We start from the raw sequence: 57,671 nt of genomic DNA, 5'->3' as shown, positions 1-57,671 counted from the left end.
ATGCCATAACCTAACTTTCTTAGTTCCCGAAGCGATCGGCTTAGGGATTTGTGGAGCTTGTAATGATGGTTGTTCCAAAACATAACTCTCCTTTCTTAATCTACTCAATCAATTATCGAGTCTACCTGAACCCTTTTGATTCAGGGGATATTTTAAATAGTGCCTTGATTTTGTGACAAAATAATGTCGTTCTCCTATAAAGTTTAAAGAAAACTCGGCTGGCGCCCGAAGACACTGTCTTCGCACGTGTTAACTTAGCGAAGAAGCCGCAGGCCCTGGCGACCGCCATAGTTGCACTTATGCTTGGAAAGTAATAACGACAAGTTTATACTTCTGACTTTGTAAAACAAAACAGAATGGGCTGTAAATCCATTCTGTTGTTTCATTATCTTCATAACTCGTCGGGATTGGGTCAATTCACCAATAAACTATTATGCTATAAAGAATTAGTTAGCTTTACTGGTCGAGTAAAAAACTGCACTTAGAATAATAAGGCCTCCTAGGACTTCTTGGATTGTTGGTATTTCTCTCACTATCAACATTGCGAAAATAATGCCATAGACCGGTTCAAGGCAAGAAATAATACCTGCTGTTTGTGTCTTGACGGTCTTTAATCCATTAATAAAGAGTGAATGAGAAATCCCAGTAAACACTACCCCCAAAAGAAGGAGTAATAAAATCTCTTTCGGGCTTAAAACCGGGTGCTGTATGACAAAAAAAGGAATTAAAATAATTGTAGCCGTAACTTGTTCATAGAAAGCAATGACAAGGCTCGAATAGTCTTTGACAAATTTTCTGTTGAGCATTGATAAGACTGCATAGGTAAGTCCGGAGAGCATTCCCCACATAACCCCTTGGGTCAAGTTATTCCCCAAGTCGAACGTTGGAATCACAAGCATAACTCCTAAGAATGTCACTATCGCAACTAGGCGCTAAGGATATTTCAGCTGAACAAGCTGCCGCTTACGCCGCAGACATACTTAAGAAGGCCTATAATGTTGACTTTACAAGTTACACTGCTCATGCAAGCTTTTCGAAAAACCCAATGCCAAACTCAGACAACTGGACAGTAATATTCCACGCTCCCAACGAAGACAATACTACCAACAGGTATATCGCCAGTGTGGACTCTGTGAACGGATCCATGCTTGATGCAAGTTCCTTCAACCTTTCTTATTTAGTAGATAACAGTAAAAATCTAGAAGGTCCCGAGTGGAGAAATAAGGCTGAAGAAGATATCGCCAGATTAATGCCGGAAGAGGTCTCCATAACCAGCAGTAAAGTGATTTATGCAACCCCCGAAACTGGCGTCATGGTTGTTAGTGAGTTATCCGACGGCTCTGCATGTGCAGTTCGCTTAACAGGTGAAAACAAGGAAGCAGCTGTCTATATTTTCTTTCCTAACGGATATGATGGAAGTTTAGATCTTGAACCAATAGCAGAAAATGCAGTAGGATAATGTAAGGTGGGACGTGTTGTTTAAAATAGAACTTTTAAACAACACGTCCCACCTTTATCTATAGCACCGCCAGATGACTCTTGACATCTGTTCCACAAAAAAGGGACGTTGCTAAAGGGAAAATACAATCAACAGATAGTTTTTATCATATGTATATTTGCGCTAGTAATAATAGTCAAATTTGTTTATTTAATTTTTAAGAAGTTGTGCTTGAAATAAGACATGGGAACTCATAATGGGTAAATATTGAAACATTAATTTCGGGAATATTTTTGATAACTATTTTAAGTTTTGTAAGTTATAAACCAATTACTAAATTATTTTTCCGTACAAAGCAAAGGGGAGCATCGCTTACTACTTCAAAAATTTGCGACACTCCCTGTTTTAATTTGCTCTCTTGTCTTCTAGTATTCGAAAACATCTACCGGAACATCAAGAGCTGAAGTATCACCATCTATTACTATCTCTGCAACTGACCACACATTGGGAACTACATTGTGTAAATAGTACTTAGCAGCGGCTACTTTTCCAATGTAGAAATTATAATCAAAATGTCCTTCTCCCACTTCTTTAGCCCTCTTATCAGCCAATACCGCTTGGTCAAGGATCTGCCTACCACAGAATAGCTGGGCAGAAGCGGTCAAGATACGACGGGAATAGAGAGGAATCATGCTCATATTGGTTTTGGTGTATCCGTTCAAGGCCTTAAGCATAGCTTGATAAGCGTCAAGTGCCTTGCCCAGGTTAGAAAATTCCTTGTTTAAGGCTTCATTGCCTTTATTCGCTACGTAGAAATCGACCATTTCTTGTACCCAAGCCCCAAAGACAGTGCCGCCCTTCATGTTCATCTTACGGCCAATCAGATCCATGGACTGGATATAATTAGTTCCTTCCCAGATGGAGTAAATCTTCATGTCGCGAGCGATTTGGGACAGGTGATACTCTTCACAGTAGCCATACCCGCCATAGGATTGGATTGCTTCGCCAATGAGCCACCATCCTTCATCAGAAGGATAGGCCTTGCAAAGCGGGGTGGCTATATCGATCAGGTCGTTGGCAGCTTGCCTTACTGCAGGATCAGGATCGCGATGCCTCTGGTCAAAAGCCAGATAAACCCTGTACATCATGGCCCGCATGGCTTCAATATGTGCTTTGCCCATCATCAGAGTGCGCTTAATATCCTCATGGTTAATAATGGATACCCGACCAGCTTTGGGATTTGTCAGCAAGCGGCCCTGAACTCTTTCTTTAGCATTATCTCGGGCATTCGCAAAGGCGTTGATAATACAGGACAGCGCCATATGACCTGTTTCTATCCGGGCCATGTTCATCATTTGAAACATCTGGGCCATACCTTCCCCCTTGCCCTCGTTTTCACGTGGGTCTTTACCCAGCAGCCAGCCTCGACAATTATCGTTTTCCCCAGCAGATAAAGCAGCTGTGACCGAACCATGCTGGCCCATTTTATGCTCTATCCCGGTGTTTAGAAAATCATTGTCTTCCAAGCTTCCATCTTCGTTAACCCATAACTTAGGAACTACAAATAGAGAAATTCCGCTGGTACCGGGTTTAGCACCTTCTATACGAGCTAAGTAGAGGTGAATGATATTTTCCGTAAAATCATTGTTGCCACCAGTTATGAATATCTTATTGCCTTTGATCTTAAAGATCCGCGGATCGTCAGTCGGATAGGCTTTAGAAAGAATATCGCCTACATCGGACCCTGCTCCGGGCTCAGTCAAACACATAGTTCCAGCCCAGGTTCCATTCATCATATTAGGAAGGAACTTAGCTTTTAATTTGTCATCGCCAAAGCTTTGAATTAGACCGGCTGCCCCACTGGTCAGCAGCACATAGGGCATAAAGGTGGGATTTGCCGCACAAATCAGCTCCCAAACAGCGGCATTCAACATTTCCGGTAATACCATAGCATCGGGTGAATCATCAATATTGCTGGTACCCCAGCCCTCTTCCTGCAACTTGTGGAAAAGAGGTCCTAAGCTAGGCGGGGTAGTTACCTTACCGTCAGCAAAGGTAGCTGGATGAGTCTCGTTTTCGCCATTGGTCGGCTCAATTACTGCCTTGCACATTTTTAAAACTGGATCTAAGACTGATTTAATATCATCCTTGGAATAATAATCTGCAAACTGCGGGTAGTTAAAAACCCCCTCAGTTGGAAGCCATTCTTGAATAATAAATTCAAAATCTCTAATATTATTAACTGCAAAATTAGACGCCATGTTTACATTCCCTCCAGCCTAAATTTTTTCACGAATTTCTTACACCATCTATATCTCTCGAGTCCACAGAGAAGCCATAGCTGCTCCGCCACCTACGCAAAGGGAAGCGCCGCCAACTGTTTTCCCAAGTCTCTCCAGTTCATAATAAAGACTGACAATGATGCGCAGTCCGGTAGCCCCAACCGGATGTCCTAATCCAATTCCAGAACCATTCGTGTTAATGTTGCCATCCTGCTCGAACGTACCTATGTTGAAAGTGATGCCTGCTTCATCTTTTATCTTCTTGCCAACACCATCACTTGGGCGGCAAAGGCTTCGTTGATTTCCCAGTAATCAACGTCTTCATACTTTATTCCAGCTTCTTTCAAACATTTGGGTATAGCAACAGCGGGACCTAAGCCCATAACACTAGCTTCTACCCCTTCATCACAGATATTTATAAGTTTCATTAGAGGTTTAATTCCCAGTTCCTCAGCCTTTTTCTTGGTCATCAAAACGACAGCCGCCGCTGCGTCATTTAGACCAGAAGCGTTGCCAGCAGTTACAACACCGTCCTTTTTAAATGCAGGTTTCAGCTTGGCCATACTTTCGAAGCTTGCACCTCGAATAGAATGTTCGTCCTGCTTGAACACGTATTCTTTCTTCCCCTTTTTGACTGAAACAGGAACAATCTCTCTGACAAAACGACCTTCGTCAATAGCCCTTATTGCCCTCTGATGGCTAAGTAGAGCTAGCTCATCACATTCTTCTCTGGTAATTCCATACTGTTCAGCGATATTTTCAGCAGTTCCTCCCATATGGGAACCGGCTAGTTGGCATACTAGTCCATCTGCAAGCATGGCGTCCTGAAGTTTGACATCGCCCATTCTTGCACCCCATCTGGATGTCGTAGAGATGTAAGGGATATTACTCATACTTTCAGTACCAGTTACTAGCGCTATTTCGTATTTGCCTAGTTGCAGTTTCATAGCAGCGATTTCCACGGCTCTCATTGCAGATGCACAGTTCTGGTTGACCATACAGGCACTTGATTTAGGATCCATACCAATCTCCATAGCCACAATACGGGGGGGACACGAGCCATTACCATGACCTAAGCACATTCCAGCCACGATTTCATCGACCTGTTTCGGATCAATTCCCGCACGTTTTATAGCCTCAGCAGCAACAAGCTTGGTCAATTCATTGGCGGGCACTGGTTGGAGCGACCCTCCATAAGAACCAATAGGTGTTCTGCAAGCGCTAACCATTACAACTTCATTAAGTTGCATTACCATAATTTAAAACCCCTTTAATATTAATTAGCCCTCCCCAAATTCAGCAGATCTACAGCCTTAGGTTCTCTTGTTGGATCGCACCCAAATCTTATTGACATCCGCTTCTTTGATCAATTCATCACGCAGATCAGGATGAGCAATATTTATTAAGGCCTCGGCTCTTTGCCACGTACTCTTTCCCTTCAGCATTGCTATTCCGTATTCAGTGACTACATAATAATTAATACTCCTAGGCACGGTAACAATCGACCCTGGACTTATAGTAGGCGTAATGCGGGATTGCAACTTGCCCTCACTGGCAACGAAGGTCGAGGTAAGACAGATCAACCCCTTACCTCCTTTAGATTTATAAGACCCATAAATATAGTCTAACTGGCCGCCAGTTCCAGAAATCTGCCGTGTACCTGATGATTCCGATGCCACCTGACCATAGAGATCTACTTCTATCGCATTGTTAATGCAGATCATATTATCGTTTCGGCATATTATGTCAGGTTCATTCGTATAATCCACCGGGTAACTTGCACAAATAGGATTGTTATTCAAAAAATCATAGAGCTTGTTGGTTCCCATGGCAAAGGTATAGACCATCTTACCTTTATCAAGCTGTTTGCCCAGACCCGTAATTCTTCCAGCTTCGTACATATCCACAAATGAATCGACCAGCATTTCTGTGTGAACACCTAAGTCTTTTAAGTCCGATTGGGCGATCATTGCGCCAACTGCATTGGGCATAGCCCCAATTCCTAACTGTAAACAGGCACCATCTTCGATTTGTTCCAGAATAATTTTGGCGATTATCTTATCCACATCTGAGATTGGGGTTTCGGGGAGCTGAATAAGAGGTCTATTGTCACCCTGAACAAAATAGTCGATTTCGGATACATGTAAGGTCTCCCTGGAGCCACCTAAACATCGGGGTACGGACTCGTTTACTTCAGCAATCACGATTTTAGCAGCATCACAGAAGGCATGTGTTATAGAATTCGATGTGCCCAAGTTTACATAGCCATGTTGATCAGGAGGAGTAACCTTGATCAAAGCTACATCAACCGGTACCCAACTTCGGTCAAAAAAACTGGGACCTTCATGATAGGTCAGGGGAATATAGTTGCACAAATTTTTATCATGCAGTTTTCTGCTGGCTCCACTAAAATGCCAGTCATTATAAATAAAATGTTTCCTTTCCGGATCATTGACAATAGTTTGGGGTATAAACGGACAGGTAACTGTTCTAATATTAACCCCTTCTAATTCATCACACCTCTTGGCCAAAGCGGCATCCAAAACATGTGAAGCCATCATGAATTCACCATAATGAACAACATCACCTGATTTCACGACCTTAACTGCTTCGTCAGCAGTGACAAATTTACGCTCGTACTCCTTTTTATAATCCAAATCGACCCCTCCCTAATTATTTATTCTCAGAAGATTTTGCCCCAACTGCCCCCTCTATTAATTCACTCAATATGCAAGAATAGATCCAAATTTCTGACTTTTTTTAATAATTATTTAATGAAAACAAAAAAGGCCAGGAAAAACCCTGCCCCTAGTCAAATCATCTAATGAGATTATTTAGAACCATCTTAAAATAATGCCGCATTGATACATTTTCGATGTCTCCTATTGGAGACAATATGCTCTCATAAAAGACGCCTTGTCTCGATCAAGCAACCCGACGATCGTTCAGATTACAACTCCCCAGACAAAACCTCACCACCAAGCCCATGCTTCGTAAGTTTCTTATACAGAACAGATCTGTGAATCCCCAAGATTTTTGCAGCTTGCGCCTTATTGCCCTTGGCACGCCTCAAAGCGTCAACCAACAACTCTTTTTCAGCAAAATTTCTGCCTTCCTCGAATCTGCTATGTTCTCCGCTCTGAGGATCATTCACGCTCATTTTGGCCTGCAGTATTCGAGCCGGTAAATGTTCAGGTAAAATAATCGGCTCATCAACCATGTTCATCGTTCGTTCCAAAACGCTCTCTAGTTCTCGGACGTTACCTGGCCATGCATAGTTTTGTAATATTTGCATGGCTTCTTGAGAAATACCTTCCACATCTGTCTCTAATTTTTGGTTTAATTTAGTCACCATGTAATTTGCCAGTAATCTAATGTCCCCAGACCTTTCCCGTAAGCAAGGTAACTCAAGAACCATAACATTTAACCGATAGAAAAGGTCCTCCCGAAACGTCCCTTCCTGCAACATTTTTTCTAATTTGCGGTTAGTAGCTGTAATAATACGCACATCGATTTTGAAAGGTTGCGTTCCGCCTATCCTTTCAATTTCACGTTCCTGAATGACACGTAAAAGCTTGGCTTGCATTGTTAGGCTCATATCCCCGATCTCGTCCAAGAAGATAGTACCATGGTTCGCCAGTTCAAATTTACCGGGTTTGCCATCTTTGCTTGCTCCGGTGAAGGCCCCTTCAACATAACCAAACAGCTCAGATTCTAAGAGCTGTTCAGGAATAGCGGCACAGTTAACCTTAATAAATGGTCCATGGCGCCGCACGCTATAATTATGAATAGCATGAGCGAACAACTCTTTTCCCGTTCCACTCTCCCCCGTTAACAGAACGGTTGAGGTTGTACGAGCAGCCCGTTGAGCTAAGCGTATGGTTGCTGTAATTTTAAATCCTTCTCCGATAATATCATCAAAAGTATAAGTAGCGCTGTGAATTTTGCGCAACTCTTCTTTATAAAACTTCAGGTCATTTTCCAATTGGGCCAGTTTTCGGGCGAAGACATGGGCTAGACCCATATCCTTAAAGAGGGTCTTGCCAAGTGCGCCAATTGTCTTGCCATCTTTTTTGATGGGTGCCCGGATAATCATAAAATCCCGGTCTCCAACTTTCCAGTAGTCTACGAATTGGGCCTTACCCGTACGCACAATGTTTGGAAGTTCTGAATGTGGGGTTAGTTCGCAAATATGCCGTCCCAGAGCTTGTTCCCTTGTTACCCCAAGGACCTCTAAATAGAAGTTATTAATCATAGTCACGTGGCTATTTTCGTCGACAACAACCATACCTTCATACGGATTTTCTATAACCGCTTCCAATGTAGCTGTTAGCTTTTTGGATTTGTTAAGCTCTTGTTCTAACCTCTCCAACTTGCTTGCCTGGTAATCAAACAACGGCCAAAGCTTGAGTACTCCGATCATCCGTCTCGTCTCATCAGTAACTGGGACTTCGTTCACTTTTAGTTTTAAGAAAAGGGTGATCGCCTCTTGAACCGAACTACTCGAGGGCAAGCACATCGGAACCTTACACACGAGCTCCCCTGCTAATTTTTGCATATTCTTACGAGCTCCGGCCTGCAGCATAGCAGCCTGATCTAGAAGACCCACCAATAATCCGTCTCTGTTTAAGACATAAACACAGTCTAACGATTGGCCAAATTCTTCATAGACTTCATAAATATTTCGATCTTGAGAAACCTTTGGGAAATCAAGTGTAATCATGCAATCCATTGTATCTATCCCAGACCCAATGATCATATCCGAGAAAACACCCACCTCGCATCCCCCTTTTCCATCCTTGGATTGAAATAAATCTGGCAACTATCATAGAAGAGTCATTAATACTTCGACGCTCTCGTTTTCTAGTTCCTTTTCATCCAGGTAACGGCTAAACATTATAGTTTGCCAGCGTGGAATTAATACGTTAAACATTAGACCCTAGATTGATTATATCATTTCATTGAGGCCAATTGTGATAAAACAAGCTGTTCGCCCAGACTTCCTTCAGCCTGGGTGGGATGTGGGAAAGCCAGTTCTTATCAGTATATAGTTAGAGCCCATCCCTTCTTAACTTAAAAACAAGAAGCTAGAACATCCAAACATCTGTCTGAATGCCCTAACTCTTACCTATTATCTGAGCCATTATTTAATTGATCGGTATCTCTAGCATTTCATCATAGCTTTTTGAATATGTCATTCTTTGGACATCTAGTTCCAACTCATCCCCCGCACCCAAGAAACGCAGCGTTCTTGTATGAATAATGGTACCATCCTGAAGTTTATCATAATTGTCCATAATGGTTTCTTCTAGGGGGACTTTCTGTCCATCAATCATTAAATATACCCGACTTAAGATAAGGCTCTCTTCACTGCTAATGGTTATATGCGTCTCTCCCTGGGAAGTTTTAATTTGATCTATCTCTACTATTTGCCCTAGAATATTTAACTTCTGCTTCTCGCTATCGTTAGTTCTCCCCAACTTAAACTGTCGATTCACATCGTGATCTGCTCCAAACTTGACCAATTCTAGTTGGAGTTGCTCTAAATCTGAGGGTAAAGGATCATAATCACTGTGAAAAGTAATCCCTTTCATGTCAGTGCTCATCCCACCCCCTTGTACGGGAACTTCTTTTCCATTGGCAATAAGCTTTAGCGTTAGATCTGTCGGTCGAAGTCTCTCTCCACTGAGCTGCCCTTTAGCTAATTCGAAAATATTTTGTATAGAACCCTCGATCACTGTTTTTGTAGGGGATGCAAGAATAGATTCAATTTTAATATGGGCTTGATCAACTTTAATCGTCTCATTGAGAGTCTCTTTTAGTGTATGTCCCATAGCAGTATTCCTGTTTAAAGTAAAGCTGATCTCAGCAGGCGTTTGTGTTCCCTTGCGTATTTGCGAAAATCTTAAGGTTAAGCCTTTTTCAAAAGGCTTTGGAGGCTCAAAGCTGGCGAGATATTTTATTTCAGTTTTCTCTTCATTAATAATACCCTGGGAATTCTGATGGTAATATTCTCCCCAAAAGCCTTTTAAGGACATTATAGATAAGATGTCATTTTCTTCGACGTGCCCTGATGGATCTTTTACGGTATAGAACACTAAAAGTTGATTTTCATCTAACATTACGTAATCAACTGTTAATGAGACTCCATTGTCGAATACAAAGCCTTTTCCCACCGGTTGTCCTTTACCAAGTTCACTTAATTCTTTCAAAGAATCGTTCATGACCTGATCATACCCTAGGAGCTGTTTACTATAAAAAGCAATTACATCATAATTAAACGATAGTAATAGAGTAACCACCATAACCATGGCCGCGACATAAACTTTAGCTCTGTTTCTTAGTCTAAATTGTTTGTCTCTATTTAAGGCAGTTCGCAGTCGACCCTCCAACTCTTCGGGAACTTCAATTTGATCAATTTTACACTTTTGTGTTTTAAGAATATCTTCTATATTGTTCATCAGTTACTCACTCCCATGCTCTGTTTTAATTTTAGAAGCCCAGTGTGAATTCGTGATTTGACTGTTCCTAACGGAATTTTTAAGATAGCAGCAATAGATTCATAATCCATATCAAGGTAATACCTTAATTTTAGAACTTCCAGGTGTTTTTGATTGAGCTTTTTCATGTGTTTTTCAATATCTAGTTGTTCATCCTTTACTTGAAAGACATCTTCGTGGGGGCCTTCCTGAATATTGCTGATCAATATGATCCTATTCTTTCTCCTTAAGTTATTTTTACAACAATTAACTAGGATTGCTTTACTCCAACTATAAAAAGCATTATTATCGTTAAGCTTCTTAATATTTTCATAAACTTTTAGTATCATATCTTCCATGACGTCTAATGCGTCATCTTGGTTCTTCATAAAGGTATAGGCGAGGCGATAATAATCCTGTTTTTGCCTCATGATGAGTTCTATAATCACCTCTTTATCCCCCATTTTTGCTCGTTTTATCATCTGGGCAAACTCATTTTCCAAAGCTTTCACCTCACTTCTATACCTATGAGTTCTATCTTACCTAATAAGTTCATTTTACGGGCGAAATATTTTTAAATATTCACTGGTATGTACTGCAATTCAAATAGTTAAGTCGAAAAGAGCACCCATTAATTGAGTGCTCTTCATAATTCTATCCCTCATACCCTTGCTAATATCCATTTTCTTCATTGGAGCATTACTTTCATAACTCTTCCCGATTTTCCAGGATCGAGTTCGCTTACCATCTTGATCATTAGTGCTTACCCTCTGACCGAAATCCTATGTCATTGTTATCTTAGCCATTTATAAGATTACTCATTTTCTCCAGATCGCATATCTTCCTAAACATCGGCCATTTTGAATTGTGTTTCTTAAGAATCGATAACCGCTTCCACCTGACAGCGCACATAACGATGTAAAGGCGTACCTGCAATGCGATCGCGATTAGTATTTTTGGTCAATCGATTAACCCCCACTCCGTATATCTCTCCGTTAAATTCCAACCCAAAGCCATGCGGAATGATCACCATTCCGAGGCGAGTGTCCGTGGTGGTTTCCAGTTCAATGTTCACAGACCCTGCTTCAGTGGTAACCTTCACGATTTGTTGGTCATTTAGGCCCAGCCCCTCGGCATCCTCCGGATTCATAGCCACGGTACAAGCTCTTCGCCCACGGTTCCACTCAGGATTCCGAATTAAGGTATTGGCATTCTCATCCATGTGCCGTCCTGCCAAAAGAACAAAGGGGTACTTACCTTCAGACTGAAGTTGTTCTTCTTCATACTCTGGGGTTATGCCAGTAACCCATTCTTCGACTTCTGGTATATATAAGTTGATGCGATTATCCTCCGTTTTTAGGTTGGCAAAGTTGTTGTCTGGGTCCACCTTACCGATCCATAAACCTTCCGGATGATCAAGGATTGCTTGAAAGATGTCATCACCCATAGTGAGACCGAGTTTGAAGCCAGCCCGAACTGCATTTTCCTTGAAACTCTGGGGGACAGTTTGAAGCAGAGCCCACATCCAGGCTAAGTTAACTGATCCCATTTCTTGGCCTAGAGTTTTAGCCACCACAAATGGCATTATTGCCGCTGCCTTCGGTTCCGATTTCATATAGGCATATAATGCCTGACCATATTCTATTCGGGATTTTTTAGCAGCAGAATAAAGTGATTCTGGGATTGCCGGAATAAAGCCTAGTTTATCGGCCAGACGAGTAAAGATTTCACTTCCTTCGAGGAGTTCCCCCTCTGGTTTCACGATGGGCTGACGCATTTGGCAATATATTTCGGGATAATTGAGCTGGAAGTAAGTAGTATCCCATCTCTCATAAAGCGAGCGATCTGGCAGTACGTAATCTGACATCTTAGCTGTTTCCGTCATGGCAATATCAATAGTAACCAATAGATCCAGCTTGGAGAAGGCTTGTTCATAGGCCGTCGTGTCAGCAAAAGAGCGCACAGGGTTACTGGAAGAAATAAGTACCGCCCGTAGCCGTTCGGGGTGGTTATTGTCAATTTCTTCTGGCATTGCGTTAGGTGGATGCATGCCTAGAATTGTAGGGAAACCGGTTGACATGGTTTTCCAGTGCTTAGGATTCCGATCATCCGTGTGTGGTCCCATGGTCATTAAATAACCTGGAACAACATTCCCCCCTGGAACAAAAAGGCGTCCACAGATGGCGAGCAGTATGATTTGTAAATAAGTCGTCACTGAACTATGCCTGCCCATAAGTACCCCAAGGTCCGCATGAAGTGATGATTTTCGCGTGGCAAAAAGTCGTGCTACTTCTTTGACTTGATCATAGTTCAGTTCACATACTCTGCAGGCCTCCCTGGCATCAAAATTCTTAAACCAGGGATCGATTTGCTCAAATTGACTCACATGCAGATCAATATATGGTTGATTTTGCCATCCTTCCTGTAAGATGATGGCGATCAAAGCACGAGTTAGCAGGGCATCGGTACCCGGACGCAAAGCCAGATGAATATCTGCTTTTTTTGCAGTCTCTGAAGGACGGGGATCTATGACTACTAGCATTTTTCCTGGGTCTTTGGACATCTTATCAAGGTATCTTCTGGCCTGAGGCATCTGATGGCTCATCCAACCGTTCCAACCGATGGCTAACAGGAGATCCGTCTGATCGTGATCGAAGATCGTAAAATTATATTGCCTGCCTATAGTTCGACCATAGCCCCAGTATAAACCGGTAAGTTCTCCAGCCAAGGCATTATAGTAGTATTTCGAGCCCAAAGAACGTAAAAGACGAAGTCCGAAAACTGCTTCAGAATGACCTCCCAAGCCTCCCAGACCCATAAAGGCCAAGGAACGTGGCCCATGCTCATCTACGATGGTTCGTAGTTTTTCCGCGATCTCTGTGAGTGCCTGTTCCCAGGAGATGGGCACGAAATCCTTCCCCACTTTTTTCAAGGGGTGAGTAAGACGATCACTGTGATGCTGGTAATAAGCGATATTGAGCCCCTTTCGGCAAGCATATCCCTGGCTGCGGGGATTATCTTTGTCAGGTTTGACCTTAACAATTTGGTTATTCTCCACCAACGCCTCGAGACCGCAATTTTGGGCACAAAGCACGCAACTGGTCTTTTTCCATTCGCTCAAGTTTAGCCCTCCTCGTACTTCATATTAGTTCATCTTTCTTATTCGCTCGTTCCTAATCTCTCCTTTCCTCTGTGAACCTTTTAAATCAAAATAGAAGGGCTAAAAAATCGCTTCACTAAACAATACTCCGAATAGACTCCTCCCGTATGTACACTTGTTAGCCTTTTCTACTCTGTTTTCCAAACCGTTTACCTTGATGTTAGTAAAGTGTATCTCTAACGACAAAGGCCCGTAAAAACTCCTCGACACGTTCGGGTGAGCCATCGAGTTGCAACGATTGAACATACTGATCTCTCTCACTCCGTTTAACAGCCAAAAATGTCGCCCACGCTTCGGGAGATACCGTCACTCGGACGTCCGGATCTGCTTGCTCTCCTTTACTTGTTGACCATCGATCACCATCAAACGATAAGACATGGGCTCCCCCATGCGTGAAACACATCAACCATGTTGTAGGTTGAGGCAACTTACGGCCTCGTTTATTGAGGGAATCTGTAATGACATCCATCGCTAGATCAGGGCGAACCACTTCGCCTGGCAATGGTGGCCGCATTGCATGTTTCAGGCCCCACTCCTTCATTGCCTCCACCACAGGACGCAGGTCTTGACCTGCACGCGTTAGCCTGTACCAAACCTCGCGATGGCCCGGCTGTTCCTCTCGTTCAACAATACCAGTCTCCTCAAGTTGCCGGAGTGCAAGCGTAAGTCCCTTAGGCGTGACGTTGCTTGAGTACTGCAACAGGTCACTAAACCTTTGGGGCCTAGTGAGCAAATCTCGAATGATAGTAAAAGACCATTTACCACCAATTACCTCTAATGAAAAAGCCACAGGACAATAATGGTTGTACTTTCGTGTCATTGTGAATTACCTTTCTGAAAGTAAGTATACTAATTATAGTATCTTTATTATACTAATAATAAATTTCTTAACGCCAGCTGTCAAGTCTTCTCGATTAATTTACTGTCAATTTAACCTTACAACTCCATTGGTATTTCCAGCACCTATTATGGTGATGGATTCAATGACCTCCTCAGCTAACACATATATAAATTTATCAGTAACATACCCGGCGTCCGGCACTTATCCGGACGGCTTACGAAATGATTACTCAGGAATTTTATGTTTAGGTTTCTGTGTATCTTAATTTTTGGTATAATATCCTAAAAAGGATGAGGGTAGATTAATGTTTCGAACAATTCTATGGTTTACATATTTTTGGATACACCTCATAGCCATTCAACCAACACTGTTAAAAGTTAACCTATTAGAGAAAATGGGAAAAACCGTTGAACATGACCAGCTCACAAACCAAACGGCAAAGAAATGGGCTCATACTCTCGTTAAGCTTGCAGGAGTTACTGTTACCATCAGCGGGGAGGAGAACATCCCTTCTGAAGGCCCAGTTCTTTTCGTCAGCAATCACCAGGGGAATTTTGACATCCCTATTCTCTTGGGTTATATTGATAAGCCTAAGGCCTTTATTGCAAAAGTTGAGCTTCTAAAATTACCCCTAATTCGAACCTGGATGACTCATTTGAAGTGTGTTTTTATGGACCGTTCAGATATACGACAATCTCTTAAAGTTATAAACCAGGCTGCAGAACATCTTAAAGAAGGATATTCTATGGTCATTTTCCCTGAAGGCACTCGCAGCAAAGGTGAAACTCTAGGCGAATTTAAACCTGGGAGCTTGAAGTTGGCGTTGAAGTCTGGTGTTCCCATTGTTCCGATTACGATTCGCGGTTCGTATAAGATAATGGAACAAAACGGCTTTAAAATTAAGCCAGCCCATGTAGAAATAACTATTTTTGACCCCATCCCAACTGCCAAACTAACCAAGGAGCAAGCCTCGGAATTGCCGGAAAGGGTCAGGAAAATTATCAATCGAGGCCTCTCTCATTAAAATCTTGTACTAAGTTGATCTAAAATTAGGTTCCTAATAAGTCTCGGAATGCCAATTTCCATTTATTTCTACGATTAATTTTAGAGGAAATTTCCGTATCATGTCGAATACATTATGTCGACGCAAAAAAACAAAGGCTGAATCTAGGATACCTAGAGCGGGGGATCTTTTTTTATGGGGTGAAACGCATACTAAATGCGTAGGGCTTACACCTTGTGCCCGAATCCGTCAACTAACCTCGTAAGCTGAGAAAGGTGAAAGAAATATGCATTTGTCTCCAGTCATATTACGGTTAAAAGGTTCGGTACATACTAGAATCAAACATTTTAATTGGACTCAGAAAAAAACGTTGCTCAAACGATTTATCAACAGTACCTTAAAAAAAGTCTCATGGAAATCACCACGCGTCGTTGGTGGCTTATCTATTGTGGTTATCCTAACTGGCGGTCTCACCTATTATCTTTCGACAACAACTGCCGCTGCTGCGGTTATGATTAACGGTCAACAAATTGGGTTAGCCAAAAATGTTGATGCCGGTAAAAACCTCGTCGAAACAATTCTAAAACAACAAGGCGAGCCATTTGGAGTAGTTGCCAAAACCCATGACCAAATCACCTATGAAACCCTCAGAGTTAATCCTGCAGTCTATTTCGAATCTTCTTTAAACGAGGAGATGTTAGAAGAAAAATTAGGGTTTTATCTTGAAGGTTATAAGTTAGAAGCAGACGGTTCAGTTGTCGCATATCTGCCTAGTAAAGAGGATTCCGATAAACTTCTTGAAGAGTATGAAGACTATTATGTTAAACCCAGTGAGGAAAACAAGGTAACTTCCGTTAGTTTTGCCGAACAGGTTAGTGTTGAAGCAACAGAAGTCCAACCAGATCAAATGAAACCACTTGAACAAGCTTTCAAAGAGTTGATTGACGGTAAAGTAACTACAAAGGATTATACTGTACAACCCAACGATTCTTGGTGGCTAATTGCCCGCAAAAACGATATGTTAACGGATGAAGTATTAGCTGGTAATCCGGGAACGAGCAAGGATACGAAATTGCAGCCCGGCCAAATTATTAAACTAGTTTCTACAACTCCTTATCTTACCGTTGTAAGTGAAGGGACATTTACAGGTGCAGAAACTATTCCCTATGATGTCGTAACAAATAATGACAATAGTTTAAAGGTTGGACAAACGAAAGTAATTGAGCAAGGCAATAATGGTTCAAAAACAGTAACATATTCTTATGTTCAAAAGAATGGTATCGACGTTACCAAGCAGGTGGTAGATGAAAAAGTAACACAAAATCCAGTCAATCGCGTCATTGCTCAGGGCCCCAGTAAGCAACCAGTCATGGTAGCTTCTACCCTATCTCGCGGAAGCGGCGGTTCTTCAAATATCGTAGACCGTGCACTTAGCTTGCAAGGTACGCCTTATGTTTTTGGCGGAACAACAAAAAGTGGTTTTGACTGTTCAGGTTTTACAAAGTACGTCTTATCAAGTTCTGGTATATCTCTTCCTCGAACCTCTTATGCACAATTCGCTTCCGGAACTCCAGTTAGTAAAAATGACCTTCGTGCAGGTGATTTAGTATTCTTTTCAACCTACGCTAAAGGTGCCTCTCATGTAGGTATTTATATTGGTGGAGGGCGTTTTGTTCACGCCAGCAACCCCCAAAGCGATGTTAAAACATCCAGTCTTGGTGACAGCTTCTACTCCTCTCGTTATCTTGGTGCTCGCAGGTATTAATAGAGATAAAAATAACTTTTCAAGAGTAACAACGATGTTGTTACTCTTTTTCTTTGGTCTAACTATCGAATTAGAATTTGCCTCTAACGTTGATAAACTAAAGCAGTATTAGTCATTTCTTGGTGCTATCCAAATAAATATGAAACATAACTACCCTTTAAGCAAAGGAGGTTATGTTTTATATTTATAAAAGTTAAAGAAATATGGCAATCAATCTTTAGGAAAGAAAATATATCTGCTCAACTTAATAACAAGGACTTTTCCGACACCTTACAGGATGTTTTTAACTTACTTAAATACCTCAAAGTTAATGATTCATTCCGTATATTTGAACTTAGAGACGAGATTAGACAATGGAGTAAACTGAACTACAGTTCATGGGAACAACACCTAACTCAGGAAGAAATTAAAACCATCAAACTATATACTTCATGTTCTTTCAAATTCAACGAGCATTTGCGTCATTGTAGATATCCGAGGTATAAAAATCGAATTATGCATATAGATTCTGCTATAGAAAAGGCGTCAACTCCTGAGGATATAATTACTTTTAGATGGATAGATTTAGAAGGTTTCCAAGAGCTCACTAATTTTTTAAGTATCTATAATGGAGCAAAGTTTCTTGAAAAGGGTTATTCGAGTACTACTTTATTTTTTAACGGTAATATCGAATACTCTGGTGATGTACTATTTATCTTAAAAGTCCCAAAATATTTTAATGCTGCTTGTTTAAAAAGTATCAGCAACATTAAAACAGAAGATGAACTGCTCTTAAAAAGAAATTCAACCTATACGGTGGAGAAAATTATTTTTTATACCGATACACATGCAATTTTACTGTGCAATGTCCAATGAATTCTCTGAAAAATAACATTCGAGTAGGAGGGGTCGGCTAGGCTAGCCCCCATCCTCTCACACCACCTAGCATGTGGTCCGCACTAGGCGGTTCCTAAAGGTTACGAAGTTCCTTATACCGATGAAGTCCTGACGTTCCCAGTAGGAATTGTTGGGGTTACAGTCGTCTGCGTATCTCACAAAACGGTGTTCTCTCTTTTTTAGGTCACGGTCTAAATCGGTTTCTTCGAAGAAAGACTATTACGGACAATCGCCTGTCATTACGAGGACAATGCTTGTCGTTATAAAAGTTATTTATTACTTAATTTTTAAAAAATGGTAAATTTCATAGCATTTTACTTAATCTATTTGTATAATTTAACAAGTGCTCTCTGACCATCTAGTTGGAAGATGCAGAAAAGAATAATTTTAGAAAAGGAGTATAGAAAAGTGAATAGGAAGTTTCTTAGCTTGGTAGTCACGGTAAGCTTAATCACGGCTGCGTTCATTGCTCCAGCCGGGGCATCTCAGACAAAAAACACCTACACGATTGCTTTCCAGCAACAAATTCCCACTGACTATGATCTAGTTATTTCCAAAGCTGGAGGTAAGATACTTAGGGTATTGCCTGAGGTATCAGGGCTCGAGGTACAATCAGATAACCCTTACTTTTTAAATAATCTGAAAGCAATTAAGGGGATCCAAGCCGCAAACGTTTCGTTGGTTTTAAAATTAGATGATAAGAAGATCAACCCTGTGGATGCTAACGGTCAACCAGTTACAGATATTCCTCAAGCTGATCAAACCGATAGTTACTGGGACTATCAATGGGATATTCAACGGATTACCCATAATGGAGATTCTTATGCACTGGAGACTGGCGGTGTGGAAATTAACGGAACAGTAATCCACAAGGCGATTGTCGGTATCATTGACAGTGGGATTGATTTTAACCATCCAGATCTAAAAAATAACATTGTTGGCGGACAAAACTTTGTACCGGCCAATGCAGACGGAGACGCAACCGAAACTGATGATCCTAATGACTATGGTGATCGCTACGGACACGGTACGCACGTTGCGGGTTCTATTGCATCTAATGGCAAAATGCACGGGATTGGACCCGATCTAGGAATCCGTGCTTATCGTATCTTCTCTGCTAGCGGCAACACGCAGACAACCTGGATTATTTCGGCTATTGTACAAGCGGCTAAAGACCAAGTAGACGTCATAAATATGTCCATCGGTGGATTTGATAGTATCTCTCGTTATACATACTTAGATGACAAAAATGCTTATAGTGACGTTGCTGATGCACTTTTATACAGACGTGCCATTAAATACGCTGTAGATCATAATGTCACAGTCGTCACTGCTGCAGGGAATGAGTCTCTTAACTTAAACAATCCGAATGTAATCACAAGCTACATGAATCAAACATTCGGTTACTTAGGATTTAAGTTTAAAGGCGCATCTCGTGAAGTACCGGGACAAACCCCGGGAGTTATTACCGTATCCTCTTCTAACGAATGGTCTAAAGATAAAATTGCTTTCTACTCTAATTATGGATCCCGCTCCATCGATGTAGCCGCCCCCGGTGGTGACTTTGGACCAATCTATGACCAAACCGGTGATCTCAAGTTACTAGACCTCCACTACCATACGTTTAGCACCTTTCCGACTAACATGGAGCCCTATATTACATCAAATCTTCGGGGCTATGCTCTGATGCAAGGTACCTCAATGGCTTCACCGAAAGTTGCAGGGATTGCCGGAGTCATTAAAGCCCATAATCCGGGATTGACCCCAGCCCAAGTGACTGCATTGATTCAACAGACAGCGGTCGATTTAGGTAAACCTGGAAACGATGAGCTCTTTGGCGCGGGCGAGGCTAATAGTTACACCGCATTAACTGGAATGAAGAAATAACTTTCCGGAAGGCACTTCCTTTGAACACATTTTTATTATCTTAGGACTTTGTAACAGACAATTTTAAGCTTAACCCTTAAAATTGTCTGGTCGCTCTCCTAAGCCAAGGTAGTACAAAACGGCTTCTCTTATCCACTCTGAAGCATGACCATCTTCGTGGATTGTTCACTCTAGTCATTGTACGGTAAACGAACGAGTCGTTCAGTAAACCATAACTCAAGTTATAGATATCTTCTTCGCCCTTTTTAAGAAAGGGCAAAATGCTTTCTGTAGCAACAACAACATAACTCATATCAACAGTTTTATTCGACAATATTGGAGTAGGAACGGCTAATAAACGAATCAGCCTGCTCAGGAATAGTTTCTGCAAACAAATTTCCATATCTCTCTGCAGCCTGAAATTTCAATAAGTTGAGTGAAACCACTGTCTTGAAAAGATTGACGTAAAAAAGTAGAGAGCTGGAAACCCCAACTCTCTGTATAATCCGATATGTCTTCCCGCAACTAGCGAGTGTAGTACTCGCCTTGAGCAAAAGCCAATTAATTTACAGCCACTGTGATCCTGATTAACTCGTTGGTTTCTACTTGTGAATCATTCATCCTATAAGCAGTAATGACTGTTGTACCTTTTGTAGTACCTGCTTTAATTGAAGAGCCATCCTCAGCAACAGTTGCAATCGCCGAATTATCGGTCTTCCAAGCAAGTAGGCCTGCAAGATTAAATGCACCAGTATCTATCCCTTTGACAGAAAGATCAAGTTTAAGTTTATTATCACCTTTTTTCAATGTCAGAGGGGTTAACGGATCGCAGATAATTCCATTCATTTTGCATTGGATTTGAGAGCGGATAACAGACATTGCTACGGCTTTTTCAGCGGCATTCGATGGATCAATAACCGCCCCTAACTGACGTTGCGTTTCAACAAGTAAATCTATATTCCAGCCAATATCTGCGAGCTTTTGATCAAAGACGTGGTACTTACTATTCGCAGGATCTGCAACATTGTGCAAGGCTGTTTTCAGCCATTCAACTAATTTATCCTTGATTTCTGTACTAGAACCGCCTACGAGGCCTAATAAAGCGGATGGATTTTTTTTATCTTTTTTGATCTCTTTTTGGAGCTCATCTTGCGTAGCCATCATGAAACCATAGAATAATTCTACTTTAAAGTTATCTCCGAAAAGCGTTCTGAATGTTTTCCCATTCTCGGTTTTAAACTTTACGAGTGCTCTTTCAATAGTAGCGTTGTCATCAGAATAGTGGATCGCTTGAAAACCTTGGAGGGCTTTGATGATTGCCACTTTTGCATCAGCTCTCGTAACACCTTTTGCTTGAAATTTTGCCACCACTTGATCCGTCAAAAGTCCATCGGCGGCACTGCTTAAAGTCCCATCTTGCACTGCAGTCAAGAGGTTTGATCTGGCTTCATTAAGGGAATCTTTTTCACTCGGATTAAGATAGCCACGGTAGGACATAATTTCAGTTACGATTTGATCAAGAGTTGCCGTATGTGACGAACCTCCGCTTGGAGTCAAAGGGAGAGTGGTAGCAGTTTTGATGTCAGAAAATCCACTTTCTCCACCAGTTGTTACTGCTGTTACCTTGTACCAGTAGCTAGTAGACGGTTCAAGTTTGGTATCCTTAAAGCTGGCTTTCTTTACACTTCCAACCTCAGCATAGGTGTCATTTTCACTTGTTGCACGATAAATAGTATATGACTTTGCTCCGTTTACCTTATCCCAGTTTAAGTCGATCTCACTGTTGCTAATAGTCTTTAATATTAAGCCTGTTACTGTTGCATCTGAGTTAATTACTGTTACTGTACAAGTGGCTGTCTTTCTTCCATCCACCGTTGTTACGGTAATAACTGATGCCCCTGCACTGACACCTACTACTTTGCCGTTTGAGTCTACCGTTGCTATAGCTGGATCGCTCGAATTCCAAGAGACATTTTTATTAGTAGCGTTGGTCGGTGTGATAGTGGCACTTAAAGTTTCATTAGCACCTACGTTTATGGTTGTAACATTTTTACTTAAGCTTACTCCTGTTACAGTTATCGGTGCGGCTACGATTTGCACTTTGTAAGTCGTTGTCTTAGCACCAACTGTGATAGTTAGAACCTGATCTGTTGTCGCTCCTGTACTGTTGAAGCCCGTTATATTCGCAGTAGTTATAGGCTCTACCTTAGTGCTGCCATCGCTATAAGTCCCAGTCACTACTAATCCACTTATATCTAATGTATCGCCTACTGTATAGTTTAATTTGGTAGCTGGAGTAGTTATGGCTATACTTTGCAGGGTTATCGGTGCGTCTACGATTTGCACTTTGTAAGTCATTATCTTAGCACCAACTGTGATAGTTAGAACCTGATCTGTTGTCGCTACTGTACTGTTAAAGCCCTTTATATTCGCAGTAGTTATAGGCTCTACCTTAGTGCTATCATCGCTATAAGTCCCAGTCACTACTAATCCACTTATATCTAATGTATCGCCTACTGTATAGTTTAATTTGGTAGCTGGAGTAGTTATGGCTATACTTTGCAGGGTTATTGGTGCGGCTACGATTTGAACTTTGTAAGTCGTTGTCTTAGCACCAACTGTGATAGTCAGAACTTGATCTGTTGTCGCTACTGTACTGTTGAAGCCAGTTATATTCGCAGTAGTTATAGGCTCTACCTTGGTGCTACCATCGCTATAAGTCCCAGTCACTACTAATCCACTTATATCTAAGGTATTGCCTACTGTATAGTTTAATTTGGTAGCTGGAGTAGTTATGGCTATACTTTGCAGGGTTATCGGTGCGTCTACGATTTGCACTTTGTAAGTTGTTGTCTTAGCACCAACTGTGATAGTCAGAACTTGATCTGTTGTCGCTACTGTGCTGTTGAAGCCCGTTATATTCGCAGTAGTTATAGTCTCTACCTTAGTGCTACCATCGCTATAAGTCCCAGTCACTATTAATCCACTTATATCTAATGTATCGCCTATTGTATAGTTTAATTTGGTAGCTGGAGTAGTTATGGCTATACTTTGCAGGGTTATAACTTCAAACTCCCGGTTATATTTTGTGGCGTATGTTTTTGCGGTAGATGGGTCATAGCCTATAATCTTTGTTGTGGCTGGGATTGTATACGCTTCATCAGATATTGATGTTGTTGCCGAGTTAAAGCGAATACTAGTTAAGCCTGTGCAACCGGAAAAAGCATTGTCACCGATACCTGTTACTTCTTGCGGAATGGTAATACTAGTTAAACCTGTATTATTGGAAAAAGCATTGTAAGCGATGCCTGTGACAGGAAATCCACCTATTGTGCTTGGTATTGTAACAACTCCTCCAGCCCCTGTGTACTTCGTAATATTTACGCCGCCACCCAGTTATAGTAAGCATAATCTCCGTCCTGTGCTGCTTGTACTTGACTGCTACAACACAATAAAATAGCCATCATCATCATACAGACAAGAAATGTATTCACTTTGCTAGTTCTAAGTATTCTCATGATACTCCCTCCCACTTTCTAATTCTATCCAAGTATGAACATACCACCTAACACGGCAATATTTTGTTGTATCATGAGGTTCAATATGCTGCACCGAATTATTACGTTCCTTTAAGCTATTGACTTTAATCAATGGCTCTTTCTCTATCTACGAACCTCATAAATCTCTAAACGTTATAGATGTCTTCTCGGGTAACGGCCACAGAAGTTTGCCTGAACCAACTGAAAGCAAATACTCATCATAAACAATGGACAGGTTCAACTCCAAATTTTATTGTGGATGGTGTGAGCCTAGAACCCATATATCCAGACTTATTATAAGATGCTTCCAATATTTGCACATCCGTATAAGCTACAGAAAAATAAATTAACCCCCAGATATTTCCTACAGGTTGATTCAAAATTGAAAGCAGAATGCAAAACAGCCACACATCACGTGTGACTCTTTTTGCATTCTATCTTTATACAACAGTACTAATTTACAGCAAGTCTCAAAGGTAACGAGGGAACATTCGAGGGGTCTGCAGTTAATCCAGCACCATAAACATCTCGAATTTGCTAATCTTAGGGTCAGAAAACTAGCCTAAAGTTTTTCTACCCTTTTTGGTTTTTAAATTATTATTTCAAGCTCTATTTTCGAAACGCCAAAAGAGCTCTGTGGGAGTCAGACCCCGGGGGAGCGACCGGAAGAAGCTCCCTCCCACCCACGAGCTGAACGCGAGGCGAGCAACCCATCTTGAATTTTAATGACGCGGCCAGCTAATTGTTTGTCATGGGTAACAATAACAAAAGCAACACCATACTCTTTGTTCACTTGTTTAAAGATGTTATAAACATCTTCTGAACTATGTAGATCGAGGTTTCCCGTTGGCTCATCAGCCAAAATAATCTTAGGGTTATTGATCAGCGACCTGGCAATTGCTACACGTTGCTGTTGCCCTCCGGATAGGTCAAGAACATTGTATTGGCGATACTTATATAGCCCTAACATATCTAATAAGCGATTCGCCCTTTCCTTCACCTCTGTCCGGTTGTTTCTTTGTATTTTACTAGGCATGAGAACATTGTCAAAGACATTGAATTCCTGTAATAAAAAATGAAATTGAAAAATAAATCCTATTGCCTGATTCCGCAATTTAGCTAACTTGTGCTGTGCCATATTTTTAGTATTAGATCCATCGATGATGACTTCCCCACTAGTAGGCCTATCGAGCGTACCCATGATATTTAAAAGCGTTGTTTTACCACTTCCAGAGGCTCCAACAACTGAGTTAATGCTGTTTTCCTCAATTTCTAAATTAATATCATAAAGAATTTGCGACTTTACCCTAGTCCCATAGATCTTATTAACATTTTTCAATTCAATGACATTAGGCATTTTTAATTACCTCAATTGGATTTAATTTGATACACCTAAGCGCAGGGAAAATGGCAGTTGCCATTGAAACCACAAAGAAAATAAGGATAGATAACGCGATAAACCTATAATCCACGGTAACATTCACGACAGGTGATCCTTGAGCAGTCACAATGTATCGATTGAATCCTCTAAGAAAGCCGACAAGGAAACCAAGACTAAGCGCGATTCCTACAAGACTAAGTAATAAGGCTTGATAGAAAAAGACAAGGCTTGCCGAAAAATCCGTAAGACCCATGGCCTTTAAGATACCAACTTGTTTTGATTTTTGGAAGACGTTAATTGTCAATATATTGACAATACTTATAATGGTCGCCAGCATAATGAAGAATTGGATGACAAGGGTCACTATTTTTTGGCCTGCGATAGCACTGACCATTAACTGATTCTGGTCTTTCCAATTAGAAAGAGCTAACTCTTCCCCAGACAGGGCGCTGCTAATTTGGTCACTGACAACATCTGCCTGAAACGGGTCGTTAATCGCTAATTCGATCTCAGTCACTTTATCACCAAAACCGATGAAGTTTTGCGCGGTCGTCAAATTCGTAATCACCCACGCTTTATTAATCTTAGTAACTCCGAAATCATACAAGCCAACAATTTTCATAGTCACCGTTTGTCTACCAAGGGTTAAGATACTGACCTCATCCCCGACCTTGACATCTAATCGCTCAGCTAATTCTTTGCCGAGTAAAATCTCATTATCATTAACCGGTGAACTTCCTTCGTATATTGCCGCTGTAATGTTATATAGACGCTCGGTGTCCGTGATATTAAACCCCCGTACAAGTATAGGGATCGTCATTTTCCCAAGTTTTATCCACGCTTGGCTATTGACATTTGGGGATACCGCTTCAACTTCTGGGAAATCGCTTCTGATCCTGTCCGCTTCCTTCTCCCAGTCACTAAATCCTCCACTTTTGGAGTACATGGTAATATGGGGGTTATAAGCTAATATTTTATTCACTAATGTCTTTTCAAGTCCTTGACTGACCAGACCGATAAAAATCTGAACAGAGACTCCTATGGCTATGCCTAAAATGACTAAGATTGTTTGTAATTTTTTATCAAGTAGAAACCGCCACGCGATCTTTAAAGGTAACAACACAACAATTTTAGTCCTCTCTTAGTTGTATATTTAATGGAAGGACACTTTGCCAAACATAAATTTAACAGGGTTGTTGCCTACTATTAACCCTGTTATCCATTAATTGCTGCAACCTTATCATTGATGTAGCCATACATCTTTTTATAATAATTTGCATAATCACCAGAGGCAATATTTTCCATCCACTCAGTATTCTCTAAATACCAATTAATAGTCTCTTTTATCCCTTGTTCAAAGGTATAAGCTGGTTCCCAACCTAGCTCAGTTGTAATTTTAGTATTATCAATAGCATATCTTCTATCGTGTCCAGGACGATCTTTGACGTATTTAATCAAGTCTTCAGACTTCTCAAGAGTATTAATAATCAATTTCACAATTTCTAGATTAGCTTTTTCATTATTTCCACCAATATTATAGACCTCTCCGTCCCTTCCTTTATGAAGAACTGCATCGATAGCTGTGCAGTGATCTGATACATGAAGCCAGTCTCTTACTTGCATGCCATCGCCATAAACAGGAAGTTCTTTTTCTTTAAGGCAGTTATTGATCATAAGCGGAATCAGTTTTTCAGGGAACTGATTTGGCCCATAATTATTACTACACCTTGTTATATTGACTGGTGTACCAAAGGTTTCATTATAAGCTCTTACAATCATATCAGCACTTGCTTTGGATGCAGAATATGGGCTATTTGGCATTAGCGGCATCGTCTCAACAAACATTCCCGTCTCACCTAAAGCTCCGTACACTTCATCTGTTGATACTTGAATGAACTTTACTCCAGGTTTGTATTTCTTGCAATGCTTATCATTGGGATTTATTTTCCAATACTTCTTTGCCACATCAAGCAATACTTGTGTCCCAATAACATTAGTCGTTAGGAAAACTTCTGGTTCTTCGATACTTCTATCAACATGTGATTCTGCAGCAAAGTTTACAACTGCATCGATATTGTAGGTTAAAAATATCTCTTCCATCGTTTGTCTGTCCCTAATATCGGCTTTGATAAATGAATAGTTATAGTTATCAGATATTGCTTGTAGGTTTTCCAGATTTCCTGCATAGGTCAATGCATCAACATTAATAATTTTATAGTTAGGGTGCTTGTACAACATTGTTTTTACAAAGTTGCTGCCAATGAAGCCAGCGCCTCCTGTGACCAAGATAAATTTCATTGTCAAAATCTTCTCCTCTAACTCTAACTCTAGCTCTGATTTTAACTTAAGAATTTTAATTTTTATTCATTTAATAAGGATAAAATGTACTGTCCGTAATCTGTCATCTTCAAGCTTTCGCCAATAGCTTTTAATTCCTGATCCCCAATGAATCCTCTACGCCATGCAATTTCCTCTAAACATGCTATATAGAATCCTTGCCTAGACTGGACTGCCTCAACATACTCAGCAGCTTTTTGCAGGCCATCAGGAGTACCTGTATCTAGCCAAGCCATACCACGGCCAAGCAAAATAACATTAAGCTCCCCTTGTTCAAGATAGATATTATTAACAGCAGTAATTTCAATTTCACCGCGTTCTGAAGGCTTAACACTTTGAGCTATCCCTACAACCTTGTTGTCATAAAAATATAATCCCGGAACAGCGTAATTTGATTTTGGTTTGCTTGGTTTTTCTTCAATAGAAACCACTTTTCTATCTTTATCAAATTCAACAACCCCAAAGGATCGGGCATCTTTCACAGGATATCCAAAGATGTATGCACCCTCCTTTAAATCACTGGCATTATGAAGAAGTCGCACAAAATCTTGTCCATAGAAAATATTGTCGCCCAAAATTAAGCAAACTCTATCGTCGGCAATAAACTCTTTACCTAGTATAAATGCATCCGCAAGCCCTCTGGGAGTTTCTTGTACCTTATAGCAAAGTTTAAGTCCTAACTTAGAACCATCTTCAAATAGCTTTTCATATATAGGTGTATCCTCTGGGGTTGATATGATAAGTATCTCTCGTATACCTGCCATCATTAAGACTGAAAGAGGATAATAAATCATGGGTTTATCATAAATAGGCAATAATTGTTTGGACACGGCCCGGGTCATAGGATACAATCGGGTCCCTTTGCCTCCCGCAAGAATAATACCTTTCATCCTTTTCCCTCCAATTCTATAGTTAAGACAACCTGCTTAGCCATTATTCAAGATAATCTTACAAATCATATCCACGTCTTTTACTGTCAAGTCAGCATATAAGGGAAGGGTTAGTACATTATCAGCTATCCTCATTGCCACAGGTGTTTTCTGAAGTTCAAACATCCCCTCGTAGGCTTCAAAATTATTGGTAAGGGGATAAAAATATTTCCGCGCTAATACATTATTTTTCTCAAGCAGAGCAGCAACCTCATCCCTGTTCATGCCAAATTCCTTTTTATTGAATAGTACAGGAAAATAACTATAGTTAGGGCTGATATCCTTCTGGGGATCGCATAACGTCAATCCTTTGACTCCCGACAGCAATTCACGGTATCTGTGCATTGCCAGACCTCTCTTGGCAATCTCCTCGTTGATATGCCGCAGGTTACACAGACCCATTGCGGCATGCATTTCAGTCATTTTGGCATTGGTTCCGATGGTTGGTACTGATTCTTGCCCAACCATGCCAAACTGGCGAAGCCTTGCAATTACCGGCGAGTAATTCGAATTACTATATGTCAAACCACCACCTTCAACAGTATGGAAGACCTTCGTAGCATGGAAACTAAACATTGACATGTCCCCGAAATTTCCAATAGCCTTATCCTTTATCTTCACACCAAAGGCATGGGCTGCATCGTAGATAACCTTTAGATTATACCTTTTGGCTATCTCATCAATCCTATCAACATCACAAACATTGCCATACACATGAACCGGCATGATTGCTGATGTTTTTTCAGTTATAAGCGCCTCAATCTTACTTACATCAATGGTATAGTCATCTTCATTTATGTCGCAGAACACCGGAGTTAATCGATTTCGTACAATAGCCTGGGTGGTAGAGGCGAAAGTAAATGGAGTCGTTATTATTTCACCGGACAAACATAGGGCATCAATGGCCAGTTCAAGGGCCAGATGCCCATTAGCAAATAAGGAAATATTATCTACGTCCAGATATTCACATAGTTTCTTCTCTAAAGCTTGATGTTTTGGCCCGGAATGAGTGAGCCATCGACTGTTCCAGAGATCTTCGATCTCACGGATATACTCCTCATAAGGCGGCATTGATGGTCTAACAACCGGTATTGATTTCAGATTCATAGTTACCCCCTGCTTTTTTAGTCAAGTTTAAAATGTCATCAATCTGTCTGCTTTGGGATTCTATTTCGGCGTAGGATTCCAGACGTAGAGTGTTATCCGCAATACAATGATAGAAATGATTAATCGATCCCAGGAACTGATCGTTCCCGGCAATCTCATAGACTCTCACTTCCTGCTTCTTCAGCAGTACTGTAGCTGTTAAGTTTGCTGGGGCCGTAAAAATTCTTGGAGCATAAATACAGCCTTCGCTTCCCCATATTTCCAGCTCACATTTATAGGAATTATCCATCCCAAAGGAAACCTGGGCGGTAATACCATCATCATTTTCTAAAGTGGCACTTCCAAATACATCGACATTGTGTTCTTTGGCTGATTGCAGTGCAGCTGTCATGATTTGTGCCGTTTTACCAAGAAACAAGGTTGACAATTTAATAGGATAACCCCCACTATCCAACAAAGCTCCTCCGCCTAGTTCTCTGTTATATCTAAAATCAGCAGCTCCCCGGTAAGGAAAACCAAAAGCGGTCCTTATCTGCCTTACTTCTCCAATCTCTCTATCCTTAATCAGCTGACGAATTTTATTAATCTGCTCATGATAACAAAAAGCATAATTTTCGTGGACTGCCAATCCTTTTTGCTCTGCTAACTTAAGCAACTTCTTTGTATCAGCCAAATTCGTTGTGAAAGGTTTTTCCAACAACACATGCTTCCCATATTCCAAAGCCTTTTTGGCCCAGACATAGTGTAAAGCCGGAGGCAATGGAATATATATCGCTTCAATGCTTGAAGACAACAGCTCTTCATAGCCGCTAAAAATAGCACCTTGATATTTGTTTATAAAATCCTCAGCCTTTTCCATGGATTTATTGAGCATGGCTTTTAGTTCATGGTCATTATAGGATTGATTTCGCTCATCAGGTCTGGCAATAGCCACTCCTGCATATTCAAAGTGTTCGCTTTCTATAAGTGCCGGTAAAAACCGACGGAAAGCAATATCCGAGGGGCCTAATATCCCAACTCTTAATTTCTTCATTTCACACCTCCAACAATGAGAGTAGATTTCGCAGTTGTATATTTAAGCAGTTATTTACCTGGGTAAGAGTGTTTAGTGTTTTGTAATCACTCCAAAAATAACCTCGTGGCAAATCCCAGGGGATTTCATCTTTCTGAATTTCAATAATTACATTTCGATTTTGTTCATGGTAAAAGCGTCCGCCTTCTTCAGAAAGCAATACATCAACCCTAACACCCATACTCGAAGAAAGTTTTTCATAAAATAAACTAGTAATCTCATCCTCATCCCTGTCATGAGTCACTTCATGTTGAACAGTTGGGCCTAATTCTATTCCATCCAGGCACCCAATTTCAGGCTTAGCCTTGACAAGAAACTTCTTTATGCCATTATCTTCACAACTTACGAGTCCAAAAGTGGCAATCCCTTGGGCCTCAAAAAGTGGTTGTGTCCAGTTAACCACTTCACGTCCTTCAATAGATATGTCGCAAAAAATCAAACGAAAGGGAAAAGGATCCTCGCAAACAAATCTGTCGTTCTCCATATGCCAGTTCTTTAAAGAGTCTAGGCCTACCAATCTTGTATACATCTCACTAAACATTTTATAATTATTAAAAGAATGGTATATATCTGTTAATATAGGCTGGCTTGCTGGGCAACTAATCGATCGTAACAGGGCTTTATCCTTACATCTATTTTCAATTTCTGCTAATCCTCTTTTTTCCGTATCTAACAGCGAAAAAGGAATGCAAGAAAGAACTGTACGCGTATCCATATTAACCAAGTTATCATAACGCATTAATTCTTTAATTTGACCTAATGTCATCCATTTATGAGTAGGTGGTACAGTAATAAGCTTGTCCAAATATAGAATAACGTTTCTATTTCTCTTTTTTAAAAACCGAGAAGACTGCTCAGATTGAATCTGATCCACAAGGGTTTGATTGGGTTTTGCTTCTATAAAATACTCAAGAAAAGCAGGTCTCTTTCCCCCATGTTTTTGGGTAAAATTACTCTTGGTTGCTTGTATGGTAGGTGAAATCTGTACTTTATTAATGTTCCCCGGCTCTATTTTAGCTTGCATTAAGAAGTGTAGTACTCCATTTATCTTCTGGAAGATAACCCCTAAAAAGCCTATTTCATTCTGTATAATAATGGGTTGCTCTACAAGTAACTCACCCTTCTGATATTGTTGAATTCCCGCTATCGAAAAAAAGCTATTATTTTTATTCATTATTGAACCAGACTGCTCATCATAGAACCAAAAATCACTATCCTCTAGAGATATTCTCTCTATTTTAACGTCTAAATTCCTGTTTTGTTCATTTATCCATTGGAGTAAGCCTTGAGTTGAATTAACACCTTCCTTAGTAAGCCAAGAGGTCATTAAATCATAAAAAATATTATCCATTAAATAAGTTCTCCCCTTTTAAGTTAAATGCCTCAATAACAATTATCGTTTAATTAATAATTTTTAATTTATCGGCTATTGTACCTAAAATGCGAAGACTTACAAACCGATATAACATATCCACCAACATATTTAGTATTAATAAACACATTATTATCTAATCTAAGAACATCAAAGGACTTAAAGGGTATCATCATCCCTTTGCCTTTCCATTTAACATAAGCTTCTTTCCTTGTCCATATTTTGGCAAATCTCTTATCTTGATTTCTCTTATCAGAAAAAATGTAAGTTTGCTCATTTTGAGTAAAGAAACGCTCGGCAATACGTTTATTAAATTTTTTTACTCTTTCAATATCTACCCCCACTGGTCCGTCTGACACGACACAAACTATAGCCCCTTTTTTGTGAGATATATTATAGTGTAGATTTGGATAGTCTCTTAGATAGGGTTTGCCAAATTCATCAATACAGATAGATAAACTACTTCCATCAACATCTAAACATTTGCCTAAAACCTTTCTGGTAAATATCTCTGAGTAACTAATAGCATTTTCTTTCTCTAAGAAATACAGTTTGGTTATCTTCCAATTTCCTTTAACGTTCACCTTGTTTCCCTTGCAGGATTACCGAATACTTTCCTATTATCTTCAACATTCTTGATTACCACGCTGCCCGCACCAATATACGCATTGTCACCAACAGAAATATGCGGAATAACTGTGGAACCTGCGCTGACAAAAACACCGGTACCAATTGTCACATTACCTAGAATTGCCGCTAAAATGCTTACCGTAGTATAATCCCCTATCTGACAATCATGACCGATTTTCGTGTTTACATGAACATGATTGCCTATAACAGCATTCGGCCCTATAACTGCGTCTCTGTAAAGAATGATTCCTTCTCCCAGTGAGCAGTAGTCACTTATCTCAACATTCGGATGAATGATATTAGCAAATTTCGCGCCCTTCTCCATTAATCGTTGTGTCACAATTCTCTTAGAATTAGGATCAGCTATGGCACATACATAGTCTTCTTCTGGTTTTGGAGTCACTTCATCGATCGTACTAAGAATATTGAATTCTCCATTTGTGAGTTTGTGAATATCTAATCCACTATCGGCAATAAATCCTTTGATATCCCATGTCGCCTTAACTTTATTTATTTCTTTCACGACCTGTAATACATCCCTAGCTGCATTGGAAGCTCCTACAATAATCAGGTCTTTCATATCATATCCTCCTTTTGTTTTTTGGAAGGATTCCGGTAAGTAAATCCTGCCATTTTTAGAACATAGCTTAGACATTCAAACTTTAATAATCTTGCCGCTCCAAAATAAAAGATAGCACCCACCAGCACTTGGATGATCAGCGTCATTCCGATCGGCAACTCGAAAAGCATAATTGAGTAAACAACCATTCCCATAGCAATGGAAAGAAGAAAAGATGGTAGGATGTCAACTATCTGTTCATGTATTGGGTAACCAAGTAACTTTATGTTTGGATAGGAATTGATCACTAAGCTGATCAAACTGGTGACAACTCCGCCTATAGCTATAGAAAATATTCCGTGTGGTATGGTTATTATGAGTATGATGATACCTATGGATTTTTTTATGATTTCTAATTTTAAATTAATATCACTTCGACCAGTTGCACTAATTGCCTGAAGGTTTGCTGTGTGTATCGGATAAAGTGCAAAATAGGCACAATATATCTGAATAAAGGGCACACTGTAAAGCCATTTGTCGGTTAAAATTAACTTCACCATAGGATTCGCCGCTGCGGCGAGTCCAGCCATTATGGGAAACACAATAAACGAACTTGTGACTATTGAGCGGCGCATCATACTCTTAAGCTTCAATTTGTTATCTTGGACCCGAGAAAATGCAGGAAACATAACCGCTTGGATAGATCCGTTAAGACTTGTTACTATTACTGCCGGAAATTGTTTTCCTCTGTTGAAATATCCAAGCATCTGGGTACTAAATAGTTTTCCAATGACAATAGTGTAAATATCTATATATATTGCGTCTATCAAAGCGGTAAGCAGCATTTTCCATCCAAAGGAAAAAAGACCTGCAGCTTTTTTTGTGGAAAATAGCATTTTAGGCCGCCATTTCACAACCTTTGCCATAAAGAAACAATTCAATATTACATAGGATATCTGTTGAGAAACCAGTGCCCATACTTCAAAATTCCCAAGAGCCATCACAATGCCTATTGTCCCGGAACAAACAATTGCCCCGATACTGCTAAAAAATAGTTTTCTAAACTGCATATTTCGGGATACAAAGGCTATTTGCACAGAATTTACAGCGCTAAACGGAAGGGAAATCGCCAAAACACGCAAGACAATCGAAAGCTCCATGGCTTTGTAAAAGTCAGCTATATAAGGGGCTGAGAAAAAAAGGATTAAATACAATAGGCACGAACCAGCAACACTTATGAAGAACACAATGGAAAAATCGACCTCGTCTACATCCTTGTTCTGTATTAGCGCCGAGGTAAATCCTCGTTGCAGAAGTATATTCGACAAATTAATAAAAATAGTAATCAAAGCAATAATCCCGAAATCCTTAGGCATGAGCAAGCGGGCTAGAACAAGCTGAATTATTAATTGGATTCCTTGAACCCCCAAGCTCTCAAGCAACTTCCAAAATAAGGATGAAATAACTGTATTTTTTGTGTCATTATTCTCGTAATCCTTAATTTCAACACTTCCTAACTATGCCTTATCTCTATAGGTAAGTGGGGCGAGTATTCAAAGCTGTTGCTATATAGACAGTTAATCTAGTTGTATGTATTTGCAGCATAGATTCAGGCTTTACCATATAACAGCCTGTGACGCAAACCGCTGACTCTTGTCGTTAAGACAAGGAAAGGATACTTAATCAATGTAAGAATAATTTTGACTAAAATATATGTTTTATTGGGAAACACACTACACATATATAAGAAGTTATCCCACTTGTCTTTATTAGGCTTTAATATCGTCTTGCCCAGAGCAATAGTCGTATATAAAATTAGAAGCTTGGAGTAATTCAGCTTAACCCCCATCACTTCTCTTACAAAATCCTGCATAGCAAGGCATTCGTCGAAAACAAATCTATTGACATTGATTTTAGATAGCTGTGCACTCCAACTATCACCGCCCGAATAAATACGCCTATGATGACTCATTACTTCCTCGAAACAATAAGTGTCCCCTCGTATAGAAATGAGCATAGCTTTCTTTACATCCCCTGTTGCTTTTATCTTTCCATATTTATCTACCACCTCAGGTTCATTAAGCTCAATTGCTTCTTTCCTATGCATCAGAGTAGCAGTTTGTCCGAATAATAATCTCTTTTTTTGGTGGGTTTCTAAGGTGTAAACACCACGTTTTCTGTAGCCATAAAAGTAGCGACTCGACAACATTTTTCCATTTTCATCAACTTCCCAGCATTCATGTGTGGTTGCAATATATTCAGGATGCTCTTCTAGAAAATCCACTTGCTTTTGTAATTTATAGGGATCGGTCCAATAATCATCCCCTTCACAATAGGCTATATATTTACCCTTGGCTGCGGGGAGAATAAACTTATGGGTTATAGATACATTCTTAGAATATTGGTTCTCTGTTTGTAGTATTGGTTTGATGATATTAGGGTACTTCTCAGCGTATTCATTGATAAGAGTGGCTGTATTGTCCGTAGAGGCATCGTCATGCACAATTATTTCATATGCAAACCTTGTCTTTTGCATCAACATGGAATCAAGGGCTTGTCTTAAGTACTTTTCATGTTTATATGTCAAGCAACTAATACTAACAATAATCTCATTAGTATCTTTAATCTCATCAGACATTAATCGGTTTCATCCTTTCACTTTTATTATTTTTTTGCTGTCTGTTCCAACTGTATACGACTGCAATTGCAGCCCAAAACTCAGGTATATACCAATAGGAATCAGAGAGCAGCAGCTTTAAGGAACAAACCAAAAAGATTAAAAACAAATCCAGCCAATCATCGTCTTTGCATTTTATCAGTGTCCTGACAGTATGGTATAACAGGAAAACTATTAAAAATCCCCCACAAACGACACCAAAGGTTATCAAAATCTCCAAGAAAATATTATGTGGATACCCCCAAAAATAATAATTCCCGATAACATAACGATCGCCGTACAGTCCATAACCAAAAAAGCCCATGTTCTGGATCATCTCGATTGACATGTCATAGATTAATGCTCTTCCGTTATCATCACTTATGGAGCCAGATAACAACATGTCTATACTCCTTGCTGATATACCTCGATCTTGCAAAATAAACACAAGAAACCCAATTAAGTCTTCAAGTTTCAGATATATCAACAAAAAAACAGGTACAGTCAATCCCCAGATTGCCTTGACCTTACTAGTTATAAAACCTTTTATCAGCATTACAGTAAAAAATACTATAATCCACAACAGAGGGGCTCGAGAACCGGCCACTAAAATCATAAATATACACATAATGCTAAGTGCCCAGTGTAATGATTTCTTATCTCTCATTGCATAATACAGAAACACCATTGAAGGTAACATCATGTCATAGCCAAAACTCATACTATACGAAAGTTCTTCATATCCATTTGCCGTCAATGTTAACCAGCTACCAACTTGCATTGCATTCGTAAATTTATATAATCCATAAATCGCAAAAATATATGAAACAAATTTCAAATTTAAGAGGATTTGCTTCGGATCATTAATAATCCGAACCATAAAATAAGCATACAAAGCACGATCTGGTCTAAAGATGTAATCAAAGACACCATAAAGCGGATGTTCAAACCAAGTTTCATATTCAGGATGAACCATGATTGTAATTATGAATGCTAATAATACAGTCACCCAAAGGATAAAGAAATCACGTGTACGTCTTCTTTCTCCAATTGCAAATGGCATCAATAGAAGAGGAAAGTAAATAACGATAGACGTTAAAATCCAGGCAGAGTCTTCCAATCCATAAAACCTGAAAAGCCGGGTCGTACAAAATGAAATCGTATCTGAGGCAAAAAACATAATAAAACACATATTAGCAAGAATTTGTTTTGATATAGTAAATTTAACGGCAGTCACATTTTGTTTCGGCTCCAGCTGTAGTTCCATATATATCCTCCATTTTATCGAGCTCGTATCAGACCTTTATAACTATCGTTCAGCTCGATAAACCTGATTTAAATCAACCGCAATGATAGCTTTCTATCTAACGCCTTGTACTGAACCTTACCTGACTCATTGCGTGGTATACTCTCAACAATAAACACAGCATAGGCAGACATAATTATCCCAGTTTTTATACTAATAAATCTACGAACTTCATCTTTGTATTTATCCTCTGTGATGTAAATATCCATTCTTTTATCAGTACCAGTACAGACACAATCTATCTTGAACTCATCCTTTATTAACCTTTCACATCTGTCCAAGCTAACGCGTAGTCCATAAAGCTTTAAAAACCTACTTTTCCTACCGAGAATGTAATAGCATCCGTCGCTATCTCTTCTAGCAATATCTCCCGTACGATATTCACCCTGCCATTCATCCCCAAGCATCAAATCATTACGACAAAAAGCATACCCCATAGTCACGTTTGGCCCTCTATATCCCAACTCGCCCTCAATTTCGTTTTGCTTTATTTCGTTGCCCTTTTCATCCAGCAAAAACAATTCACCCCCAGGTATCGCTCGACCAATGCTTCCAATCTTAGCTTGAGCAAGCTCCGCAGGTAAAAAGGCCAGACGAGCTGATGTCTCGGTTGTGCCAAAGGTAGCGAAGAATCTCTTTCCGGTACGGCTTGCATAGTCTGCTATATCAGCAAACATTGTAGCGGTTAGCTTTCCTCCGCCTTCGGCGAGTGTGGTTAAATACGGAAGATCCATTCGAGTAAAACGAAGTTTAAATAAAACCTCATAACTAAAAGGAACTCCCGTGAAATTAGTTGCCCGCTGATCCTTAATATTACGCCAGAAATCAGGACTCATAAGATTGTGCTCCGTAAGTAACACGGATGCGCCTGCGTACAGATGACTGTTAATGACATTAAGTCCCATGGTATACTGCATCGGCAAATCGACAACAGCACGGTCGTTCTTTGTCCAGTCAAATAAAGCGGCAACATTTTTGGCGTTTGCTACAAGATTAATGTATTTATGACGTACCAATTTTGGACTGCCCGTTGAGCCGGAGGTGGTGAGAAGCATCGCCAAGTCGTCATTTATGGGATATCGTTCATGTTCCGTACGAACAAGGACAAATCCATACCCTTTATATAGTACGGGTAAATCAAATTCAGAAACGAGTCCCTCGGGCATCCACATGTAAGCCGGTGTATATACCTCGATCAAATGAGCCAGTAACTTGCGGTCTATAGCAGCACCAATCAAAAGAGGAACAATATGATTGGATAAACAGCCTATGTATCCGGATAGGGCACCAATTGTATTCTCACACAGACAAAAAACGATAGACCGTCGTGGCATCATGGATCCGAACTCTATGGCAAAATCACACAATCCACCATAGCTTAATTTCGTGCCCGTATCATCAATGGCGGCAATTCTTTCTGGCCTGTGTCTATCAATTCCTAAATGCATATATATCCCTCCTCACATTATCGTACAGCCATCCACCGCGAGAACTTGTCCTGAAACATACCCTGACAAATCCGAAGCAAAAAAAACGCAAGCTCGTGCTATATCTGAAGGTTCCGCAATACGCCCCATGCTAATGTTGGCAATCCTGCCTTTTAACTTCTCAATATCTGCGGCTTCCATCATCTCTGTTTTTGTGAGGCCTGGAGCAATCGAATTCACCCTTATATTTTTCGAGGCAAGTTCTTTAGCTGCAGATTTTGTCAAAGCTATAACCGCACCCTTCGTTGCTGAATATACAAGTTGACCTCGGTTGCCTCTAATTCCGACCATTGACGATATATTGATAATGCTGCCACCAGTTTCTTGTCTTGACATCAGCCGACTTGCCATTTGCAACATTTCAATGGTTCCAAAGACATTAATAGAAAACATTTTTTCCATGTTTTTCTGGGATATCATACCAATAAGCTCGTTATATTCAACGCCTGCATTGTTCACCAGAACATCAAGCTGTTGTTTTTCCTTTTTTATGCGAGTTAAAGCATTCTTAACTGCTACGGAATCGGTTATGTTAAAATAAAGTGGCGTAATTTGATGACGCATTTTACTTTCGGTAAGCCAAGAATCTACAGAACCTTCTCTTGCGTCATTGGCATACACAAAAGCACCTTCAGCAGCAAAGCTTTCAGCTATCGTATGACCGATGCCTCTTCCCGCACCGGTAACAATACATACTTTATCTCTTAATAAACCTGTCATTCTAACCTCCTAAAAATCATTAAACGAAATCTCATACTTTTCCAGTATCCTCATACCGTTCTCATAGGAACCAAAGGAGAGTATATCTTCGGTTTCAAACATTACATTAAAGGTATCTTCAAGCTCTGTTATCAACGACAAGTGAACAATTGAATCCCAATCCTCTACATTATTAAAGGTAAAGTCTTTGTTTAACTGATAGTCATTTATATTAAATAAAGTTGTAAAAACCTTATTATATTCCTTCAGGTTATTCATATCTCTCCATCTCCTTAGCAACTTAATTATGATTTTATCGTGCTCTTCTTGCAGGATTCCCAAAAACCTTTATACCCTTCTCTACATCATTTATCACAACACTACCCAGTCCGACATAAACGTCATCGCCAATTCTTTTATTCGGCACAATCGCTACATGACTACCTAGAAAAACCCTCTTGCCCAATATGACTCCTCCATTAACTCCACAGTGCGAAGATATTGTCGTGTAATCACCAACACAAGCATCATGCCCAATTTTTGAAGATAGTAATGTGACAAAATCGCCTACATATGCATCGGGCCCTATCCCTGAATTAGGGTACGCGACAAGTCCAATACCAAAGATAGCACTTTCGGCAATTCTAGCGCTAGGATGAATAACTGATACAAATTCAGCACCGCGATCCATAAGCAGCTTCGTTACCTTTTCTTTAATTACGGGTGAAGCAATGCCCAAAGCAAAGCATTGATTTTTCTCAATATTCCAATCGTATATTTTCCCCATGATTTTATACTTGCTTTTTTTATCATCCAATGTATTTAAGTTGTCATCAATAAAACCCAACACATTCCATGTTGGATTTTCTTTATTGATGTCTATCACCCACTCAAGCACTTCGCGCCCGTGCCCCCCAGCACCAACAATAATCAGATCTTTCACAACATTACCTCGTTTAAATTTTAGTTTTTTGATTTTGGAACGTCTCCCATTCAAGCACGGCCAGTTCATTTTTAATTCTTTGATCCTTGGGCTTTAAATCTTCCGGATATGCATTTAAGTCTAATACCCTTTTTTTCACGTAATTATCAAACGTCCCTATAACCCTGGCTGGGTTTCCCCCAACAATTGTATTTTCTAGAACATCTTTTGTAACAACACTCCCTGCGGCTACAATTGCATTAGGACCAATCCGAACATTATTCAGGATTATAGAATTAGCACCAATAAAGACATTGTCCATGATTTCAATACAACCAATCTTTTCTCTAAACTTTTTATCAGGAAATGCTTTATTAAGTATATTATGTGTCACATCATGTGTGAGAAAAATCACATTAGAGGCAACCATAATATTGTTATGGAAACGAATTAATCGTGAATAGAGCGGAATTTTTCTGGACTGTATCATGACATTCTCACCTATGCCATCATATATTCCTTTCTTTTTCGCAAATTCCGCTCGTCGAAATCCATTTCTAATAAATGCCATTCTTACCATAAGCCAATAACGCTTTACTTGCATCGTATTATCCCTCATATTTGTTTTATAGCTTACTTCTTAATAACATAAAACTCTAAAAAACATTGGTGACACATATAGTTAATCCTCATAGTAACTTATCGCGGAGGTTCATCTCACATATATCTTAGGCCCTAAATGTTCTATTCTTAACCACACCAAACTCTTCCATCGTCTGATTCTTCGACTGATTAACCCCGCTCCTTATAAGCACAATTGCCAAAGTCTTAAAGAAGATCCTCAAATCCAACCAAAACGAAATATGCTCTACATACCACACATCATATTTGAACCGTGTCTCCCACTCTACCTGATTACGACCATTGATCTGAGCCCACCCAGAAATTCCTGGTGTCACTTCATGCCGTCGCATCTGTTCTGGAGTATAACGGTCTAAATACTGAACCATCAGAGGACGAGGACCAATGAAACTCATATCCCCTTTTAATATATTAAAAAGCTGAGGTAATTCATCGACACTAAGCTTTCGTAAAATTGTACCAACACGGGTCATACGTTCCATATCGGATAATGGTCGACCGTTTTTCTCGGTCTCCAAGCGCATGGTCCGAAACTTGTAAATCGTAAATATAACTCCATCTTTACCTGGCCGCTCTTGCTTGAAGAGCACAGGTCCCCGCGATCCTAATCTTATTGCGATTGATGCGCAAAGCATACACGGGGACGCCAAAACTAGCAGAATAATCGAAAAAGATAAATCCATGAATCTCTTTATTTTACGATAATGTATCATAATTAGACTCCTAGCCCACATCCTTCCACAATTTCTTCAGCCGTGCTTTAGGATCAGCAATTGAGGCGTACCGAATAGCTCTCTTAACCTCATCCACGACAATATCGATCTGTTCATCTGTGATATTATTAAAGAACGGAATAGCCAAAGTACCGGTCGCAACATGTTCTGTTACAGGGAAATCTCCTTCTGTATACCCAAACATCTCGCGATAGAAAGGCTGAAGGTGGATCGAAGTAAAGTACGGTCTACATCCAACACCCCTATCTAAGAGCGTTTGCATAACTAAATTCCGATCGATCCAAGGCTCAAACCTAATTACAAACACAAACCAGCTCATTTTCACTCTCTCATCGACCGTGGGAAGAATAACCCCTTCAACATCCTTGAATTTTTCCATATAAGAATCAGCGACTTGTTGACGAGCGTCAATAATCTCATCGATTCGCTCAAGCTGTGCCAGTCCAAGCGCAGCACTTATGTCACTCATCCGATAGTTGTACCCTAAACGAACATGATTGAGCCACTGAGTATCGATTCCACGTCCTTGGTTCCGTAGACTATAACATAACTTCGCAATCTTTTCGTCATTTGTAACGACGATTCCACCTTCACCTGTTGTCATTTGCTTATTCGGATAAAAAGCGAAGACTCCAGCATCAGACATCGTTCCGGCTTTCTTGCCCTTCCACTCTGCCCCAATCGCTTCACAAGAGTCTTCAATAATATACAAGCCATGTTCAAGAGCAATGCGTCTTATTTCGCGCATGTTCACAGGTTGCCCAAAAATATGGACCGGTAAGATCGCTTTGGTTCTTTTCGTAATCTTGGCTTCGATTTGTGTTGTATCCATGTTATAGGTCTTTTCGTCGATATCGACAAACACAGGTTTAGCGCGTTCAAATAACATACAGTTACTAGAGGATATAAAACTAAATGGTGTCGTAATAACTTCATCGCCATCTTTTATTCCTAGAGCGGCTACGATCATATGTAACCCACTTGTCCCACTATTGCAGGCTATCGCATACTTTGTTCCAGCATAAGCTGCCATTTTTTCCTCAAACTCTGTGAGTTTCGGCCCTAATGCCAAGTGATTCGAGTCTAAAACCTCCATTACCGCTTGTTTTTCTTGTTTTGTAATATCCGGTCTTGATAATGGAATCATCTGCGTACCTCTTTTCCTAATTTTGATATCAATAAAGTACTCTTAGAATTAAGTTGTATATGTAGTCTAATAATTCGGTGCGATAAATAACACCTACCTTGCACCCACTCTCTCCATATCCCTTTTCCCCAAAAGCTGTTGAAACCCCGGTACAATCCTTCCAAGTTCCTCCACGATCTCTTCCCTCGCCAAGTACGAACCCCTCCCCCTGATCATCTGAACCAATCTCTCAATCCTCGCAACATCCACTACACTCGCCTTTGCCACAAAAATCCTCTGATGCTTCGTACTCGTTGTCCCTTCCTCCGCTGTGAGCAATTCCTCGTACAACTTCTCTCCAGGACGTATGCCTGTGAATTCAATTTTGATATCCACACCCGCATCAAACCCTGACAATCTAATCAAGTCTTGTGCTAAATCGACAATTTTAACAGGTTTTCCCATGTCGAGGATGAAAACTTCCCCTCCTCGAGCCATTGCACCCGCCTGGATCACGAGTTGGGCTGCCTCGGGTATCGTCATAAAGAAGCGAATCATCTCTGGATGAGTCACTGTTACTGGGCCACCTTTAGCAATCTGTTTCTTAAAGGTCGGGATGACACTTCCTCGACTCCCTAGGACATTGCCAAAGCGAACAGCGACGTAACGTGTCTGGGATCGCCGGTCTAAGCTTTGAATGATCATCTCGGCCACTCGTTTTGTGGCCCCCATTATACTTGTTGGATTAATGGCCTTATCTGTGGAAATAAGCACAAAGGTTTTCACTTGGATCAAGTCGGAGATTTCTGCAACATTATAGGTTCCTAGAATGTTATTTTTCAAAGCTTCCTCTGGGTTTCGCTCCATGAGAGGAACATGCTTATGAGCGGCTGCATGAAAGACGACTCCGGGTTTATACTTTCTAAAGACTAGTTCGACCTTTTCTCGATCTTTAACATCCAAGATTTCGGTTATGAGATTGATACCTGGAGAGTCAGAGCGGAGTTCTTGCTCGATATCGAAAATACTGTTCTCGCCACGACCGACAAGGATGAGCTTTTCCGGGTTAAACCTGCCTATTTGCCGACAAAGTTCTGAGCCAATGGAACCGCCCGCTCCCGTCACCAAGACGGTTTCTCCTGCCAGATAGCCTGCTACTTCTTCGATATCTAGATTTACCTGATCTCTTCCCAATAAATCCTCAATCTGCACTTCACGGATTTTTAAGGTATCCACCTGTCCACTAAAATAGTTATAAATACCAGGGATGATCTTAATGACTACATCACTTTTTTCACAAATCTCAGTAATATCCCTAATGACATTCCCAGGAGCCGAAGGCATCGCAATAATGACTTCTTCAACTTTGTGAGCTTTAACAACTCGCGGGATATCAACCCTTGTGCCTAACACGGGAATCCCCATTAACTTTAGTTTTTGCTTTTGCGAAGCGTCATCAATGATCCCGACTGGATAACCCTCTCGATAATTACTATTTTTTAACTCTCGGATCCCTAAGGCCCCAGCATCTCCTGCCCCGATAATCAGGACTCGCTTCGGTATTCCAGGGATACGAGCATTTAAAACTCCATCTTGCAATATCCGTCCGAGGAAACGTGAGCCACCGATTAAAAACGTGGTGGTTAGCCAAAAGAGCACAGCTACCGTGTTCGGATAGCGCATCGGGGCTAAGAAATAAATAACGAGTACAACGCTACTCGTTCCGACCGCAACTGCATAAAGAATGGAAAGAAGTTCACTGATACTGGCATATTGCCATAGTCGATTATACAAACCAAATAATGAAAAAGTTAATAAGTATATAATCGTTCCCGCCCAAGCTGTATGATAATACGTCCAGAAATACTCATTAGGAATATCCCCTTCAAAACGAAGGTAAAAGCTACCAAACGCAGCTAGGTTAACGAGCACTGAATCAATTAACATTAAAGCTAAGGATTTTCGGTTAAATTTCATTGCCGGGACCTTCCTTTACAATATTAATCAGAATTATTGCCTCCTCACTCAAAGTGTTTTGCCCATAACATCAAGGATCTCAATACCTTCGTCTGTAATTAGCGCAGTGTGAGCCACGACCCACTTATTCTCACTTATTATAAGACGCTTCCAATATTTGCACATCCGTATAAGCTACAGGATTATCAAATAAATTCATAGGTATTTCCTACAGGCTAATTCATCATAGAAGACTGCAAAAGAGCCACACATAGTTGTGTGACTCTTTTGCAGTCAATTTTTATAGAAACAGTAAGGTCATTCTCTTAACTAATCTAAGCACTTTCCACTTTGTCCTTTGTATAAATTAATACAGCCTCTAACCGGGATTTAACACCTAACTTTGACAGTATATTACTAACATGAAAATCAACAGTGCGGTTTTTAATGCCCAATATGGTCGCGATTTCTCTATTGCGCAAGCCCTCGGAAATTAATTCTATTATCTCTATTTCCTTTGGCGTTAGCAATGTAACATGGTCTTTTTCGGGCTCAATAATATCAGTGGTAATCACTTCGCCAACAATCACAGATCTGAGATATGGAGCCATGTTCTGGGAAAAATAGTACTTACCGCTTGAGGCCTGTAATATTGCCGCAGTCATTTCAGATTTTGAACAATCTTTAAGTAGAAAACCATGGGCACCTTTATTTAAGGAGGCATTAACATACTCTTCGGGATTTTGTCCAGTAAGCATAATAATACTGACATTTGAATCAAGCGCTTTAATTTTCTCAATCAAATCAGTTCCGCAGAAATCAGGAAGATTAATATCAAGTAATACTACGTCCGGATGTTCTTCTTTCACTATTTTTAAACAATCACATCCATTCTTAGCCGTTCCTACTACAGAAATATAGGACTCAGAAGATAGCAATGATACAGTACCTTCCGCAAAGAGTGTATGGTCATCCACTACTACCACTCTTATAGTCCTCTCCAAGCTAGAGCCCATAATATTTCTTCCTCCTCCACTAGCATCCTTTAACATTCATCCTTTAAATGGGGATAGAAGCCTTAAGCGTTACCCCATGACCAATATTTGAAGTGATAGAAAACTTCCCACCCAAGCTTTCTATTCTTTCTTTCATTCCAATTATTCCAAAATGATTACCCACCAGCGACCAATCGGCGATCTTCTGGGGGTCAAACCCTTTACCGGAATCACTAATTTTCATTTCAATTCTCGCATCTTCCAAGGTAATGGTGACATTTGCTCTAGTTGAACCTGAGTGCTTCATAACGTTATTTATTCCTTCTTGCAAAAAGCGAAACGCTACCACTTCGATATCCTCTTCAAACCGATGTTCTCTACTCATTCCTATTACATCTAAAAATATTACCAAAAGCTCTTTTTGCATAATTTGCTGAAACAGGACCTCGACAGCAGGAATAAGACCTAAATCCCTCAAAGAAGATGGACGTAAATTACTACAAATTGAACGAAGTTCGTAATTCAAATCCTCTATCATGTCCTGCATGACTGAGACAGTATGAAAACAATTATTCTCATTCGAAAAATTAGCAATTAATTCCTTCATCCTTCGGTTGAGATCCAATCCTATCTGTAATGATCCATCATGTATTTCTCGCGCTAAAGCCTTCTTTTCTTCCTCAAGGTTACTAAACAATAATCGATTGATCGCTTCCAGTCCCTGGCTTCTTCGTTGTGATTCCCGAGACTTTTTCTCTATTATGTTTATTTCCCTACACAATTGCTTTATGAAACGGATCCCTTTGAGGCGTTGGCCTATTTGATAACACACCGAAGTTAGCAGCAGTACTTCATTTGATTGAAATCTGATATAGGAACGACGATGACCTAAGAACATACCACAGATAAAATCGTCAGAAACAAAGGGTATATACATCTCTACAGGAAAATCATTGGAAAAAGTTTCGATGGAATGCCTTGTGCTTTTAGCCGTTCGGTAATAGTCCTCCATGATTGCTTGTTCAGTAGTATTTCCAAGGTATCGTCCTACCGCAGTTTTTGTTTGCCAACCTTTCAGATCTTCTGCTATTACAAAGGCACCTTCAAGCCCAAGTTGGTTCACTAACTCTTCTACAATTAAAACTTCATTCATAGAGGAAGGATTTCCGTTTAGTTCTGCGATTTTATTTTCAATTCTACAATTCCCTTGAGTACCAAGGATTTTATCAATTGCATAATGCAATAAAGCTTTAAAAAGATTAAAGATAAATAGGGCCATTATTGTTAAAGACAACAATGAAAGATACGTCTCAATATTTAGCTTTTTAATTTCCCCTATTAGCGCTAAAAGCCAAGTGAAAAGCCAGCTTGTCAGAATACCAGAAACTAAAGAAATAATGATAACCTCAATAAACTTACGTCCATCTGGCAAGCTTTCATTTACAACAATATAACTTAGGGTAATCGGAACAATCGCGATAAAGAGAGTACTAATCTTAGGATTAACAATAAGGTCAATATCAAGGAGAATTGGAACCGCTGTAAGTATAATAAAAGGCAACAATCCTATTGCTAGTCCCACTAGCACAATGATTGCCTGGTTTTTCTCGGGTTTATCTGCGGGTAATTTAATAAGCCTGACTAAATTCCATAAAACTGTAACAGTACCGATCAGCCCATTGGCTAGCGCTAGTTTTCTTATTTCTGCAGCGGAAAAAACAACTCCTAACCCTTTTAAAATTAGGATCGTAAATATGAGTGCAGAAATTAGACATAAGACCCAAATTATAAGTTGATTTAGTCTATTACGTGTATTAGTCAGAACAGAAACAAAATTCACCAATAACGCTGGTACGAGCGAGAACCCAATTACCTCTAGTTCCCTCGCCAACATCAATCCCCGGCTTGAGGCCGGAGCTACAATTATAACTAATCCGACTAGCCAATTTAACCAGAATATTGCACGAGCTTGTACAAGGAAAGGTCGCTTAAATACTGTAACAAGACCTATCAGCCAAAAGATAAATCCGAGAGCCGCCATTGGGAGTTCACTTAACAATGTATATGTAAAAGGTGGTTTAACGATTTGGACAACACTAATGGGCTCTCCAGAACTTTTTACGGTAATCGCAGATGCCCCTTCTACATCACCCCATTTTTCAGTAGACGGATACGTTCCTGGGTCATCGTTATCAATTTTTAGAACTATATCTCCTGTATGAATCCCCAATCGATAAGCCTCTCCATGGGGATCACTAAAAGTTACGGTCCAGTCGCCTCCCCTATTTTCAATGCTAAGACCTACATACGGGTGATTGACTAGAACAGTAAAATACACAAGGCAAACTAAAACAAAGGCGGCATTAGCAATTCGAAATGCTAGCCGCCTATTCATTTTATCTAACAAGCTGAATCAACTTCTCTTTTCTTTTTTCTGGAATTGGGATACCGTCTAAAATGTCCTTCGCACGTTGCTTATACATCTCGTAGATCACAGAACAATAATGAATTGTCCCCTCATTGACAACCAATTCTCTTAACTGTCCTCTTTCTTTTGGGCCAAATTGATCTGGACCTATGCTCGCCAAAGAACTAAGGCGTTTTAGCTCTTCAGCTTTTATCTCATTAAGAACATATAAAAGATAAACGAAGGGTAAAGTTTTCCTTCCCTTAACTAAATCACTTTTTGTCTCGATGTTTAGAAAATCATGGAAATCGTTTTTGATTTGACTCATCAAACCTAATGTCAACCCGAATTTTCCGAGTTGGTTGACAAGTGTTTGTTCAGCGTCTCCTAAGATCGCCCCAATTTTACACGCACTAGCAGTTAATCCGCCTGACTTTTTCTTAATAATCTCGAAATATTCTTCAAGCGAAATTTTCTCTTTACCGTCATTCAAAAACTCCTGAAATTGTCCGTCACACGCTTGTAACCCCATTTGATTAAGAACGTTGCTTACATCCTCGAAATGCCTGCGGTTAGATATTGTCGAAAGGGCTTTGTAGCTAAGAACCAGTATACAAGTTGCCAAATTAATCGCTTGCGCAGGAGGAACTTTACGCCAAGGAAGATCGTTGTTATCTTGGTCTTGAATATCGTCCAAAATATCCGCTGCTAAGGCGTAGAGTTCCATAGCAACGGCTCCTTGCAACCCTGTTTCTAAGGTCCCCCCTGTGCCTTCGCAAGTGATAAGTGTTAATTGGGCCCATCCATACCTTCCGTTGATTTTAAAATTCGAATCAAGCCAACTATTGATTATGCTTACTACACCCTTGCTAAGCCCTGATATTGTTAAAAGCAGTTTTATTTCCTTCGCAATAACTTGGTCCATATTCATGATGGCATCGCTTAGCTCCTTAAAACCAAAAAAGAGTCGGTGACATTCTAGCCGCTAAAGCATTACTTGACAATTCTTCTTTGGAGAACACCTTTGTTATTGCATTCAATTCACAGTTAGTAATTTCACGGAAAGATTTAAACTCCGGTATTATTACTGAGCTACGGTTTGGACTTTTTGCTAATTCGTGAACTAATTCAGCAATGTTGTCAAAGTTCATTTATTATTCCCCCCTTTCCTCTAGATTTGACATTTATTCATAAATTCCTCCTGTTACGGGAAATATTATGAAAATCAACGTATTGTAACGTTTGTGCTCCACTCTTCTAATTAATGCTTCACTAGCTCTCAGATATAAACCGAAGATGGACGGCTGCTTTGCTTTAGGGGGCTTTATTAGAGGTATGCTTCTTCTTAATATCGTCGGAAGCGTTATAGTAGTAGTAATAGTAGTATTCGTTGGAATTCATCTCCACTTTATTAAGAACAGCCCCTAGGATCTTAACCCCCAATTTATCCAGTTGTTCCTTGGCTTTTTGCGCATAACCTTTGTTCACTTCCCCTGCGGCTAATACTAGGATGACTCCATCAACTTCCTGGGCGAGAATCGCTGCATCTGTGACTGCAATAATGGGAGGAGTATCGATGAGGACTATCTCAAATTGGTCACTGACTTCCTCGATCAGGCATTTCATCCGTTTTGATCCGACGAGTTCTGCAGGATTTGGAGGAACAGGACCTGCCGAGAGAACCATGACACCAGGCACAGTCGTTTCCCTGATATATTTATGATAGTCTTGATCTTGAACCAAGGAAACTGATAACCCTTCTCCATTATCCAATCCAAATAGTTTATGCTGAGTTGGATTACGCAAATCAGCATCAATAATAAGAACGGATTTTCCGGATTGAGCCATACTAACCCCAAGATTAGCGACCGTGTGAGATTTTCCTTCTCGAGGACCTGAGCTTGTGACCATTATTATCTGAGTCTCTGAATCCACACTCGTAAACTGGACATTTGTTCTAAGCACTCGATAGGCCTCTGCGATGGGGGATTTCGTTTGCTCGAAAGTAATTAATGAATATGCCAATCAAATCTCCCTCTCTTGCCCTTAATTCCCCATTTCATAGTCTGGAATGATGCCCAGTACTGGAATCCCCAAAAGCTTCTCGACATCACTCGAGGTCTTTACGGTGTTATCCAGATATTCCAGTAAGAAGACCAGCCCACCAGAAGCCATAAGGCCCACAACAAAGGCAATCAGTACGTTCAAGATTTTATTTGGCTTAATAGGCTTATCCGGGATCACTGCAGTATCCACAATGCTTACACTGTCTACTTTTTTGATTTCAATAACAGCTTTAGTAAACTCTTGCGCCATTGTATTGGCAATCGAGGCTGCCAGCTCAGAGTTTGTATTGGTCACCTGGATTTCCAAAATTTCCGTGGTCTTTACTGGATTTATTGAGATCATACTGTCGAGTCCTTCGACCGTCAGTGACAAGTTTAAATCCTTGATCACATTTTGTTCGACGGTGCGACTCTGAGCGATCATTGCATAGGTCTTGGCAAGTTGTTGGTTAGCCTGAAGTACACTATTTTCGAGATTTTTCGCTGCATCTTGGCCAGGCTCTGAAGCTTTCTTTCCAACGATCAGCGTGGTTGAAGCTTGATAAACCGGTTTTATGACAAAAAAACTAATAACTCCACTGGTGAGTGCCGCAATGAGCGGCAAGGCCACCACGATCATCCAACGTTTTCGCAGCACGTCCCAATACTGCCGTAATTCTATTTCTTCTTCCATGTTGACCTCCCAAATCAGTCCCGTAAACTTGTTCGACATTTTGCTATTAACTATTTACAAAAATTCTACTAAATAGCCTCTGCCTAAAGCTTTATTGTTATCGATAAATTTCCAACGACACTGCCATTCTTTTTGAGCTCCCCTTGAATTGAAACACTATCGCCGTAAAACGCTCTAAATGTTTTTAGGCTAATCCCATTTCCACCGTGTGTTCCCGAAATTAAGTCATCGAGGTTCACTAAGGTGGCCTGTCCTCCTGAAAGAGGAATGATTTTATCGATCTTATCCAATTGCAAGTCGCAAGGCTGGTCGACGGTGACACTAAAGCCAGTCACTTGAGTCTTATCCTGAGCGCCACTCATGTCAAAGGTTAAGTCATTACTCATTTCATCTGAGTTGTAGGAAGGAACCGTATGCATTTGAATCTTAAGAACCTTAACAGTCGGCTGTGTAGATCCTGGCAGAGGAACTGGCAGAGATGACATCACATGCTCTAAAACACTTTGGGGCACAACAGTTTGTCCACCCAGTGCTATGACTTCAGTCGGTACATTCTGTAACACATAGTCACATGATGTCGTAGGTAACGTCTGATCAGTCAAGAGAATTGCTGAGGAGCTCTGTGCCGCCAATGGCACTCCAGCCAAGGCATCCACTAAGGTTTCTCCATTAGCCACGTAGGTCTTTTCATTCTGAAGAACATCCTTGAACCCTTTCAGAACCTCAATGTTTGTATCATATTTGGTCAATCCAGCATAACGATGAACTGTTCCCGGAAGTTGTGCTTGCACAGTGTTACCTACAACAGCCGTGCCACCGATGACATAAGAATCTGTAATGCCTGATTGACTATTCAAGAACGATTTAACTGAGGGGGGCAAGGCGTCACGGGTGGTCTCCAATATGGGTATGCCCTGGGTTGCGGCGATAGCAGCAATCGATAAGGCATCCGCCGAGGTCGTCCACCCGGCGGCTACGACGACCTGAGAAACTTGCACTCCCTGATTTATCATTTCTTTAGCAATATTTACGGATGTTTCGTATTGATCATACCCACCCAGCTCGACAGGGGTGATTCCCATTTCCTTAAGTTCCGCTAAGACCGGTGGTTTAATCACAGCCGTTCCGCTTATGATAAAGGCCTTTGAAGGTTTTAGACGTTGAATTTCTTGTTTCGCCCAAGGATTAAGCTGATTTCCCCCATCCGTAAGAATCAATGGAGCCTCAAGCATAGCAGAGAATGGCCCTGCCGCTAAGGCATCCACTAAATTAGGCGTCATACCCGCTGCAAGGACAACCGCATCCGAAGTTCCTGCCCAACCTTGCTCAGCAATTTTTGATGCGGTTTCATATTGGTCTATGCCCTCTAAGCGAGTGACTGCTGTTCCACTAAAACTGGATAATGAGGGAGTCGCAGTCGTGGCGGAGAAAATTTGTTCTGAAAAACCCAAAACGCATGCCAAGCCGATAGCTATGCTTGTGTAGAATAGCCGTGGCCATTTTTTACGCATGTCGTAAATTATCCCCCTTAAACATTCGATCAAATTTCAATAAGTTTGATCGAAATCTTTGTCTTGAAAAGATTAATTAAAAACAGAGAGCTGGAATCCCCAACTCTCTGTATAATCCATTTGTACTCTCCCGCAACTTTAGCGAGTGTAATACGCGTTGAGTAAATCCCAATTAATTTACAACCACTGTGATCCTGATTAACTCGTTCATTTCTACTTGTGAATCATTCATTCTATAAGCAGTGATGACTGTTGTACCTTTTGTAGTACCGGCTTTAATTGAAGAGCCATCCTCGGCAACAGTCGCAATCGCTGAATTATCGGTCTTCCAAGCAAGCAGACCTGCAAGGTTAAATGCACCAGTATCTATCCCTTTGACAGAAAGAACAAGTTTAAGTTTATTATCACCTTTTTTCAATTCCATAGGCGTCAAGGGATCGTAGATAGTCCCGTTGATTTTGTATTGGATTTGAGAGCGGATAACAGACATTCCTACGGCCTTTTCAGCGGCATTCGATGGATCAATGACCGCCCCTATCTGACGTTGCGTATCGACAAGCAAATCTATATTCCAGCCAATATCTGCGAGCTTTTGATCAAAGACGTGGTACTTACTATTCTGAGAATCTGCAACATTGTGCAAGGCCGTTTTCAGCCATTCAACCAATGTATCCTTGATTTCTGTGCTAGAACTGCCTACAAGGCCTAATATGACGGATGGATTTTTCTTAATTTCATTTTTGATCTCTTTTTGGAGCTCATCTTGCGTAGCCATCATGAAACCATAGAATAATTCTACTTTAAAGTCATCTCCGAAAAGTGTTCTGATTGTTCTTCCATTTTCAATTTTAAAATTTACGAGCGCACTTTCCAAAGCAGCATTGTCATCAGAATAGTGGATCGCTTGAAAATCACGGAGGGCCTTAATGAGTGCCACTTTTGCATCAAACCTCGTAAAACCACTCGCTTGAAATCTTGCAACTACTTGGTCCGTCAAAAGTTTATCAGCGCTATCGCTTAAAGTCCCATCTTGAACTGAAGTCAAGAGATTTGTTCTTGCTTCATTGATGGAATCCTTTTCACTAGGACTAAGATAGCCGCGGTAGGACATAGTTTCAGTCACGATTTGGTCAAGAGTTGCCGTATGTGACGAACCACCTTGGTCAGCGATTCGCACCGAAATTTGCGTAACAGTTGCCGCCCCTATACTGCTGCCAGTCGGAATTAAACCCTCTGCGAAGGCATTGAAAGGGATCATAGTAAGTGCCATACCAGCAATAGCTAATGAAGCTAAAACTTTTTTTGTTTTTTTCATGGAGTGAATTTCTCCTCTCTACATTTAGTCTTCTCTAACTCTAGAGAATGGACTATCTTATAATCGCTTACCATTTATTCAGTTAAACTGCATAGATCTTGATTTATTATAAGACTGTTCCAGAATTTGTACATCCGTAAAAGCTACAGGTTGAATAAATAAAGTTCCAGGTAGTTCCTACAGGTTCAGTTATATTTCGATTGAAATAATTGAGATGTTTAAACGCAAATTTGTTAGGAAAGAGCAATTAACAATTATTCCATACAGAAATACAAAAAAGCCAGAACATCCAAAACGCTCTGGCAACTATAGAAATTTTTAATAGTTTTTCATAATTCATGCTCGATTCACAAATCGATTAAAGCGGTTGCTTAACCAAACCAATATCGGAGATTTTGGAATTAACAACGATATCCACTTCAGCCTTTGGGAACTCCTCCGCCCAATTTTCTTTTATGTTTTGCCATTCCTGCGGAAATTTTCGGCTTAACTCAGTCCCAAACCCCAAAATATCGGTACTGTATTTTTCTTGGGCTTTATCAACAATACTCCTGATTTCTTTTTCTATTACCTCAGACTGGCTCTTCTTTAACTCCATAATCTTTTCTGGATTGCCCAAATCTGTTAGACACGCCTGGTCAGCCAAACGAGATTCCACATTTACAGAAATCGTGAATTTCAATTTGCCATCGCTTATATCCGATTCGATTTTCCGGTTAGCCCTTTCAATTTCCATGGAAACTTTTTTATTTTCCTCACCCGGGCAGGGAATGGTAATTACTCCCGATTTAACTTTACCTTGGCTCCACAAATAACCTCTAGTCTCTAGAGGATTCAGCCTTCCGATAAGCTTGTCTCTCTGGAAGACCGCAGCACCGTTAAGAAGCAAGGCTTTTTTGGGATTATTAGGATCGAGTTCAATGTTACTGAGGACAGCCCCTGGCGAATCGTAAGCTAGCTGCTTCATAGTGTCGAGTAGGGTGGTAGCTACTGTTTTTGATGATAATCCAAAATCTTTAAGCATCATATCAAGCTGTTTTGCCGGCAGACTCTCCAACGTGGATTGAGCTTCAAAGATATCGGCTGCTTTTCCCGGAGTCACTAATACCCAAGTAAGTGGACGCATTTCGGCGTCCCGGTTGAAAAGATCGAGTACCGGCAGGATTCCCTCCTTGGCTATCTCATTACCAAGAATGATAGCAGTATTATGAGGATAATACAATTTGCGTCCAGACTTTAGTATGAGATTTCTTACGGCATCCATGACGGTTTCTCCAGTGCTACTCAAAATAACACCGGAGCTTTCTACTCCAGAACTGCCTCCAGTACTTGATTCCTGGGAATTAGAGGTACGTTCGACTTGAACAGAAAATTTAATTTCATTATTTTCTCCTTTGTCAAGGGCAATCAGCGTAACAATTGCACGTCCCTCTAATTCACTGCGGTCCCAACAACCGGTTATCAGCAAAGGAATCCCTAATATTAATAATAAATAGATTACCCTTTTTCCTTTTTGCATGGGTCTAACCTCATTTTTTCTTTGGGGATGGCCTGGTTGAGCGTCCTCTAATAGAATTCCAGGCTCCTAAAAGTCGGGGGCGGGTATTTAATGCCCAAGCAGGAGCTTTAACCAGGACATCCCGCAAATCGTCTAGATTTCCCGGAGCCAGAGGTGCCAGGTAGGGGATCCCAAAGGAGCGTAGTTTTGTTAAATGAATAAAGAGGACCACACTCCCCATCAGGATGCCGAATATGCCCAGAAGCGTAGCACAAGTCATGAGAAAGAGGCGACTAAGCGGAATAACATCCCCTAAAGATGGGATAACAAAACTGGCGATACCAGTTAAGGCTACAAAGATAATCACTGTATCACTGACCAAGCTCGCCTTTGATGCAGCTTCACCAATTACTAAGCCCCCGACAATACTAACCGCTTGCCCGATCGGACGAGGCATGCGAACTCCGGCCTCCCGTAATATTTCAAAGATCATTCCCATGATAAAAACTTCCACGTACGCAGGGAAAGGTATCCCTTCTCTAGATTTTGCCATGCTAACTAACAAGGGAGTCGGAATTAAGTCCGGATGATAACTCTGGATAGCAATATACAATGCTGGAAGGTAAAGAGCAAATATCAGGGAAGCAATCCTAAGCCAGCGAACAATCGTAACAAAATAAGGCCGAGAATAATAATCCTCTGAGCTTTGCAAAGCTTCAACCAAGAGATAAGGAACTGTCAAGGCAATAGGAGTGCCATCGACAAATATGCCAATGCGCCCTTCTAGTAGCTTCGCGGCTAGAATATCCGGCTTCTCCGTATTGCCAACCGTGGGAAAGATTGAGACTGGCGCATCCTCAATCAATTGTTCGATATATCCGCTTTCCAAAATTCCGTCGATATCAATTCTTTGCAGACGGTTTCTTACTTCATTGACCAGTTTTTCGTTGACAACTCCGCTTAGGTAGGCAAAACAGACTGTTGTTTTCGTGCGAGTTCCCAGATTTAATTGTTCTAAGATTAAGTTTTCATTAGTAATTTTACGCCGTAATAAAGAGAGATTTATTCCCAGACGCTCATTAAAGCCTTCCCGGGGTCCCCGCACAACAGATTCGGTAGCTGGTTCTACTATCGCACGACCTTCGAACCCTTTACTATCGAAAATCAAGGCTGAATTAAAACCGTCAAGGAGTAAAGCCACATTTCCTCTTAAAATGCTGTCTATAACATCTTGAAGCTGGCTAAATTCCTGTACTCTGTTATTGGGCACAGCATAATCCCTGATGAAAGTGAGCAAGTTATGCTGATTAAGCTCCTGCCATAGTTCTTCCCTCGCGAAATCAAACATTAAGGGTTTTAAGATAGTTGCATTCATTGATTCTGCTTTAACCAGACCGTCGATATAGATTAGGGCTGCGCTCTTATTGGGGTCAAAACCGACCTTGAATTCACGAAAAACAATATCTACGCTACCCTGAAACCGCTCTTTCAGAACGGTAAGATTGGTTGTTAAGAACGAAGTAAGTTTATTGACTTCAGTTTCAGATTCATTAGAAGGAGGATGGCTATCATTCTCTGTTTTCGGTTGGCTGTGAGCTGGTAATTTCTTTAGTTCTCTTATTTTTTTTAGTTTCTTTATCAATTTTGCTGCTCCTTTTCCCTTATTCATGTCTTCTTAATTCCGTGACGAATTATACTGACAATAAGCAACATAATGATCAGGAAAACTTCAATAGATATAGCCAAGAAAGGAAAAATTGTCTCCGTAAACTGATTCATTTCCGCAATATTGCTAAATACAAACACCGATAGTATTAGCATGCTAACTCCGAAATATGGCGTCAAAGTCTGATACCTTTGTATTTTGAAAATCTGGGCTAATCCCAGAACGCTTGAATAATAGAGTATGACCAAACTTACAAAAGCACCAGCAATCTGAAATATGATGACTACAGTTTCAATCCGCTCAAAAAAATCACCAACTTTAATGATCTGAGCAAGGCGAAATACTGGATATACTTGTTGACTGCTATAACTTGTACCGAAAATGGCGATTAGGGACATCAATGTCATAATGGACAGAATGGTCCCACTACCAATGGCAATCCATTTTGCTTTAAGACTTTCTTTAGGGTTGTTATGATACGGTATAAATACCCCCATTGTGATGCAGACCCCATACAAACTAATGGGCAAAAGGCTTGACTTTAGTAATTCCCATACGTTATGTTGAAAAACTGGTTGAATATTTCCTAGTTCGACCCGATTCAAGCTAAAGGTCAAAATGATCAGCAATGCAATAAGCATCAGTGGAGCAATTATTTCGCTCAGCCTGGCAACTACCTCTAAACCGGCATTGACTGCATAGAGGGTAGTCAAAAGCAGAATAAAATTGATAGCTAGTTCCGGAGTGCCTGTCAAGAGCACTGTATCAATAAATTTACTGACGGTTTTTAAGACTATCAGTGTCATGTACCCAAAAAACAGGACAAATAAAAGGCCTGAAATCTTACCCAGCCATGGGCCCAGAATTGTCTCACTGTATTGAATCATCGTCTGCCGAGGATACCTCATACCGAGGATAAAATAAATTATAGCAAGTGCAGCATCTATAACGAACGTTATAAGCATTACTTGCCAAACGTCTTGTCGGCTTTGTTCAATCAAAATTCGAGGTAAACCAAACATAATTGTACTTAACAAAAGAGAAAAGAGCATTAAAGTAAATTGCCGGGTAGATATTTTTCCGTTTTCTAACATTTTTTACTCCCATTTTCATCAGAGTACAAGATTATTCTATTATAACCTTTCAAAATTTTTCTATGTAGAGCTGACCTCAAGATCCATTAGCTCATAGGGATGCTATCAGCATCAGCTTGTTCCGTTGTCAATTGCAGATGGTTCCACAATACTTCACTAATGGCCAACATTAATCAGATAATGCAAGAAAAAGAGGCTGAAGCACTTTAAAATGGACCCTGTAAAATAGACAGTTAGAAAAAGAGGCTCTATAGCCAAAATTTAACTGACTCTGTTTTACAG

General features: G+C 40.4%; 47 protein-coding genes, 1 pseudogene and 1 riboswitch (1 of these 49 running past the window's edge). Of the genes and pseudogenes, 5 read left to right on the top strand and 43 right to left on the bottom strand.

The window, feature by feature from the left end; all coding sequences use genetic code 11:
- Both M8E35_RS20630 and M8E35_RS20625 read right to left on the bottom strand, forming a co-directional pair.
- A protein-coding gene (locus M8E35_RS20630; protein ID WP_252471916.1) for a hypothetical protein crosses the window boundary here: on the bottom strand, positions 1-83 show its 5' end (the start). 226 nt of this gene lie to the left of the window's left edge; the window shows 83 of its 309 coding nt (coding positions 1-83); its start codon is at positions 81-83; its stop codon lies beyond the left edge, outside the window.
- A gap of 363 nt (positions 84-446) precedes the next feature.
- Positions 447-893, bottom strand: a complete 447-nt coding sequence (locus M8E35_RS20625; RefSeq protein WP_252471914.1) for a DMT family transporter — start codon at positions 891-893, stop codon at positions 447-449.
- Between the two features lie 17 nt (positions 894-910).
- Between M8E35_RS20625 and M8E35_RS20620 the strand changes: the two genes are divergently transcribed.
- Positions 911-1,459, top strand: a complete 549-nt coding sequence (locus M8E35_RS20620; protein ID WP_252471912.1) for a hypothetical protein — start codon at positions 911-913, stop codon at positions 1,457-1,459.
- A gap of 404 nt (positions 1,460-1,863) precedes the next feature.
- On the opposite strand, the gene M8E35_RS20615 is transcribed toward M8E35_RS20620, so the two are convergent.
- The 8 genes and pseudogenes from M8E35_RS20615 to M8E35_RS20580 form a co-directional block, all read right to left on the bottom strand.
- On the bottom strand, positions 1,864-3,699 hold the full coding sequence (locus M8E35_RS20615) for an acyl-CoA dehydrogenase family protein (RefSeq protein ID WP_252471910.1): 1,836 nt from the start codon (positions 3,697-3,699) through the stop codon (positions 1,864-1,866).
- 48 nt (positions 3,700-3,747) lie between these two features.
- Positions 3,748-4,976 (bottom strand): annotated as a pseudogene (locus M8E35_RS20610) (thiolase family protein).
- A gap of 57 nt (positions 4,977-5,033) precedes the next feature.
- Positions 5,034-6,377: an acetyl-CoA hydrolase/transferase family protein gene (locus M8E35_RS20605; protein WP_252471908.1), complete on the bottom strand. Its 1,344-nt coding sequence runs from the start codon at positions 6,375-6,377 to the stop codon at positions 5,034-5,036.
- 293 nt (positions 6,378-6,670) lie between these two features.
- Positions 6,671-8,497 (bottom strand): sigma 54-interacting transcriptional regulator, encoded by a 1,827-nt coding sequence (locus M8E35_RS20600; RefSeq protein ID WP_252471897.1) that lies wholly within the window; start codon positions 8,495-8,497, stop codon positions 6,671-6,673.
- A gap of 370 nt (positions 8,498-8,867) precedes the next feature.
- Positions 8,868-10,181, bottom strand: coding sequence for a DUF4179 domain-containing protein (locus tag M8E35_RS20595; protein WP_252471895.1), 1,314 nt, complete (start codon positions 10,179-10,181; stop codon positions 8,868-8,870).
- On the bottom strand, positions 10,181-10,681 hold the full coding sequence (locus M8E35_RS20590) for an RNA polymerase sigma factor (protein WP_373887469.1): 501 nt from the start codon (positions 10,679-10,681) through the stop codon (positions 10,181-10,183). The genes M8E35_RS20595 and M8E35_RS20590 overlap by 1 nt, the downstream gene beginning before the upstream one ends.
- A 392-nt stretch (positions 10,682-11,073) precedes the next feature.
- A complete protein-coding gene (locus M8E35_RS20585) occupies positions 11,074-13,320 on the bottom strand; it encodes a molybdopterin-containing oxidoreductase family protein (protein ID WP_252471891.1) in 2,247 nt (748 codons plus the stop codon).
- Between the two features lie 199 nt (positions 13,321-13,519).
- Positions 13,520-14,179 carry a winged helix-turn-helix transcriptional regulator gene (locus M8E35_RS20580; RefSeq protein ID WP_252471865.1) on the bottom strand — a complete coding sequence of 220 codons (660 nt, stop codon included), beginning with the start codon at positions 14,177-14,179 and terminating at the stop codon, positions 13,520-13,522.
- 325 nt (positions 14,180-14,504) lie between these two features.
- Here M8E35_RS20580 and M8E35_RS20575 point away from each other — a divergent pair, with 325 nt between their 5' ends.
- From M8E35_RS20575 to M8E35_RS20560, 4 genes are all read left to right on the top strand, one after another.
- Positions 14,505-15,224 carry a lysophospholipid acyltransferase family protein gene (locus M8E35_RS20575; RefSeq protein ID WP_252471863.1) on the top strand — a complete coding sequence of 240 codons (720 nt, stop codon included), beginning with the start codon at positions 14,505-14,507 and terminating at the stop codon, positions 15,222-15,224.
- A 125-nt stretch (positions 15,225-15,349) separates the two neighbouring features.
- Positions 15,350-15,486: riboswitch (cyclic di-AMP (ydaO/yuaA leader) on the top strand.
- 3 nt (positions 15,487-15,489) lie between these two features.
- Positions 15,490-16,968 (top strand): C40 family peptidase, encoded by a 1,479-nt coding sequence (locus M8E35_RS20570; protein WP_252471861.1) that lies wholly within the window; start codon positions 15,490-15,492, stop codon positions 16,966-16,968.
- A 180-nt stretch (positions 16,969-17,148) separates the two neighbouring features.
- Positions 17,149-17,823: an ADP-ribosyltransferase gene (locus M8E35_RS20565; protein ID WP_309446490.1), complete on the top strand. Its 675-nt coding sequence runs from the start codon at positions 17,149-17,151 to the stop codon at positions 17,821-17,823.
- A gap of 429 nt (positions 17,824-18,252) precedes the next feature.
- Positions 18,253-19,731 carry a S8 family peptidase gene (locus M8E35_RS20560; protein ID WP_252471859.1) on the top strand — a complete coding sequence of 493 codons (1,479 nt, stop codon included), beginning with the start codon at positions 18,253-18,255 and terminating at the stop codon, positions 19,729-19,731.
- Between the two features lie 540 nt (positions 19,732-20,271).
- Here the strand turns inward: M8E35_RS20560 and M8E35_RS20555 are convergent.
- The 33 genes from M8E35_RS20555 to M8E35_RS20395 all read right to left on the bottom strand — a co-directional run bounded on the left by M8E35_RS20555 (position 20,272) and on the right by M8E35_RS20395 (position 57,389).
- Positions 20,272-23,016 (bottom strand): bacterial Ig-like domain-containing protein, encoded by a 2,745-nt coding sequence (locus M8E35_RS20555; RefSeq protein ID WP_373887468.1) that lies wholly within the window; start codon positions 23,014-23,016, stop codon positions 20,272-20,274.
- Positions 23,017-23,090: 74 nt separating this feature from the next.
- On the bottom strand, positions 23,091-23,228 hold the full coding sequence (locus tag M8E35_RS20550; RefSeq protein ID WP_252471855.1) for a hypothetical protein: 138 nt from the start codon (positions 23,226-23,228) through the stop codon (positions 23,091-23,093).
- Between the two features lie 664 nt (positions 23,229-23,892).
- Positions 23,893-24,606, bottom strand: coding sequence for an ABC transporter ATP-binding protein (locus M8E35_RS20545; RefSeq protein WP_252471853.1), 714 nt, complete (start codon positions 24,604-24,606; stop codon positions 23,893-23,895).
- On the bottom strand, positions 24,599-25,753 hold the full coding sequence (locus tag M8E35_RS20540) for an ABC transporter permease (RefSeq protein WP_252471851.1): 1,155 nt from the start codon (positions 25,751-25,753) through the stop codon (positions 24,599-24,601). The genes M8E35_RS20545 and M8E35_RS20540 overlap by 8 nt, the downstream gene beginning before the upstream one ends.
- Positions 25,754-25,845: 92 nt before the next feature.
- Entirely contained in the window at positions 25,846-26,928 is a 1,083-nt protein-coding gene (gene rfbB / locus M8E35_RS20535; RefSeq protein ID WP_252471849.1) for a dTDP-glucose 4,6-dehydratase, read from the bottom strand.
- Positions 26,929-26,990: 62 nt separating this feature from the next.
- Positions 26,991-27,857 (bottom strand): glucose-1-phosphate thymidylyltransferase RfbA, encoded by an 867-nt coding sequence (gene rfbA, locus M8E35_RS20530; protein WP_252471847.1) that lies wholly within the window; start codon positions 27,855-27,857, stop codon positions 26,991-26,993.
- Positions 27,858-27,893: 36 nt separating this feature from the next.
- Positions 27,894-29,003 carry a DegT/DnrJ/EryC1/StrS family aminotransferase gene (locus tag M8E35_RS20525; protein ID WP_252471845.1) on the bottom strand — a complete coding sequence of 370 codons (1,110 nt, stop codon included), beginning with the start codon at positions 29,001-29,003 and terminating at the stop codon, positions 27,894-27,896.
- Positions 28,975-30,036 carry a Gfo/Idh/MocA family protein gene (locus M8E35_RS20520; RefSeq protein WP_252471843.1) on the bottom strand — a complete coding sequence of 354 codons (1,062 nt, stop codon included), beginning with the start codon at positions 30,034-30,036 and terminating at the stop codon, positions 28,975-28,977. The genes M8E35_RS20525 and M8E35_RS20520 overlap by 29 nt, the downstream gene beginning before the upstream one ends.
- Position 30,037: 1 nt before the next feature.
- Complete coding sequence (locus M8E35_RS20515; RefSeq protein WP_252471841.1) at positions 30,038-31,426, bottom strand: NDP-hexose 2,3-dehydratase family protein; 1,389 nt, start codon at positions 31,424-31,426, stop codon at positions 30,038-30,040.
- 68 nt (positions 31,427-31,494) lie between these two features.
- Positions 31,495-32,031: a 4'-phosphopantetheinyl transferase family protein gene (locus tag M8E35_RS20510; RefSeq protein WP_252471840.1), complete on the bottom strand. Its 537-nt coding sequence runs from the start codon at positions 32,029-32,031 to the stop codon at positions 31,495-31,497.
- Positions 32,028-32,657 (bottom strand): acetyltransferase, encoded by a 630-nt coding sequence (locus M8E35_RS20505; protein ID WP_252471838.1) that lies wholly within the window; start codon positions 32,655-32,657, stop codon positions 32,028-32,030. The genes M8E35_RS20510 and M8E35_RS20505 overlap by 4 nt, the downstream gene beginning before the upstream one ends.
- Positions 32,654-34,078 carry a lipopolysaccharide biosynthesis protein gene (locus tag M8E35_RS20500; protein ID WP_252471836.1) on the bottom strand — a complete coding sequence of 475 codons (1,425 nt, stop codon included), beginning with the start codon at positions 34,076-34,078 and terminating at the stop codon, positions 32,654-32,656. The genes M8E35_RS20505 and M8E35_RS20500 overlap by 4 nt, the downstream gene beginning before the upstream one ends.
- Positions 34,079-34,245: 167 nt before the next feature.
- Positions 34,246-35,274, bottom strand: a complete 1,029-nt coding sequence (locus tag M8E35_RS20495) for a glycosyltransferase (protein WP_252471834.1) — start codon at positions 35,272-35,274, stop codon at positions 34,246-34,248.
- On the bottom strand, positions 35,267-36,559 hold the full coding sequence (locus M8E35_RS20490) for an O-antigen ligase family protein (protein WP_252471832.1): 1,293 nt from the start codon (positions 36,557-36,559) through the stop codon (positions 35,267-35,269). Before M8E35_RS20490 ends, M8E35_RS20495 begins: the two co-directional genes overlap by 8 nt.
- Before the next feature lie 68 nt (positions 36,560-36,627).
- The gene (locus M8E35_RS20485) at positions 36,628-38,046 is read right to left on the bottom strand and encodes an AMP-binding protein (RefSeq protein ID WP_252471830.1); all 1,419 of its coding nucleotides are present in this window, start codon (positions 38,044-38,046) and stop codon (positions 36,628-36,630) included.
- A 12-nt stretch (positions 38,047-38,058) separates the two neighbouring features.
- Positions 38,059-38,805 carry an SDR family NAD(P)-dependent oxidoreductase gene (locus tag M8E35_RS20480; RefSeq protein WP_252471827.1) on the bottom strand — a complete coding sequence of 249 codons (747 nt, stop codon included), beginning with the start codon at positions 38,803-38,805 and terminating at the stop codon, positions 38,059-38,061.
- Positions 38,806-38,814: 9 nt separating this feature from the next.
- Positions 38,815-39,063 (bottom strand): acyl carrier protein, encoded by a 249-nt coding sequence (locus M8E35_RS20475; RefSeq protein WP_252471825.1) that lies wholly within the window; start codon positions 39,061-39,063, stop codon positions 38,815-38,817.
- A 34-nt stretch (positions 39,064-39,097) separates the two neighbouring features.
- Positions 39,098-39,727, bottom strand: a complete 630-nt coding sequence (locus M8E35_RS20470) for a NeuD/PglB/VioB family sugar acetyltransferase (RefSeq protein WP_252471823.1) — start codon at positions 39,725-39,727, stop codon at positions 39,098-39,100.
- A gap of 13 nt (positions 39,728-39,740) precedes the next feature.
- Positions 39,741-40,310: an acyltransferase gene (locus tag M8E35_RS20465; protein ID WP_252471821.1), complete on the bottom strand. Its 570-nt coding sequence runs from the start codon at positions 40,308-40,310 to the stop codon at positions 39,741-39,743.
- Between the two features lie 124 nt (positions 40,311-40,434).
- Positions 40,435-41,061, bottom strand: coding sequence for a sugar transferase (locus tag M8E35_RS20460; RefSeq protein WP_252471819.1), 627 nt, complete (start codon positions 41,059-41,061; stop codon positions 40,435-40,437).
- Positions 41,062-41,071: 10 nt separating this feature from the next.
- Positions 41,072-42,229, bottom strand: coding sequence for a DegT/DnrJ/EryC1/StrS family aminotransferase (locus M8E35_RS20455; RefSeq protein ID WP_252471818.1), 1,158 nt, complete (start codon positions 42,227-42,229; stop codon positions 41,072-41,074).
- 93 nt (positions 42,230-42,322) lie between these two features.
- Positions 42,323-44,185, bottom strand: coding sequence for a polysaccharide biosynthesis protein (locus M8E35_RS20450; protein ID WP_252471816.1), 1,863 nt, complete (start codon positions 44,183-44,185; stop codon positions 42,323-42,325).
- A 314-nt stretch (positions 44,186-44,499) separates the two neighbouring features.
- Positions 44,500-45,180 (bottom strand): response regulator, encoded by a 681-nt coding sequence (locus M8E35_RS20445; protein ID WP_252471814.1) that lies wholly within the window; start codon positions 45,178-45,180, stop codon positions 44,500-44,502.
- Between the two features lie 43 nt (positions 45,181-45,223).
- A complete protein-coding gene (locus tag M8E35_RS20440) occupies positions 45,224-47,566 on the bottom strand; it encodes a sensor histidine kinase (RefSeq protein WP_252471812.1) in 2,343 nt (780 codons plus the stop codon).
- On the bottom strand, positions 47,556-48,497 hold the full coding sequence (locus M8E35_RS20435; RefSeq protein ID WP_252471810.1) for a polyprenyl synthetase family protein: 942 nt from the start codon (positions 48,495-48,497) through the stop codon (positions 47,556-47,558). Before M8E35_RS20435 ends, M8E35_RS20440 begins: the two co-directional genes overlap by 11 nt.
- A gap of 19 nt (positions 48,498-48,516) precedes the next feature.
- Complete coding sequence (locus M8E35_RS20430) at positions 48,517-48,717, bottom strand: hypothetical protein (protein WP_252471808.1); 201 nt, start codon at positions 48,715-48,717, stop codon at positions 48,517-48,519.
- Positions 48,718-48,880: 163 nt separating this feature from the next.
- Entirely contained in the window at positions 48,881-49,591 is a 711-nt protein-coding gene (locus tag M8E35_RS20425) for a CpsD/CapB family tyrosine-protein kinase (protein WP_252471806.1), read from the bottom strand.
- A 21-nt stretch (positions 49,592-49,612) separates the two neighbouring features.
- Entirely contained in the window at positions 49,613-50,305 is a 693-nt protein-coding gene (locus M8E35_RS20420) for a YveK family protein (RefSeq protein WP_252471804.1), read from the bottom strand.
- 83 nt (positions 50,306-50,388) lie between these two features.
- Positions 50,389-51,816, bottom strand: coding sequence for a cell wall-binding repeat-containing protein (locus M8E35_RS20415; protein WP_252471802.1), 1,428 nt, complete (start codon positions 51,814-51,816; stop codon positions 50,389-50,391).
- Between the two features lie 172 nt (positions 51,817-51,988).
- Positions 51,989-53,131 carry a hypothetical protein gene (locus M8E35_RS20410; RefSeq protein ID WP_252471800.1) on the bottom strand — a complete coding sequence of 381 codons (1,143 nt, stop codon included), beginning with the start codon at positions 53,129-53,131 and terminating at the stop codon, positions 51,989-51,991.
- A gap of 358 nt (positions 53,132-53,489) precedes the next feature.
- Entirely contained in the window at positions 53,490-54,650 is a 1,161-nt protein-coding gene (locus M8E35_RS20405) for a Ger(x)C family spore germination protein (RefSeq protein ID WP_252471798.1), read from the bottom strand.
- A 10-nt stretch (positions 54,651-54,660) separates the two neighbouring features.
- The gene (locus M8E35_RS20400) at positions 54,661-56,271 is read right to left on the bottom strand and encodes a spore germination protein (protein WP_252471796.1); all 1,611 of its coding nucleotides are present in this window, start codon (positions 56,269-56,271) and stop codon (positions 54,661-54,663) included.
- Between the two features lie 23 nt (positions 56,272-56,294).
- A complete protein-coding gene (locus M8E35_RS20395; RefSeq protein WP_252471794.1) occupies positions 56,295-57,389 on the bottom strand; it encodes a GerAB/ArcD/ProY family transporter in 1,095 nt (364 codons plus the stop codon).
- Positions 57,390-57,671: the final 282 nt, after the last annotated feature.

The organism is Desulfosporosinus nitroreducens (assembly GCF_023897015.1).
Taxonomy (GTDB): Bacteria; Bacillota; Desulfitobacteriia; order Desulfitobacteriales; family Desulfitobacteriaceae; genus Desulfosporosinus; species Desulfosporosinus nitroreducens.
This window is presented reverse-complemented; position numbering and strand designations above follow the sequence as displayed.

Excerpts from the sequence above, each read along its gene's own strand:
- M8E35_RS20620 (WP_252471912.1), top strand. The coding sequence starts at position 911 with ATGTCACTATCGCAACTAGGCGCTAAGGATATTTCAGCTGAACAAGCT.
- M8E35_RS20615 (WP_252471910.1), bottom strand. The coding sequence starts at position 3,699 with ATGGCGTCTAATTTTGCAGTTAATAATATTAGAGATTTTGAATTTATT.
- M8E35_RS20595 (WP_252471895.1), bottom strand. The coding sequence starts at position 10,181 with ATGAACAATATAGAAGATATTCTTAAAACACAAAAGTGTAAAATTGAT.
- M8E35_RS20590 (WP_373887469.1), bottom strand. The coding sequence starts at position 10,681 with ATGATAAAACGAGCAAAAATGGGGGATAAAGAGGTGATTATAGAACTC.
- M8E35_RS20580 (WP_252471865.1), bottom strand. The coding sequence starts at position 14,179 with ATGACACGAAAGTACAACCATTATTGTCCTGTGGCTTTTTCATTAGAG.
- M8E35_RS20575 (WP_252471863.1), top strand. The coding sequence starts at position 14,505 with ATGTTTCGAACAATTCTATGGTTTACATATTTTTGGATACACCTCATA.
- M8E35_RS20570 (WP_252471861.1), top strand. The coding sequence starts at position 15,490 with ATGCATTTGTCTCCAGTCATATTACGGTTAAAAGGTTCGGTACATACT.
- M8E35_RS20550 (WP_252471855.1), bottom strand. The coding sequence starts at position 23,228 with ATGAGAATACTTAGAACTAGCAAAGTGAATACATTTCTTGTCTGTATG.
- M8E35_RS20545 (WP_252471853.1), bottom strand. The coding sequence starts at position 24,606 with ATGCCTAATGTCATTGAATTGAAAAATGTTAATAAGATCTATGGGACT.
- rfbB (WP_252471849.1), bottom strand. The coding sequence starts at position 26,928 with ATGAAATTTATCTTGGTCACAGGAGGCGCTGGCTTCATTGGCAGCAAC.
- rfbA (WP_252471847.1), bottom strand. The coding sequence starts at position 27,857 with ATGAAAGGTATTATTCTTGCGGGAGGCAAAGGGACCCGATTGTATCCT.
- M8E35_RS20525 (WP_252471845.1), bottom strand. The coding sequence starts at position 29,003 with ATGAATCTGAAATCAATACCGGTTGTTAGACCATCAATGCCGCCTTAT.
- M8E35_RS20520 (WP_252471843.1), bottom strand. The coding sequence starts at position 30,036 with ATGAAGAAATTAAGAGTTGGGATATTAGGCCCCTCGGATATTGCTTTC.
- M8E35_RS20515 (WP_252471841.1), bottom strand. The coding sequence starts at position 31,426 with ATGGATAATATTTTTTATGATTTAATGACCTCTTGGCTTACTAAGGAA.
- M8E35_RS20505 (WP_252471838.1), bottom strand. The coding sequence starts at position 32,657 with ATGAAAGACCTGATTATTGTAGGAGCTTCCAATGCAGCTAGGGATGTA.
- M8E35_RS20495 (WP_252471834.1), bottom strand. The coding sequence starts at position 35,274 with ATGTCTGATGAGATTAAAGATACTAATGAGATTATTGTTAGTATTAGT.
- M8E35_RS20490 (WP_252471832.1), bottom strand. The coding sequence starts at position 36,559 with ATGGAACTACAGCTGGAGCCGAAACAAAATGTGACTGCCGTTAAATTT.
- M8E35_RS20485 (WP_252471830.1), bottom strand. The coding sequence starts at position 38,046 with ATGCATTTAGGAATTGATAGACACAGGCCAGAAAGAATTGCCGCCATT.
- M8E35_RS20480 (WP_252471827.1), bottom strand. The coding sequence starts at position 38,805 with ATGACAGGTTTATTAAGAGATAAAGTATGTATTGTTACCGGTGCGGGA.
- M8E35_RS20475 (WP_252471825.1), bottom strand. The coding sequence starts at position 39,063 with ATGAATAACCTGAAGGAATATAATAAGGTTTTTACAACTTTATTTAAT.
- M8E35_RS20465 (WP_252471821.1), bottom strand. The coding sequence starts at position 40,310 with ATGCAAGTAAAGCGTTATTGGCTTATGGTAAGAATGGCATTTATTAGA.
- M8E35_RS20460 (WP_252471819.1), bottom strand. The coding sequence starts at position 41,061 with ATGATACATTATCGTAAAATAAAGAGATTCATGGATTTATCTTTTTCG.
- M8E35_RS20455 (WP_252471818.1), bottom strand. The coding sequence starts at position 42,229 with ATGATTCCATTATCAAGACCGGATATTACAAAACAAGAAAAACAAGCG.
- M8E35_RS20450 (WP_252471816.1), bottom strand. The coding sequence starts at position 44,185 with ATGAAATTTAACCGAAAATCCTTAGCTTTAATGTTAATTGATTCAGTG.
- M8E35_RS20445 (WP_252471814.1), bottom strand. The coding sequence starts at position 45,180 with ATGGGCTCTAGCTTGGAGAGGACTATAAGAGTGGTAGTAGTGGATGAC.
- M8E35_RS20435 (WP_252471810.1), bottom strand. The coding sequence starts at position 48,497 with ATGAATATGGACCAAGTTATTGCGAAGGAAATAAAACTGCTTTTAACA.
- M8E35_RS20430 (WP_252471808.1), bottom strand. The coding sequence starts at position 48,717 with ATGAACTTTGACAACATTGCTGAATTAGTTCACGAATTAGCAAAAAGT.
- M8E35_RS20420 (WP_252471804.1), bottom strand. The coding sequence starts at position 50,305 with ATGGAAGAAGAAATAGAATTACGGCAGTATTGGGACGTGCTGCGAAAA.
- M8E35_RS20415 (WP_252471802.1), bottom strand. The coding sequence starts at position 51,816 with ATGCGTAAAAAATGGCCACGGCTATTCTACACAAGCATAGCTATCGGC.
- M8E35_RS20410 (WP_252471800.1), bottom strand. The coding sequence starts at position 53,131 with ATGAAAAAAACAAAAAAAGTTTTAGCTTCATTAGCTATTGCTGGTATG.
- M8E35_RS20405 (WP_252471798.1), bottom strand. The coding sequence starts at position 54,650 with ATGCAAAAAGGAAAAAGGGTAATCTATTTATTATTAATATTAGGGATT.
- M8E35_RS20395 (WP_252471794.1), bottom strand. The coding sequence starts at position 57,389 with ATGTTAGAAAACGGAAAAATATCTACCCGGCAATTTACTTTAATGCTC.